The sequence below is a fragment of the Pseudomonas guariconensis genome (assembly GCF_024127895.1).
Classification (GTDB): domain Bacteria; phylum Pseudomonadota; class Gammaproteobacteria; order Pseudomonadales; family Pseudomonadaceae; genus Aquipseudomonas; species Aquipseudomonas guariconensis_B.
In genome coordinates this window covers 1-56121 of record NZ_JAMYBK010000024.1, presented here as the reverse complement: position 1 = coordinate 56121, position 56121 = coordinate 1, and the positions used below count along the sequence as shown (strand labels likewise).

Below are 56121 nucleotides of genomic sequence, written 5' to 3'. Positions count from 1 at the left end.
CTGCCCCAGTCGTACAGGCCATCGGCGATGTTGTCGGTGGCCGCCGACAGGTCGGTGCTGGGGAAGACCCGCGCCAGCTCCGCGGCGGTGATGCCGCTGCCGGCCAGCTCGTCGCCCTGGTCGACCACGTAGGGGTAAGGGATGTTCTGCTCGCTGACACCGACTTCGAGGGTCACGGTGTAGTCGTGCATCAGCGGCCGCAGTTGCTCCAGCAGATAGCCACGGAAGGCCGCCGGCTGGGTGATGGTGACGCTGTAGGTGCCGGCCACCTGGACCTTGGCATAGGCCCGGGTGGTGGCGGCGACCTCGCCCTGGCTGTAGTAGGTCAGGCGCAGGGCCGGGTAGCGAAACAGCGCGCGCTGGTCGTCGTCCGGCTCGGTGCGGTCCTTCAGGTAGCGCTTGAGGGCCTGGCTGAGGGCCCCGGTAGCCTGTTCATGCAAGGCCGCCAGACGGTCGACGGCCTGTTCAGGGGTATCAACGACTACAAACGCTTGGCTCACGCTGGGCTTCCTGTCTTCTGGGCATGCATGGCTCCATCTTGCCTGCGTTCGAAGGCAAATACATCCCCATGGAGCGGCGTTGCCCTCTTCGCGGGGGAGCTAGCCTGCCCGCGACGGGGCGTCTCAGAGCGGCCAGGCAGGCGTCGCCCGGGCCACCAGCGCCTCGACGTCGACACCTCGCGGCAGCGCGCCATAGACCCTGCCGCCCCCCGCCAGACGGCTACCGATGAAGGCATCGCTGACCACCGCGTTGCCCGCCTCCAGCAACAGCTTGGCCTGCAGGGCCAGGGCAATGTCCTCGGTCAGCTGGCGGGCGCGGTATTGGATATCACCGGTGTCGGCGAAGGCGCCCTTGAGGTTGCCGATATGCGCCGCCAGGCGCGGGTCGCCATGGCCGTCGCCAAGCTCGGCGAACAAGGCGTCGAGCACGCCAGGCTCCTTGGACAAGGCGCGCAGCACGTCCAGGCATTGCACGTTGCCCGAGCCTTCCCAGGTGGAGTTCACCGGCGCCTCGCGATACAACCGCGGCAGGATGCTCTCCTCGACGTAACCGGCACCGCCCAGGCATTCGGCGGCCTCGTTGATCATCCCCGGGGCACGCTTGCAGATCCAGTACTTGCCCACGGCCGTCACCAGGCGGGCGAAGTGCGCCTGCTGCGGATCGTCCAGCTGGTCCAGGGCCTGGCCCATGCGCAGGCTCAAGGCCAGCGCCGCCTCGCTTTCCAGGGCCAGGTCGGCGATCACGTTCTGCATCAGCGGCTGCTCGGCCAGCACACGGCCGCCGACCTTGCGGTGGGCGCAATGGTGCGCGGCCTGGGTCAGGGCCTGGCGCATCAGGGCGCTGGAGCCGACCATGCAGTCGAAGCGGGTCATGGCCACCATCTCGATGATGGTCGGCACGCCCCGCCCTTCCTCGCCGACCATCCAGGCCAAGGCACCGCGGAACTCCACCTCGCTGGACGCATTGGAGCAGTTGCCGAGCTTGTTCTTCAGGCGCTGGATGTAGAACTGGTTGCGGCTGTCGTCGGGGCGATGGCGTGGCAGCAGGAAGCAGCTCAGGCCCTTGTCGGTCTGGGCCAGGGTGAGGAAGGCGTCGCACATCGGCGCCGAGCAGAACCACTTGTGACCGACCAGTTCATAGGCCTGGCCGGGCCCTGGGGTGCCGACCGGATAGGCGCGGGTGGTGTTGGCACGCACATCGGTGCCGCCTTGCTTCTCGGTCATGGCCATGCCGAGGGTCACGCCGGCCTTGTGTCGGTCGCCGACATTGCGCGGGTCGTATTCGCGGGCCAGCACCTTGGGCAGCCAGTACTCGGCCAGCTCCGGTTGCAGCCGCAGGGCCGGCACCGCAGCGAAGGTCATGGTCAGCGGGCAGCCGGTGCCGGCCTCGGCCTGGCTGTGCAGGTAGGTCATCGAAGCCCGTGCCACGTGGGCGCCTGGTCGCGGCTCGGCCCAGGGCAACGACGGCAGGCCGTGCTCGACCGCCGTGCGCATCAGTTCATGGTAGGCCGGGTGGAACTCCACCAGGTCGATACGGTGGCCATAGCGGTCATGGCTGCTGAACTCAGGCTTGTGCGCATTGGCCAGGAAGCCCGCCGCCATCAAGGGGCCGCCGGCCAGGGCACCGTAAGCGTCGATCCGCGACTCGGCCCAGCCGGCCCCGAAGCGCCGTGACCACTCCTGCAGCGGCTGGTCGAGGCGGTACAGGTTGGCGCCATCGAGGGCAGGCGGCTGGTTGGTGACTTCGTGGGTTTCAGCGAACTGGTGCAGGTTCATCGTGGGCTCCTGGATCCGGTCATGCCTGGAAACCCCAGTGAAGCATCCCTGCCCGGCCAGTCAAAGTGACATAAATGACTAACTGGGGGTCATTTGCCGGCCGAGGGCGATAGGACGCTAGAAACGCTTCATCCCCGACGCAGCCCGGCTGGGCGGCAACTGTACCTGGGCCACGGCAAGGGTCAGGGTCAGGTCGAAACGGCTGCCCAGGCCGGGGGTCGACTCATGGGACAGCCGGGCGCCGATCAGTTCCCCCAGTTGCCGGCAGATCGACAGCCCGATGCCCAGCCCCCCGTAACGGCGGCTCATGGAACCATCGACCTGGAAGAAACGCTGGTAGAGGGTCGCCTGGTCCAGGTCGTCGAAGCCGATGCCGCTGTCACTGACGGTGAAGGTCAGGGCCAGGCTGTCCGGCCCCAGGCGCCGACCACGGACCTGGACCGTGACACCGCCCTGGTGGGTGAACTTCAGGCCGTTGTCCACCAGGCAGGCCAGGCAGCGCAGCAGCTTCTGCGCATCCCCGATCAGTTCGTCCGGCAGGTCGGCCGGAATATCCAGGCTCAGGTACAGCCCTTTGCCCAGGGCCCGCCCGGCGAAGCCCGCACGCAGCTCCTGAAGCTGCCGGCGCAGGCTGAACGGCGCCGCCTGGGCACGCAGGCGGCCAGCCTGCAGCTCGGTGAGGATGAGGATGTCGTCGACCATGGCCATCATGTCCTGGGCCGAACCGCTGGCCGTACGATGGTACTGAGCCTGCTCGGCACTCATCGGCAGGGTGTGCATCAGCTCCAGCGAGCCGATCACGCCATTCATCGGCGTGCGCAGCTCGTGGGTCACGGTGGCGAGGAATTCGTCCTTGAGCTGGTTGCTGCGGGCCAGCTGCTGGTTGAGCTGCTCCAGGGCACGGCCGGTGTCACGCAGGGTCTGGGCCTGCTCCTCGCGCAGGCTGTTGATACGGTCGGCCAGGGCCAGCGACAACAGCGCCACCTCCAGCGCGGAGCCGATCTGGCTGGCATACATGGTCAGGAACACATTCGGCAGGTAGCCGAGCACCATCAGGGTGTTGACCAGGCCGCCCAGCAGGAACGCGGTCCAGGCGATGATGAACCAGCGCGCCACCCGCAGACCACGCCACCATGCGTAGAGCCCGGCACTGAAGATGCTGATGGTGAACAGCAGGGCCAGCACCGTGGCCATGCGCAGGGCGATGCCGTAGCGCATGCTCACCGCCAGCAGCATGACCAGCGCGCCACCGGCCATCAGCCCCTGCAGCAGGCGATCGAAGCCGCGGCTGAGCGTGCCCATCTGCAGGAAATGCCGGGCGAACTGGCAGCCGAACAGGCCAGCGGCACCGATGAACAGCGGCGTCGCGGCATTGGCCCACCAGGGGCTGTCCGGCCAGAAGTAGGCGACGCCGGCACCATTGACCGAGACCTGGTAAAGCCCGAACGAGGCGATGTAGAGGATGTAGTAGAGGTAACTGACATCGCGCACGCTGACATAGATGAACAGGTTGTACACCAGCATCACCAGCAGCACGCCGTAGATCATGCCCAGCACGTACAGGCGGGCGGGCTGGTCCTCCAGGTAGGCCTCGGCCGACCAGAGTGCCACTGGAGCCTGGATCGATCCCTGGCTTTGCAGGCGCAGGTAGGCGGTGGTCGCCTGGCCTGGGGGCAAGGGCAGCTCGAACAGGTAGTTGTTCTGGCGGATCTGCCGGCTGGCGTAGGGCAAGGCGTCGCCGGTGCGCTGCGCCAAGTGGTAGCCACCTTGGCCGTCCGGCAGGTACAGCTCCACGTGATCCAGCGGCGGATAGGCCAGCTCGAGCAGCCACTGGCGCGGCGCGGCAGTGGGCGGCGCGACGTTGCGCAGGTCGATCTTCAACCAGAACACCGAGGTCGAATACCCGGCGTTGAGCACCTCCTCATGGTGCAGGCGGAAGCGGCTGGCGAAGGCTGGCGAGCTGACCTGGGCGATGCTGGCGCTGGCGTCGCGGTCTTCGTAGACCTGCATGGCCTTGCCCAATGGAAGGTGCCGGGTGGCATTGTCGAAATCGACCGCCCCGGCGAACACAGGCAAGCAGCCCAGAAGCACAATCAGCAAATAGCGCATACAGCCCCAGCATGGCGTGTCCGGTCGCGTCGCGGTGGCCTCCCATCCCTTTGAGACGACGAGTTCCGACAAAGCCCGTTCATCGAGTTATCCGAGCACTCTAGCATAGCTTTTCGACATGGCCAGCAGCCATCTGAAAATTTAGAAGAAGCCGTCTAAATCAATGCTTACAGAGGCACACAAAGACGAAAGCGGACCGATCGATCAGCCGACCCCACTCGCCAGGCAATCCGCCCAAACAGGTTTGGTGGTAAGCTCGCCGACCATGAATACCTACAGCTCCCGCCCCGTTGTCCTCTGTCTCTCCGGCCACGACCCCAGTGGCGGTGCCGGCCTGCAGGCAGATATCGAAGCCCTGATCGCCCAAGGCTGTCACGCCGCACCCGCGGTGACCGCCCTGACCGTCCAGGATACCGTCAATGTTTCCGACTTCCGCGTGCTCGACCGCGAGTGGGTGCTGGCCCAGGCCAATGCCGTGCTGGCCGACTCCAACGTGGCAGCGGTCAAGCTCGGCATGCTCGGCTCGACCGAGATGGTCGATACCGTCGCCGAGCTGCTGGCTGCCCACCCGCACCTGCCGTTGGTCTGCGATCCGGTCCTGCGTGCCGGCGGCGGTGGCCGCCTGGGCAAGGACGAGGTCGGCTATGCCCTGCGTGAACGTCTGCTGCCGCTGGCCACCATCGCCACACCGAACCTGCCGGAGGCGCGCATCCTCGCCGAGCTGCCCGAAGGCACGGCCGACGAATGTGCGGAGAAACTTCTGCCGTTCTGCAGGCATCTGTTGATTACCGGCGGTCACGGCGAAGAAGAGGAAATCCACAATCGCCTCTATACCCGTGACGGCCGGCGCGACACCTGGACCTGCCAGCGCCTGCCGGGCAGCTACCACGGCTCGGGCTGCACCCTGGCCAGCGCCCTGGCCGGCCGCCTGGCGCTCGGCGAGCAGTTGCAAAGCGCCGTGCGCAGCGCCCTGGACTACACCTGGCGCACCCTGCGCGACGCCGAGCAGCTGGGCAAGGGCCAGTTCGTGCCGCGCCGGCTGCCCCTGGACTTCTGCTCCTGATCCCTGCATGCGAGGCTTTCAGATGAAGTTACGCGGTTTGTACGCGATCACCGACAGCCAGTTACTCGCCGGTCGCTTCCTGTCCCATGTCGAGGCCGCCCTGGAAGGCGGCGTATGCCTGTTGCAGTACCGCGACAAGAGCGACGATGCGGCGCGCCGCCTGCGCGAGGCTGAGGCGCTGCTGAAGCTCTGCGAGCGCTACGGCACCGCCCTGATCATCAATGACGACGCCGAACTGGCCGCACGCCTGGGCGTCGGCGTGCACCTGGGCCAGACCGACGGCCCGCTGACCCCAGCCCGTGCGCTGCTCGGACACCACGCGATCATCGGCTCCACCTGCCACGCCCAGCTCGAGCTGGCCGAGCAGGCCGCCGCCGAGGGCGCCAGCTACGTGGCCTTCGGCCGCTTCTTCAATTCCGTGACCAAGCCCGGCGCACCGGCCGCCAGCCTCGACCTGCTGGGCCAGGCCCGCGCCCGCGTTAAGCTGCCGATCGCCGTGATCGGCGGCATCACCCTCGACAATGCCGCCCCGCTGGTCGCCCAAGGTGCCGACCTGCTGGCGGTGATCCATGGCCTGTTCGGTGCCGACAGCGCGCAGGAAGTCACCCGCCGCGCCCGCGCCTTCAACGCCCTGTTCGCTTCCTGATTCGAGAGAAAACCCCATGTCCCGTTCCGAATCCCTGTTCGCCCAAGCCCAGAAGCACATCCCAGGCGGCGTGAACTCGCCGGTCCGCGCCTTCCGCAGCGTCGGCGGCACGCCGTTGTTCTTCAAGCACGCCGAGGGTGCCTACGTCATCGACGAAGACGACAAGCGCTACGTCGACTACGTCGGCTCCTGGGGCCCGATGATCCTCGGCCACAGCCACCCGGACGTGCTGGACTCGGTGCGCAAGCAACTGGAGCACGGCCTGTCGTACGGCGCACCGACCGCCATGGAAACCGAGATGGCCGACCTGGTCTGCTCGATCGTGCCGTCCATGGAGATGGTGCGCATGGTCAGCTCCGGCACCGAGGCGACCATGAGCGCCATCCGCCTGGCTCGCGGCTACACCGGCCGCGACGCGATCATCAAGTTCGAAGGCTGCTACCACGGCCACTCCGACAGCCTGCTGGTCAAGGCCGGCTCTGGCCTGCTGACCCAGGGCGTACCGAGCTCGGCCGGCGTGCCGGCTGACTTCGCCAAGCACACCCTGACCCTGCCGTTCAACGACATCACCGCGGTCGAGAAGACCCTCGCCGAGGTCGGCCAGACCGTCGCCTGCATCATCGTCGAGCCGGTGGCTGGCAACATGAACTGCGTACCACCGGCCCCAGGCTTCCTCGAAGGCCTGCGCGAGCAGTGCGACAAGCACGGCGTGGTGCTGATCTTCGACGAAGTGATGACTGGCTTTCGCGTATCCCTCTGCGGTGCCCAGGGCCATTACGGCATCAAGCCAGACCTGTCGACCTTCGGCAAGATCGTCGGTGGCGGCATGCCGGTCGGCTGCTTCGGTGGCAAGCGCGAAATCATGGAATGCATCGCCCCGCTCGGCCCGGTCTACCAGGCCGGCACGCTGTCGGGCAACCCGCTGGCCATGGCCGCTGGCCTGACCACCCTCAAGCTGATCAGCCGCCCGGGCTTCCACGATGAGCTGAGCGCCTTCACTAGCCGCATGCTCGACGGCCTGCAGCAACGTGCCGATGCTGCCGGTATCCCGTTCGTCACCACCCAGGCCGGCGCCATGTTCGGCCTGTACTTCAGCGGCGCCGACGACATCGTCACCTTCGACGATGTGATGGCCAGCGACGTGGAACGCTTCAAGCGCTTCTTCCACCTGATGCTCGACGGTGGCGTGTACCTGGCCCCGAGCGCGTTCGAGGCCGGCTTCACCTCCATCGCCCACGGCGAGGCCGAGCTGAAGATCACCCTGGACGCCGCCGAGCGCGCCTTCGCTGCCTTGAAATAAGGTGTATGAGCATCTGTAGGAGCGGATTGCCCGCTCCTACAGACAATGTGAACACCGTCACACTGTCGAGGTTTGCGCCACAGCGACGCACCCTGTGTAGAAAATCGAGTAAAACTTTGTAAGGTTGGCGCTGCTTATCCCATAATGTGCCACCAGAGACATTGGCCGCAGCTTTGCAGAGGTAAGTCGATCCCCATGAACCGCACCGGCCGCGCCCTGACCCTGGGCTGCCTGCTGCTTCTCCAACCCCTGCTGGCCCTGGCGGAGGGCGGCAACTCGTTGCTCATTCCAGCAACGGGGCGCTGCACCCTCAATACCCAGCCAGAGGACCTGGAGAACGCCCTGAAGGCCTGCGAGCAGACGGCGGAGACGGGGGATGCCCAGGCGCAATACGAACTGGGCGAGTTCTACTACAGCACCCAGGCGCCCCGGGACCTGAACAAGGCGCTCAACTGGTTCGAGAAAGCCTCGCTGCAAGGCCATGCCCAGGCCCAGTACCGCCTGGGCGCCATGTTCTTCCGTGGCGAAGGGGTCCCCGCCAACAATGTCCAGGCCTATATCCTGCTGAAGATGGCGGCGGTCAATGGCGACGAGGAGGCCCTGGACCTGGCCGACGAAGTCACCGAGCAGATGCCCCGCGACGAACTGGAGCACGCCACCCAGGTACTCGGCCAGATCTTCCGTCGCTACCTGCTCGAACTGCAGAACGCCGAAGGCCGCACGCCCTTCTCCCCCCTGCCCTGAGGGGCCGCCTCACTTCTCCGGCATCGGCATGGGGAACGGCATCACGTTGCCGCCGCCCTTGGCCTCGCTGATTTTCGCCGTACCCAGACGCTCCACCTCGTCGATGCGCACGATCGAATGCATCGGCACGAAGCTGCGGATCACGCCCTCGAACTGGGCCTTGAGCTTTTCCTCGCTGGGGTCGACCACCACTTGGGTGCGTTCGCCGAAGACGAACTCCTCGATCTCGAGAAAACCCCACAGGTCGCTCTGGTAGATCTGCTTGGCGTACATCTCGAACACCTGGCCCTGATTCAGGAAGATCACTTTGTAGATAGCAGGTTCGCGTTTGCTCATGATCGACGGATTGACATGGTTGGATAAAAAGGGCCGCATCATAGCAGACCGCCGACCCTAGGAAGTGCAGGGATCCACCTTTATAATGCGCGGTCCACAGCACCAGCAGCAGATGATTCGCCATGACCCGGAAGCTCTACATAGAAACCCACGGTTGCCAGATGAACGAGTACGACAGCTCGCGCATGGTCGACCTGCTGGGCGAACACCAGGCCCTTGAGGTCACCGAGCACGCCGAGGATGCCGATGTCATCCTGCTCAACACCTGCTCGATCCGCGAGCGCGCCCAGGACCGGGTGTATTCCAAGCTGGGCCGCTGGCGCGAGCTGAAGGACCGCAACCCGGAGATGGTCATCGCCGTCGGCGGTTGCGTGGCCAGCCAGGAGGGCGAGGCGATCCGCAAGCGCGCGCCCTATGTCGACGTGGTCTTCGGCCCGCAGACCCTGCACCGCTTGCCGGAAATGATCGACGCCGCGCGCAGCACCCGCCAGCCGCAGGTCGACGTGTCGTTCCCGGAGATCGAGAAGTTCGACCACCTGCCCGAGCCGCGCATCGACGGCCCGACCGCCTTCGTCTCGGTCATGGAAGGCTGCAGCAAGTACTGCACCTTCTGCGTGGTGCCCTACACCCGTGGCACCGAGGTCAGCCGGCCGTTCGACGACGTACTGGCCGAAGTCATCCACCTGGCCGAGAACGGCGTGCGCGAGATCACCCTGCTGGGACAGAACGTCAACGGCTACCGCGGCCAGACCCACGACGGCCGCCTGGCCGACCTCGCCGAGCTGATCCGCACGGTGGCGGCGGTCGATGGCATCGAGCGGATCCGCTACACCACCTCGCACCCGCTGGAATTCTCCGACAGCCTGATCCAGGCGCACGCCGAAGTGCCGCAGTTGGTCAAGCACCTGCACCTGCCGGTGCAGGCCGGCTCCGATCGGGTGCTGGCAGCCATGAAGCGCAACCACACGATCCTCGAGTACAAGTCCAAGCTGCGCAAGCTCAAGGCCGCGGTACCGGACATCTGCATCAGCTCCGACTTCATCGTCGGCTTCCCCGGCGAGACCGAAAAGGACTTCGAGCAGACCATGAAGCTGGTCGCCGAGGTCGGTTTCGACTTCTCCTACTCCTTCGTCTACAGCCCGCGCCCAGGCACACCGGCCGCCGACCTGCCGGACGACACGCCGGAAGAGCTGAAGAAGCAGCGCCTGCAGTTGCTGCAGCACCGCATCGACCAGCAGGGCTTCGAGATCAGCCGGCGCATGGTGGGCAGTGTCCAGCGCATCCTGGTCACTGACTTCTCCAAGCGCGACCCGGGGCAGTTGCAGGGGCGCACCGAGAACAACCGAATCGTCAACTTCCGCAGCGATAATCCCCTGCTGATCGGCCAACTGGTGGACGTGCGCATCGAGGAAGCCCGCCCGCACTCGCTGATCGGGGCGCTGATTCATTGATTCGCGCCTGGGGGGTTGCTTTGCAGCCCATCGCCGACAAGCCGGCTCCCACAGGGTTCTGCGCCGATCTCGAGAGCGGCTCGGTCTCAATGGTAAGCCGGCTTGCTGGCGATGGGCCACGAAGCGCCCCCGGGCCATGCCCCCAGCAACGACCCTTGATCGTTTCAGTGCTTTCGCCACTGGCATTCAAGGGTTATTCTTGAGTTCACATCCATTGCCGTCGAGCGGCTAAAAACGACCTTGAACGCACCCATACAACCCCATCGCTTCATCCTCGAACCCTTCGAGGCCCACCGTTTCGCCAACCTGTGCGGCCAGTTCGACGAGCACCTGCGCCTGATCGAACAACGCCTGGCCATCGAGATCCGCAACCGCGGCAACCAATTCGAACTGATCGGCGACCCCAAGACCACCTCTGCCGCGGAACAACTGCTGCGCCGTCTCTACCGCGAGACCAAGGGCAGCGAGCTGTCGCCGGAAACGGTCCACCTGTACCTGCAGGAATCGACCGTGGAAAACATCGACAACCCGGCCGTCAACGAAGTCAGCGTGTCGCTGCGCACGCGCAAGGGCAACATCCGCCCGCGCGGCGTCAACCAGCAACGCTACGTCAAGGAAATCCTGGCCAACGACATCAACTTCGGCATCGGCCCGGCCGGTACCGGCAAGACCTACCTGGCCGTGGCTTGCGCCGTCGATGCCCTGGAGCGCGAACAGGTACGGCGTATCCTGCTGGTGCGCCCGGCGGTCGAGGCCGGCGAGAAGCTGGGCTTCCTGCCCGGCGACCTGGCCCAGAAGATCGACCCGTACCTGCGTCCGCTCTACGACGCGCTCTACGAGATGCTCGGCTTCGAGCACGTGGCCAAGCTGATCGAGCGCCAGGTGATCGAGATCGCCCCGCTGGCCTACATGCGCGGCCGCACCCTGAACAACAGCTTCATCATCCTCGACGAGAGCCAGAACACCACGCTCGAGCAGATGAAGATGTTCCTCACCCGCATCGGCTTCGGCTCGACCGCGGTGATCACCGGCGACATCACCCAGGTCGACCTGCCGCGCGGCACCAAGTCGGGCCTGGCCCATGTGATCGAGGTGCTCAAGGACGTACCGGGCATCAGCTTCACCCACTTCCAGCCCAAGGACGTGGTCCGTCACCCGCTGGTGCAACGCATCGTCGAGGCCTACGACCGCTTCGACGCCCGCCAGGCCAAGCCCGAGGCACCCGCCAGCGATGCTTGAACTCGACCTGCAACGGGCCACGGACGCCGCTGCCCCCGATGACGCCGCTTTCCGTCGCTGGTGCGAGCTGGCGCTGCGCCAGCGCAGCGCCGACTCGGAAATGACCATCCGCCTGGTCGACGAGGCCGAGGGCCGCGAGCTGAACCACACCTACCGGCACAAGGACTACGCGACCAACGTGCTGTCGTTCCCCGCCGACGTCCCCGACGAGCTGCTCGACATTCCCCTGCTGGGTGACCTGGTCATCTGCGTACCGGTGGTCGAACGCGAGGCTGCCGAACAGGGCAAGGCCCTCGAGGCGCACTGGGCGCACCTGGTCATCCACGGTTGCCTGCACCTGCTCGGCTACGACCACATCGAGGACGACGAGGCCGAGGAAATGGAAGCGCTGGAACGAACATTGCTGGCGGAACTGGGTCACCCGGACCCGTACGCCGATGACGAAGTCACTCCTACCGATATCTGCAAGGATCACGAGTAACCGCCATGAGCGAAGACCGATCGAGCAACGGGCAGAAGTCCTGGCTGGGTAAACTGACCCAGGCTTTTGCCCATGAGCCGAAGAACCGCCAGGAGCTCCTCGAGCTGCTGCGCGAAGCCCATCAGAACAAGCTGCTCGACAGCGAGGCGCTGACCATCGTCGAAGGCGCCATCCAGGTCGCCGACCTGCAGGTGCGCGACATCATGGTGCCGCGCTCGCAAATGATCAGCATCAAGGCCAGCCAATCGCCACGCGAATTCCTGCCGGCGGTGATCGACGCCGCGCACTCGCGCTACCCGGTGATCGGCGAGAGCCACGACGATGTGCTCGGGATCCTCCTGGCCAAGGACCTGTTGCCGCTGATCCTCAAGGAGAACGGCGACAGCTTCAACATCAAGGACCTGCTCCGCCCGGCCACCTTCGTGCCCGAGTCCAAGCGCCTGAACGTGCTGCTGCGCGAGTTTCGCGCCAACCACAACCACATGGCCGTGGTCATCGACGAATACGGCGGCGTGGCGGGCCTGGTGACCATCGAGGACGTGCTGGAGCAGATCGTCGGCGACATCGAGGACGAGCACGACGTCGAGGAAGACAGCTACATCAAGCCACTGCCCAGCGGTGATTTCCTGGTCAAGGCCCTGACCCCGATCGAGAACTTCAACGAGTTCTTCGACAGCGAGTTCTCCGACGACGAGTTCGACACGGTCGGCGGCCTGGTGATGAGCGCCTTCGGCCACCTGCCCAAGCGCAACGAGACCACCGAGATCGGTTCGTACAAGTTCCGTATTCTCAACGCCGACAGCCGGCGGATACACTTGCTGCGTTTGACTCCGATCACCCGTTAAGGAACACCATGCGCTGGATCACCCGCCCCGGCTGGCCCGGTAACCTGCTGGCCATGGCGGCCGGCGCTTCCACCCTGCTGGCCCTGTCGCCGTTCGATATCTGGCCGCTGGCCCTGCTGTCCATCGTCCTGTTCTACGCCGGCCTGCGCGAGCTCAGCCCACGCCAGGCCATGTGGCGCGGCTGGTGCTTCGGCTTCGGCCTCTACGGCGCCGGCACCTGGTGGATCTACGTCAGCATGAACACCTACGGGGGCGCCTCGCCATCGCTGGCGACGCTGCTGCTGCTGGCGTTCTTCGCGGCCCTGGCCTGGTTCTTCGCGCTGCCTGCCTGGCTGTGGGCACGCTGGCTGAGGCGTAACGAAGCGCCCCTGGCCGATGCCCTGTGCTTCGCTGCCCTGTGGCTGTTGCAGGAGGCGTTCCGCGGCTGGTTCCTCACCGGTTTCCCCTGGCTCTACGCCGGCTACAGCCAGCTCGACGGCCCGCTGGCGGGCCTGGCGCCGCTCGGCGGTGTCTGGCTGATTTCCTTCGTCCTGGCGCTGAGCGCCGCACTGCTGTGCAACCTGCATCGCCTGCGGGCCCGCCCTTCGTTCCTGGCGGTGGGCGGCGTGCTGCTGGTCGCCCCATGGATCCTCGGCCTGGCACTCAAGGGCCACGCCTGGACCAAGCCTGCGGGCGAGCCGCTGACGGTCGCCGCCGTGCAGGGCAACGTCGAGCAGGACCTGAAGTGGGACCCGGCGCACATCAATGCGCAACTGGCCCTGTACCGCGACATGAGCTTCAGCTCCAAGCCGGTCGACCTGCTGGTCTGGCCAGAAACCGCGGTGCCGGTGCTCAAGGATCAGGCCCAGGGCTATATCGGCATGATGGGTGGCTTCGCCGCCAAGCGACATTCGGCGCTGATCACCGGCGTGCCGGTGCGTGAAGTGGTGGACCAGCAACGTCGCTACTACAACGGCATCACCGTGGCCGGAGAAGGCGACGGCACCTACCTCAAGCAGAAGCTGGTGCCGTTCGGCGAATACGTGCCCCTGCAGGACATGCTGCGTGGGCTGATCGAGTTCTTCGACCTGCCCATGTCGGACTTCGCCCGTGGCCCTGCGAACCAGTCGCTGTTGCATGCCAAGGGCTACCAGATCGCACCCTACATCTGCTACGAGGTGGTCTATCCCGAGTTCGCGGCAAGCCTGGCGGCCCGCAGCGACCTGCTGCTGACCATCAGCAACGACACCTGGTTCGGCAAGTCGATCGGCCCCCTGCAGCACCTGCAGATGGCCCAGATGCGTGCCTTGGAGGCCGGCCGCTGGATGATCCGCGCCACCAACAACGGCGTCACCGCACTGATCGACCCGTTCGGCAGGATCACCGCGCAGGTCCCGCAGTTCCAGCAGGCGATCCTGTACGGCGAGGTGGTGCCGATGCAGCAGCTCACCCCGTACCTGCAATGGCGCTCCTGGCCGCTGGCGATCGTCTGTGCCCTGCTGCTGGGCTGGGCATTGCTGGCCAGCCGTATCGCCAAGACCGTGTAGCAAAACCATCGCCGGCTTGCCGGCGATGGGCTGCAAGGCCGCCCCAATGCCGCTTAATCGCACGGCATGGGAAAAGCCCCACTCCCCCAGGGGCCTCCGTCAGCTCCGACCGTCTCGATAAAAGAGCCGATACCCGATCAACCCCGCCACTTCATTGAGCAACTGCCCGCTCTGCCACAGCGCCCGGCTCTCCGGCAGCCATCCGCCGAACGGCTGCCCAGTATCCCTGCCCAGGAACCCCATCGGCGCCGGCACCACCTCGAAGCCGGCTTGCTCGAAGCACCAGCGCGCTCGCTGCATGTGCCAGGCATGGGTGACCACCACGACCCGCCGGACGCCCTTGGGCAGCAGGAGCTCGGCGCTGAGCTGGGCGTTCTCCCAGGTGGTGCGGCTGGCCTCCTCCTTCCACCTCACCTGCACCGCGAAATCCTCGCGCAGGCGATCAGTCATCAACTGCGCCTCGCTCGGCGGCGTGCCGTAGTGCAACCCGCCGCTGATCAGCACCGACAGGCCCGAGGCCTTGGTCAAGGCCGCGGCATAGCGCATGCGTTCCAGGGCCAGCGCCGATGGCTGGTCCTCGCCGCCCCAGGCAGGGTCCCCGCGTTCGCGCCCGGCACCGAGCACCACGATGGCATCGGCCCTGTCCGCCAGCGTCGCCCAGTCGGCCTGCGCCAGGGGCGGTTCGGTTTCCAGCTGCCGCGCGAGCTGCTCCACCACCAGCGGCAGGCTCATCAGCCACAGGCCGCCCAGCCCGACCACGAAACCGACCGCGGCCAGGCCCGGATAGCGCTTGCGCAGCCACCAGGCGAGCAGCAGCGACAGAAACAGCAGGCCAGGCGGCAGCAGCCATTGTTTGATGAAAAAGCGAATCGGCATCGGGCACACCTCCTTGGAAGGCGTGCAGCCTAAGAGGATCGACGCCGGGCAACAAGTGCGCGCCGGCGCCGACAAGACAGAGATTGATAGAACCGGCGCACGATGGCCTGCGCCTGGAATCCTGAACGGCTAGCGATGTCGCAGCGTCCGGGATCTCGCCGTGGTGGCGGGGCGTTTCTTGTCCTTGAGCCAGACGATCTTCGCCGAGGAAGGCTCCGGTTGCTGGTAGGCACCGGCGCTGGCGAAACGGCTCTCCGGGAGGGTGTCCAGGTAGGCCTTGATCACTTCGAACTCGGCGTGGCTCAGGCCACGCAATTCCAGTTCGGCTGGCATCTCGTCGCGCAATCGTACCGACGTCCTGGCAACTTCCAGCGCCAGGCCCAGACGGTCGATCAGGCGTTCGTAAAGCTCCGGTTTGATTGCGGGTAGCTGCGACTCTCCCATCCGTTCACCTCATTGAAGATAAGAATATCTCCCCCCACAGATGAGCTTAGCGTCGCTGCGAAAAGCAGCCGAGCGCTGCGACCAGTGGACATTCGCAATCAGGGTTTCCCAGGACGCGCGGCGCTCATGTATGCTACGGCGTTCACTCTATCGACACCGGAGTGCCGGACGCAGCGAGGTTCCGCTGCCTGGAAACAAGGTCTCTTCTCTCTCAGCACAAAGTAGCCATGCACGAACAATACACGCCCCGTGATATAGAAGCCGCCGCCCAGACGTTCTGGGACGAGCAACAATCGTTCGCTGTCACCGAACAGCCAGGCAAGGATACCTACTACTGCCTGTCGATGTTCCCGTACCCGAGCGGCAAGCTACACATGGGCCACGTGCGCAACTACACCATCGGCGACGTGATCGCCCGCTACCAGCGCATGCTGGGCAAGAACGTCCTGCAGCCGATGGGCTGGGACGCCTTCGGCATGCCGGCGGAAAACGCCGCGATGAAGAACAACGTCGCCCCGGCCAAGTGGACCTACGAGAACATCGACTACATGAAGTCCCAGCTCAAGAGCCTGGGCCTGGCGATCGACTGGTCGCGCGAAGTCACCACCTGCAAGCCGGATTACTACCGCTGGGAGCAATGGCTGTTCACCCGGCTGTTCGAGAAAGGCGTCATCTACCGCAAGAACGGTACCGTCAACTGGGACCCGGTCGACCAGACCGTACTGGCCAACGAGCAGGTCATCGACGGCCGTGGCTGGCGTTCGGGCGCGCTGATCGAGAAGCGCGAGATCCCGATGTACTACTTCCGCATCACCGACTACGCCGACGAGCTGCTGGAAAGCCTCGACGAGCTGCCGGGCTGGCCGGAGCAGGTCAAGACCATGCAGCGCAACTGGATCGGCAAGTCGCGTGGCATGGAAGTGCAGTTCCCCTATGACCAGGCGAGCATCGGCCACGCCGGCGCCCTCAAGGTCTTCACCACCCGTCCGGACACCCTGATGGGCGCGACCTACGTCGCCGTAGCCGCCGAGCACCCCCTGGCCACCCAGGCCGCCCAGGGCGATGCGGCGCTGCAGGCGTTCATCGACGAATGCAAGAGCGGCAGCGTCGCCGAGGCCGACATGGCCACCCAGGAGAAGAAGGGCATGCCCACTTCCCTGTTCGTCGAGCACCCGCTGACCGGCGAAAAACTGCCGGTGTGGGTCGCCAACTACGTGCTGATGCACTACGGTGACGGCGCCGTGATGGCCGTGCCGGCCCACGACGAGCGCGACTTCGAATTCGCCCACAAGTACCACCTGCCGATCAAGGCCGTGGTGCGTACCAGCGCCGGCGACGAGGTCGGTAGCCAATGGCAGGCCGCCTATGCCGAACATGGCCAGTTGATCAACTCCGGCGAGTTCGATGGCCTGGACTTCCAGGGCGCCTTCGACGCCATCGAGGCTGCACTGATCCGCAAGGCGCTGGGCCAGTCGCGTACCCAGTTCCGCCTGCGCGACTGGGGCATCAGCCGCCAGCGCTACTGGGGCTGCCCGATCCCGATCATCCACTGCCCGTCCTGTGGCGACGTACCGGTGCCGGAAGACCAGTTGCCGGTGGTGCTGCCCGAAGACGTGGTGCCGGACGGCGCCGGCTCGCCGCTGGCGCGCATGCCCGAGTTCTACGCATGCAGTTGCCCGAAATGTGGCGCCGCGGCCAAGCGTGAAACCGACACCATGGACACCTTCGTCGAGTCGTCCTGGTACTTTGCCCGCTACGCCTCGCCGAACTACGAGGGCGGCATGGTCGATCCGAAGGCCGCCAACCACTGGCTGCCGGTGGACCAGTACATCGGCGGCATCGAGCACGCCATCCTGCACCTGCTGTACGCGCGCTTCTTCCACAAGCTGATGCGCGACGAAGGCCTGGTCACCTCCAACGAACCGTTCAAGAACCTGCTGACCCAGGGCATGGTGGTCGCCGAGACCTACTACCGCACCGCCAGCAACGGCGGCAAGGACTGGTTCAACCCGGCCGATGTCGAGGTCGAGCGCGACGCCAAGGCCAAGGTCACCGGCGCCCGCCTGAAGACCGACGGCCTGCCGGTGGAGATCGGCGGCACCGAGAAGATGTCCAAGTCGAAGAACAACGGCGTCGACCCGCAAGCGATGATCGACGCCTATGGCGCCGACACCTGCCGCCTGTTCATGATGTTCGCCTCGCCGCCCGACATGAGCCTGGAATGGTCCGACTCCGGTGTCGAGGGCGCCAGCCGCTTCCTGCGTCGTGTCTGGCGCCTGGCCCAGGCCCATGTGGCCCAGGGCCTGCCGGGCACGCTGGATGTCGCCGCGCTGGACGACGCCCAGAAGACGATCCGCCGTGCCATCCACACCGCGATCAAGCAGGCCAGCACCGACGTGGGCCAGTTCCACAAGTTCAACACCGCCATCGCCCAGGTGATGACCGTGATGAACGTGCTGGAGAAGGCCCCGCAGGCCACCGCTCAGGACCGTGCGCTGCTGCAGGAAGGCCTGGAGGCCGTGACCCTGCTGCTGGCCCCGATCACCCCGCACATCAGCCATGCGCTGTGGCAGCACCTGGGTCACGACCAGGCGGTGATCGACGCGCCATGGCCGGCCGTCGACGAAAGCGCCCTGGTGCAGGACAGCATCACCCTGGTGGTGCAGGTCAATGGCAAGCTGCGTGGCCAGGTGGAAATGCCCGCCTCGGCCAGCCGCGAGGAGATCGAGGCGGCCGCTCGCAACAACGAGAACGTCCTGCGTTTCACCGATGGCCTGACCATCCGCAAGGTCATCGTGGTACCGGGCAAACTGGTCAACATCGTCGCCAATTGATGGCAACGCCCGCCCACGCGTGCCGTGGGCGGGCGGAACAGGCCCACGAGGGAGCTACAACATGATCAAACGCAATCTGCTGGTAATGGGCCTGGCCATCGTGCTCAGCGCCTGTGGTTTCCAGCTGCGCGGCACCGGCACCACCGAACTGGCCATCAAGGAGCTGGACGTCAGCGCCCGCAACGCCTACGGCGACACCGTGACCCAGTTGCGCCAGGTACTGCAGCGCAGCGGCGTCAACGTGCACGCCGGCGCCCCCTACCGCCTGGTGCTGACCGACGAACGGGAAACCCAGCGTGCCGCCACCTACAGCGGCGGCAGCCGTTCGGCCGAATACGAACTCACCACCGTGCTCAGCTACAGCATCCTGGGCCTGAACGACACCCAGCTGCTCAGCGACAAGCTGGAAGCCCGCAAGATCTACGTACACGACGGCGACAACATCACCGGCTCCGACCAGGAAGGCGCCCAGGCACGTGAAGAAATGCGCCGCGACCTGGTCCAGGGCATGGTGGTTCGCCTGCAAATGCTGACGCCGGCCCAACTGGACGAGCTGCAGCGTGACGCCGACGAGCGTGCCAAGGCCGAAGCCGAGGCCCTGGAGGCGGCGCGTCGCCTGCAGGACGAGACGCCGCAGCAGTCGCCCCTGGAAGTACCGGGCAACTGAGCCTGCACGAGGCACCTGCGGGTGCCTCGCCTATTCCCATGAAGCTCTCCCCCGCCCAGCTCAACAAACACCTGCAAGGCAACCTGGCCCCGGTCTACGTGGTCAGCGGCGATGACCCGCTGCTCTGCCAGGAGGCCGCCGATGCCATCCGCACGGCTGCACGCCAGCAGGGTTTCGACGAGCGCCAGGTCTTCAGTGCCGATGCCAACTTCGACTGGGGCAGCCTGCTCCAGGCCGGAGCCAGCCTGTCGCTGTTCGCCCAGCGGCGCCTGCTGGAGCTGCGTTTGCCCTCAGGCAAGCCCGGCGACAAGGGTGCCGCCGCGCTGATGGAGTACTGCGCCAACCCCGCCGAGGACACCCTGCTGCTGGTCAGCCTGCCCAAGCTCGATGGCAGTGCGCAGAAGACCAAGTGGGGCAAGGCGCTGATCGAGGGCGAGCATTGCCAGTTCATCCAGATCTGGCCGGTGGACGCCCAGCAGCTACCCCAGTGGATCAACCAGCGCCTGGCGCAGGCCGGCTTGTCTGCCCAGCGTGACGCGGTCGACCTGATCGCCGCACGGGTCGAAGGCAACCTGCTGGCTGCCGCCCAGGAGATCGAGAAGCTCAAGCTGCTGGCCGAAGGCAACCAGATCACCGTGGAAACCGTCCAGGCCGCTGTCGCCGACAGCGCTCGCTTCGATGTCTTCGGGCTGGTCGATGCCATCCTCAACGGCGAAGCGGCCCATGCCCTGCGCATGCTCGAAGGTTTGCGCGGCGAAGGCGTCGAGCCGCCGGTCATCCTCTGGGCCCTGGCCCGCGAGTTGCGCCAACTGGCGGGCCTGGCCCAACAGTTCAGCCAGGGCGTACCGCTGGACAAGGCGTTCAGCCAGGCCCGCCCACCGGTCTGGGACAAGCGCCGACCGCTGGTGAGCAAGGCCCTGCAACGCCTCTCGGCGCAACGTTGGACGCAATTGCTGCAGGATGCCCAAAGGATCGATGCGCAGATCAAGGGCCAGGCCGAGGGCTCGCCGTGGACTAGCCTGGCGCGGTTGTCGCTGCTGATGGCCGGGCAGCGGCTGACCTTGCCGCCTGAGTGAGCCATTCGCGGGCAAGCCTGCTCCCACAGGGTCGTGGGCCGCTATCCGACCATAAACACAATCAATTGGCCCCCGCCCCCACATCGCCTTAGAGTGCCCCCGAAGTCCACCCACCGGGATGCCACCATGAGCAAGAAGCCGAAGAAACACGGCCCGAACAAGGCCAAGTCCATCGTCGCCCAACCACTGTTCCGCTGCCGCCAGGAACGACCGAACAAGGGCAAGGGCAGCTACCGCCGCGAAGCCTTCCAATCGAGAGATTGGGAGGCTTCTTGCTTTTTGGCCGCATGAAGGCAGGAAATGCCCAGGCATGGTATGGTCGGCACCTGAACTGCAATTCTGGATCTGTGCATGTCCCTCCGTCTTTCCCTTCGCTGGCCCCATCGCCAGCTGATCGCGGTCTCCAGCTTCATCCTGCTTGTCGCCTGCGCGGAAAAGCCCACCGCCGCCGACGCCCTGCCGCTGGCGCCTGCCCAGCCCGCTCCCGCCGTGAGCCTGCCCGGCACCACGCCTGACCTCAGCACCGAAATCCAACCCCTGCAGACCTTCGCCCAATGGCAGGCCGGCTTCCGCCAGCAAGCCCTGCAGGCCGGTATCCGCGCCAGCACCTTCGATCGCGCCTTCCTCGGCGTCACGCCAGACATGGACGTGGTCAAGGCCGACCGCAGCCAGCCGGAATTCACCCGGCCGGTCTGGGAATACCTGGAGGGCGCACTGTCGCCACTGCGCGTGCGCAACGGCAAGCGGCTGCTCGAGCAGCACGCCGACCTGCTGTCGCGCATCGAGCAGCGCTATGGCGTGGACCGCCAGGTACTGGTTGCGGTCTGGGGCATGGAAAGCAACTTCGGCCAGTTCCAGGGCAACAAGTCGGTGATCCGCTCCCTGGCCACCCTGGCCTATGAAGGCCGCCGCCCACAGTTCGCCCAGGACCAGTTGATCGCCGCCCTGCAGATCCTGCAGAACGGCGATATCCAGCCAGAGGCCATGCGTGGCTCATGGGCCGGCGCCATGGGCCAGACCCAGTTCATCCCGACCACCTACAACACCCATGCGGTGGACTTCGACGGCGATGGTCGCCGCGACATCTGGAACAGCACCGCCGACGCCCTCGCCTCGACCGCGCACTACCTGCAAAGCTCCGGCTGGAAGCGTGGCCAGCCTTGGGGCTTCGAGGTCCAGGTACCTGCGGGCTTCGATTACTGGCTGGCCGATGGCGCCCAGCGCAAGAGTGTCAGCGAATGGCTGCAACTGGGCGTGAAACTGCCCTTGGGCACCCGCCTGCCCGCCGGCAGCGACCAGCTCTCCGCTGCCCTGCTGCTGCCCGCCGGTGCCCGAGGCCCGGCGTTCCTGGTGCTGGACAACTTCCGCGCGATCCTCAGGTACAACAATTCCTCGTCCTATGCCCTGGCGGTCAGCCTGTTGGGCGATCGCTTCTCGGGCTGGGGCTTCATCGCCGGCAACTGGCCCAAGCAAGACCTGCCCCTGAGCCGTAGCGAGCGTATCGAGTTGCAGAAGCTGCTCAATGCCAACGGGCATGAGGCTGGCAATGCCGATGGCATCATCGGCGCCAACACTCGCAAGGCCATTCGCAATGCCCAGCAGACGCTGGGCTGGCCGGCGGACGGGTATCCGACGCACAAGCTGCTGGACAGCCTGCGCCGTCGCTGATGCAGCAGGGGCCGCGCGAAGCGGCCCCAAGCGCGACAAAGCTGCGCTCAACACTCGAACAGCGCTTGCTCCAACACCAGCCTGTGCTGCGCACTGTCCAGCCTCACCCTGGCCCCCAGCGGCAGGCACAGGTTCGGGTCACAATGCCCACTGCGCCACCCGGCCAGCACGGGCACGCCCAAGGGCCCGAAGATACCCTTCAGCAGCGGTGCCATCGCCGCCACCGTGATCCCGGCGAAATCCCCCACCAGCACACCCCGCACGCCCTCCAGCTTCCCCGCCAGACGCAGTTGGGTAAGCAGGCGGTCGACCCGATACAGCGGCTCGTTGACGTCCTCGATGAACAGGATGCCACCCTGCGTGTCGACCTCCGCCAGGGTGCCGAGGGTCGCACCGAGCAACGACAGGTTGCCGCCGACCAGTCGCCCCTGGGCACGGCCCGGCACCACGCAGGTCAATGGATAGGCTGGCGGGTGCGCGATGACGTCCCCCTCCCCCAGTTGCCCACCGAGCTGCTCGAACAGAGAACTCTCGGTCGGCTCGAGCTTGGCACCCAGCAAATCGGCATTGAGCATCGCGCCATGGAAGGTGATCAACCCTGCATGCCGGTTGATCGCCGTATGCAACGCGGTGACGTCGCTATAGCCCACCAGCGGCTTGGGGTGGCGACGAACCAAGTCGAAATCGAGGCGATCCAGCAACCGCATGCTGCCGTACCCACCCCGCATGCACAGGATGGCGTCGATATCCGGCGCCCTGAACGCAGCATGCAGGTCTTGCAGGCGCTGCTCGTCGCTACCAGCCAGATAACCATCCGCTTGCAACACCCCAGGATAAATCCGGCACTGGTACCCCCGACGCTCGAACCACCGGCAAGCCTTGTCGGCATCCAGCCGCGCCGGCCCCGCCGGCGCGACGATGGCGAAACGGGCATTACCCGGCAAGGCCACAGGCAACCGTGATCCCACGGTCTCGACGCAATTCATCACACGACTCCTCATGGCTTGTCGCTTGAAGCTTGAAGCTTGCCGCTCGAAAACAAAAATGCCGATGCGGCCTCACGGCCCACATCGGCATCGGTCACTCCCGCCGCGCTCAGAGCTTGATCTTGGCTTCGTGAGCCTGCTGGTCGGCATGGTAGGAGGAACGCACCAGCGGGCCAGAAGCGACGTTCTTGAAGCCCAGGCGATAACCTTCCTCGGCGAACCAGGCGAAGGTGTCCGGGTGCACGAAGCGCTGCACCGGCAGGTGGTTGCGCGACGGCTGCAGGTACTGGCCGAGGGTCAGCATGTCGATGTCGTGCTCGCGCATGCGGTGCATCACCTCGATGACCTCGTCGTCGGTCTCGCCCAGGCCCAGCATGATGCCGGACTTGGTCGGCACGTGCGGAACCATCTGCTTGAACTTCTGCAGCAGGTCGAGCGACCAGTCGTAGTCCGACCCCGGGCGCGCGGCCTTGTACAGGCGCGGGACGGTCTCGAGGTTGTGGTTGAACACATCCGGCGGCTCCTTCGCGGTGATCTCCAGGGCCACGTCCATGCGCCCACGGTAGTCGGGCACCAGGGTTTCCAGCTGGATGCCGGGCGACAGGGCACGGATCTCGCGGATGCAGTCGGCGAAGTGCTGGGCACCACCGTCACGCAGGTCGTCGCGGTCCACCGAGGTGATCACCACGTACTTCAGGCGCAGGTCGGCGATGGCGATCGCCAGGTTCTTCGGCTCGTCGAGGTCCAGCGGCTTCGGCCGGCCATGGCCGACATCGCAGAACGGGCAGCGACGGGTGCAGATGTCACCCATGATCATGAAGGTCGCGGTGCCGCCGGAGAAGCATTCGCCCAGGTTCGGGCAGGACGCTTCCTCGCACACGCTGTGCAGCTTGTGCTTGCGCAGCAGTTGCTTGATCCGGTCGACCTCTGGGGATACCGGGATGCGCACGCGGATCCAGTCGGGTTTTTTCGGCAGTTCTTCGGTGGGGATGATCTTCACCGGGATGCGCGCCACCTTCTCGGCGCCACGCAGCTTCACGCCCGCTTCCACCTTCTTCGGCGCGGGGCGCGGGGTGACATCCTGGGTGGGTATCAGGTTCGGCACGGCTTCTTGCACAGTTGTCATATTCAGTCGATTCCGCCCGTGAGGGTCGTCTGCTCAGCGTAGTCGAGGTGCCTGACCAGCTGTCCGCGCAGCCTTGTCCTGACCTCGGAGAGTTCGATCGGGCCTGCCAGGTCGCGCAGCTGGGTCATGGCCAGCCCCGCATACCCGCAGGGGTTGATTCGGCGGAATGGCGCCAGGTCCATGTCCACGTTCAAGGCAAGGCCGTGGAAGGAACGACCATTGCGAATACGCAGGCCGAGGGAGGCGATCTTCGCCCCGTCGACATACACCCCAGGCGCGTCGGGCTTGGCCGCGGCCTGGACATCGTAGCTGGCGAGCAGGTCGACCAGGCTCCGCTCGATGCGGTTGACCAGGTCGCGCACGCCAAACCCCAGGCGACGCACATCCAGCAGCAGGTAGGCCACCAATTGCCCGGGGCCGTGGTAGGTCACCTGCCCGCCGCGGTCGGTCTGCACCACCGGGATCTCGCCGGGCACCAACAGGTGCTCGGCCTTGCCGGCCTGGCCCTGGGTGAACACTGGCGGATGCTCCACCAGCCAGACTTCGTCAGGGCTTTGCGGGGTACGCTGCTCGGTGAAGCGACGCATGGCTTCCAGCACCGGCTCGTAGGGCTGCAGGCCGAGATCGCGAAAACCGAGGCACGTCGACATCACAGCACCATGTGCACGATGCCGGTGGCACGCAGGGCGCTGTTGATATCCCGCAACTGGTCTTCGCTGGTGGCGACGATGTGCAGTTGCACGGTGGTGTACTTGCCATTGCTGCTCTGGCGCTCGGCCAGGCTCTTCATGTCGACCTGTGCGTGTTTCTTGAGGATCTCGATGACGGTGTCCCGGAAGTTGACGACGGTGTCACCGATTACCTTGATGGCATAGTCGGGGCAGGGAAATTCGATCTTTGGCGACTTGACGTCTTCTTGTTCGCTCATGGCGGAAACGGCCTCGCAAGCCGTGGCAACAACAATGCCCCCGCGATCGAGCGCAGGGGCATGCAGGTCACGTATCAGTTGAACAACCCGTAGAAGAATAGACGAATGCTATCCCACATACGGCGGAAGAAGCCACCTTCCTCCACGCCGTCGAGGGCGATGAGGTCGGCGCTGTGGACCACTTTCTCGTCCAGTTTGACTTCCACTTTGCCGATCACGTCACCTTTGGCGATAGGCGCGGTCAGCTGCGGGTTCATGGTCATGGAAGCCTGCAGGCGCTTGAGCTGGCCCTTGGGCAGGGTCAGGGTCAGGTCGTTGGCAAGGCCCGCTTTCACCTGGCCGGTGGCGCCTTTCCAGACCGGGGCCTGGGTCAGCTCGGTACCCTTCTGGTAGAAGGTCTGGGTTTCGAAGAAGCGGAAACCGTAGGTCAGCAGCTTCTGGGTCTCGGCGGCACGGGACTGCTCGCTGTTGGTGCCGAACACCACGGCGATCAGGCGCTGGCCGTCGCGCACGGCCGAGGCGACCATGCAGTAGCCGGCTTCCTCGGTGTGGCCGGTCTTCAGGCCATCGACGGTCTTGTCACGCCACAGCAGCAGGTTGCGGTTGGGCTGCTTGATGTTGTTCCAGAAGAATTCCTTCTGCGAATAGATGGCGTAGTGGGCCGGGTCTTCGTCGATGATCGCGCGGGCCAGGACCGCCATGTCGTGCGCCGAGGAGTAGTGCTCCGGGTGCGGCAGGCCGGTGGGGTTCATGAAGTGACTGTTGGTCATGCCCAGGTCGGCGGCGGTCTTGTTCATCATGTCGGCGAAGGCATCTTCGCTGCCGGCGATGTGCTCGGCCAGGGCGACGGAGGCATCGTTGCCCGACTGGATGATGATGCCATGCAGCAGGTCGCTGACGCTGACCTGGCTGCCGACCTTGATGAACATGCGCGAGCCGCCGGTACGCCAGGCGTTTTCGCTGACGGTCACCGGATCGTTCTCGCCGATCTGGCCGCGACGGATGTCCAGGGTGGCGATGTAGGCGGTCATCAGCTTGGTCAGGCTGGCCGGCGGCAGGCGCTCGTCACCGTTGTTCTCGACCAGCACGCTGCCGCTGGACGCATCCATGAGTACATAGGACTTGGCAGCCAGCTGCGGCGGCGACGGCATCATCTGCTCCGCCGCGAAGGCAGCGGGAGTGATCATCAGCAGTACAGGCAGGCAAAGTCGTTTGGCAAGGTTGGTGATGTTCATCCGTCTCTCGTAAATCGCTAATGGTCTGATGCCCCAAGGGCAAGGGTTCCCTGGCCAGCGGCAAAAACGGCCATTGTACATGGCCGCGCCCGCCGATTCATGACAAAACCGACAGCCTACTTCAGCGGCGAGCTTCAAGCTGCAAGAGAAAAGCGGATCGGTGTGGAAGCTGCTTTTTCTTGCGGCTCGACGCTTGTGGCTTGAAGCTGTGCGCCCCGGCTAGTCCGCGGTTACCAGCTTGGCCTGGCCCAGATTGGCCAGGCGCACGCTGTCCTGCATCTGCTGGACTTCGCCCTGGCTGTTGATCGGCCCCAGGCGCACCCGGTGCAGGGTCTGCTGGTTGCGCACGATGGAGCTGATGAATACCGGCGCGCTGACCATGGTGCTGAGCTTGGCACGCAGCAGCTCGGCGGCGTCCGGGTTGGCGAACGCCCCTACCTGCAGGTACATGCCACCGTTGTTGTTCGGTACGCTGCCGCCGCCGACCTGCACCGGCACCACCGCCGCGGCGTGCTGCTGCGGTGGCGGCGTCCATTGCTCGACCTTGCCGGTGCTGGCCGGGACCGCCTGGGCCTGGGCCACCTGCGGCTCCTTGAGCACCAACGGTGCCGGGCGGCCGCGCGCGGCCCACCACTGCTGCGGGTCGATGCCTTCGACACGTACCCGGGCGGTGCCGCTCTCGGCGTAGCCGAGCTTCTTGGCCGCGGCGTAGGACAGGTCGATGATGCGGTCCGAATAGAACGGGCCACGGTCGTTGACCCGCAGGATCACACTGCGCTGGTTGTCCAGGTTGGTCACCCGCACGTAGGCCGGCAGCGGCAGGGTCTTGTGCGCCGCGCTCATGCCGTAGAGATCGTAGACCTCGCCGTTGGCGGTGTTCTGGCCGTGGAACTTGGTGCCGTACCAGGAGGCGATGCCTTCGGCGCGGTAGTTGCGCGAATCCTGGATCGGGTAGTAGGTCTTGCCCAGGACGGTGTACGGGTTGGCCTTGTACGCGCCGGTGTGCACGGTCGGCGTCGCGTCGGGGATCTTCGACACGTCCACGTCCCACCAGGGCGCACCGTCCTTGTGGGCACGGTTGATGTCCAGGCCCGGCTGCGAGCGGACCACATTGCCGCTCTGCTGGGTGGGCCGGCTGGAGGAGCAGCTGGCCAGGACCAGGCCGACGGCCACGCAGGTCAGCAGCTTGAGCGAATGGAAAGAAAAGAATACGCGCATCATTTGACGCCCCGTGCAAGAACCAGCTGTTCCGAGAGCTGATGCACCGCCATGGCGTACATCACGCTGCGGTTGTAGCGCGTGATCGCATAGAAGTTCTTCATGCCCATCCAATATTCCGGACCATTGTCGCCCTCGAGCCTGAAGGCCGTGACCGGCAGATCATCGCGCAGCGCATCATGACTCGACCAGCCCAGGGCTCGCAACTCCCCGACTGTCTTCACCGGCTCGATACCGCTGGTCAAGCCTTCGTCGACCCGCTCGCCGCGCACCATGGCGCGGCTGACCACCGGCTCCCCGGCCACCCAGCCATGGCGCTTGAAATAGCTGGCGACACTGCCGATGGCATCGTCCGGGTTGTTCCAGATGTTGATGTGGCCGTCGCCGTCGAAATCCACGGCGTAGCTGCGGAAACTGCTCGGCATGAACTGCGGCAGGCCCATGGCGCCAGCGTAGGAGCCCTTGAGGGTGAGCGGGTCGAGCTGCTCCTCACGCGCCAGCAACAGGTACTCGCGCAGCTCCTTGCGGAAGAAGTCGGCCCGTGGCGGATAGTCGAAGCCCAGGGTCGAGAGGGCATCGATGACCCGGAAGTTGCCGGTGTTGCGGCCGAAGAAGGTCTCCACGCCGATGATCGCCACGATCACCTGGGCCGGCACGCCATACTCCTGCTCGGCACGGGCCAGGGTCGCCTCGTGCTGGCGCCAGAAGTCCACACCACGGGCGATGCGCGCATCGCTGATGAACATCGGCCGGTATTCCTTCCACGGTTTGACCCGCTCGGCCGGCCGCGAGATCGCGTCGAGGATCGACTGCTTGCGCCGCACCTCGCGGAACAGATCCATCAACTGTTCACCGGCGAAGCCATAGTCGCGGGTCATCTCGCCGACGAACTCGGCCACCTGGGGCGAGCCTTCGTAGTCGCCGGCATTGGCCTGCTGGACAGCGCCGAACAGGCCCACCGCGCCGATCCACGGCACACAACGGGCAGCCCAGCCACGCACTGCTTGCATGAAATTCTTCACCTTATTCAAACCTGTGCGATCCACTTGCGGTGCGTGTGGATCGACATCAGAACGCCAAACGCTGACAGCAGCGTCACCAACGAAGTTCCGCCATAGCTGATGAAGGGCAGCGGCACGCCCACCACGGGCAGAAGGCCGCTGACCATACCGATATTGACGAACACGTATACAAAGAAGGTCATGGTCAGGCTGCCCGCCAGCAGCTTGCCGAACAAGGTCTGGGCCTGGGCCGTGATCACCAGGCCACGGCCGATCAGCAGCAGGTAGATCAACAGCAGCAGGCAGATGCCGATCAAGCCGAACTCCTCGCCGAGCACGGCGATGATGAAGTCGGTATGGCTCTCCGGGAGGAAGTCCAGGTGCGACTGGGTGCCCAGCAGCCAGCCCTTGCCGAACACGCCACCGGAGCCGATCGCCGCCTTGGACTGGATGATGTTCCAGCCGGTGCCCAGCGGGTCGCTCTCCGGATCGAGGAAGGTCAGCACGCGCTGCTTTTGGTAGTCGTGCATGACGAAGAACCACATGGCCACCGCCACCGGCACCGCGGCGGTGACCACGCTGATGATCCAGCGCCAGCGCAGGCCGCCCATGAACAGCACGAAGGCGCCCGAGGCGAGGATCAGCAGCGCCGTGCCCAGGTCTGGCTGGCGGACGATGAGGATGAACGGCACGCCGATCAGCACCAGGCTGATCGCCACGTGCTTGAGGTCGGGCGGCAGGGTGCGCTTGGACAGGTACCAGGCGAGGGTCGCCGGCATGATGATCTTCATGAACTCCGAGGGCTGGAAGCGGATCACCCCGGGGATATTGATCCAGCGTGTCGCCCCCATGGCGTTGTGGCCCATGACGTCCACCACGATCAACAGCAGCACCCCACCCACATAGGCCAGCGGTACCCAGCGCGCCATGAAGCGCGGCTCGAGCTGGGCGATGATGAACATCGACACCAGGCCGATACCGAACGAAGTGGCCTGCTTCATCAGCAGGTCCCAGTTCTTGCCGCTGGCCGAATAGAGGACGAACAGGCTGCCGGCCGCCAGGGTCAGCAGGATGACCAGCAGCGGGCCGTCGACGTGGATGCGCTGCAGGAAGCTGGCGCGCCGACGCATCACGTCCTCGCTGGAAAGCATGCGATCGAAATTGTTCTTCACGGGGCCGATTCCTGGGCGACGGTGGCGGGAGCGAATTCAGGCTTGAGCCGGCCGTGCTCGTCGAGCAGCCAGGCGTCCATCACCTGGCGGACCACTGGCGCGGCGACGCCGGAGCCGGATTCGCCGTTCTCGACCATCACCGCCACCACGATCTTCGGCGATTCGGCCGGGGCGAAGGCGACGAACAGAGCGTGGTCGCGGTGACGCTCCTGGAGTTTGTTGCGGTCGTATTTCTCGCCCTGCTTGATCGCCACCACCTGGGCGGTGCCGCTCTTGCCGGCGATGCGGTACTGGGCACCGAGCGCGGCTTTGCGCGCGGTGCCACGGGCGTTGTGCATCACCTGCTCCATGCCGTGGGTGACCTTGGCCCAGTCGGACTTGTCGCGCAGGACGATGTCTTCCATCGGGTTCTCGTCCACCGGTGGCTTGCCTTCGATGGTCTTGGCCAGGTGCGGGCGGTTCCACTTGCCCTTGTTGGCGATCAGCGCGGTGGCCTGGGCCAGTTGCAGGGGCGTGGCCTGCATGTAGCCCTGGCCGATGCCGAGGATCAGGGTCTCGCCGGGGAACCAGGCCTGGCGGCGGGTCGCGCGCTTCCACTCGCGGGACGGCATCAGCCCGGAGGACTCCTCGAACATGTCGAGCGACACCCGGCGACCGATACCGAACTTGTTCATGTAGGTGGACAGGCGGTCGATGCCCATCTTGTGCGCCAGGTCGTAGAAGTAGGTATCGTTGGAACGCATGATCGCCGTGTCCAGGTCGACCCAGCCATCGCCGCTACGGTTCCAGTTGCGGTACTTGTGGTCGTAGTTGGGCAACTGGTAGTAGCCCGGGTCGAACACCCGGCTGCTGGCGGTGACCACGCCGCTGTCCAGGCCGGCGATGGCCACCGCCGGTTTGATCGTCGAGCCAGGCGGATAGAGGCCACGCAACACACGGTTGAACAGCGGCCGGTCGATCGAGTCACGCAGTTCGGCATAGGCCTTGAAGCTGATGCCGGTGACGAACAGGTTGGGGTCGAAGCTCGGCTGGCTGACCATCGCCAGCACTTCGCCGGTGCGCGGATCGAGGGCCACCACGGCCCCACGACGCCCGCCCAGGGCCGCCTCGGCAGCCTCCTGCAACTTGATGTCGAGACTCAGGACGATGTCCTTGCCCGGGATCGGGTCGGTGCGCTTGAGCACCCGCAACACCCGGCCGCGGGCATTGGTCTCGACCTCCTCGTAGCCGACCTGGCCGTGCAGCTCGTCTTCGTAGAAGCGCTCGATGCCGGTCTTGCCGATATGGTGGGTGCCGCTGTAGTTGACCGGGTCGAGGGCCTTGAGCTCCTTCTCGTTGATCCGCCCGACGTAGCCGACCGAGTGGGCGAAATGCGCGCCCTGCGGGTAATGGCGCACCAGTTGCGCGGCCACGTCCACGCCCGGCAGGCGGAACTGGTTCACCGCAATACGGGCGATCTGCTCCTCGTTCAGCTCGAACAGGATCGGCACCGGCTCGAACGGCCGGCGCCCCTGCTTCATGCGTTTCTCGAACAGGGCGCGGTCGTCGGGGGTCAGTTCCAGGACCTCGACGATCGTGTCCAGCACCTGGTGCCAGTCACCGGCGCGCTCGCGGGTCATGGTCAGGCTGAAGCTGGGACGGTTGTCGGCGATGATCACCCCGTTGCGGTCGAAGATCAGCCCGCGGGTCGGCGGGATCGGCTGCACGTGCACCCGGTTGTTCTCCGACAGGGTGGAGTGGTAGTCGTACTGGATGACCTGCAGGTAGTACAGCCGCGCGATCAGCACGCACACCAGCAGCATGATCGCCACCGCACCGACCACGACGCGGTTGCGCACCAAACGGGCGTCTTTCTCGTGGTCCTTGAGACGAATCGGCTGCGACATCGGGCGGGCTTAGAGGCTCATTTGTGGTAGGGGTGCCCGGACAGCACGGTCCAGGCGCGGTAGATCTGTTCGCCGATCAGTATCCTTACCAGCGGATGCGGCAGGGTCAGCGGCGACAGCGACCAGCGTTGTTCGCTGCGCGCGCAGACTTCCGGCGCCAGGCCCTCGGGGCCGCCCACCATGAGGTTGACCGTGCGCGCATCCAGGCGCCAGCGGTCCAGCTCGCTCGCCAGTTGCTCGGTGCTCCAGGGCTTGCCATGGACCTCGAGGGTGACGATGCGCTCCCCCGGCTGCACCTTGGCCAGCATGGCCTCGCCCTCCTGGCGGATCAGACGGGCGACGTCGGCGTTCTTGCCACGGGTGTTCAGCGGGATTTCCACCAGCTCGAGCGGCAGCTCCGGGGGCAGGCGCTTGGCATACTCATGCCAACCGTCCTCGACCCAGCGGGGCATGCGCGAGCCGACCGCGATCAGGCGCAGGCGCACGGCGCGACCTCAGCCCCGGTCCTTGAGGTTTTCGGCGTAGCTGTGGGTGTTCTCCGGGCTGTGGTGCTTGCCATCGGCGGAGCGGCTCTGCTCGGCCCCCAGCCACAGGCGCTCGAGGTCGTAGAACTGGCGCGCAGCGGCAGTCATCATGTGCACGATGACGTCGTTGAGGTCCAGCAGGACCCAGTCGCTGTCGCCCTTGCCTTCCTCGCCCAGGGGCTGCACGCCCTGCTGCTTGACGATCTCGCGGACCTTCTCGGCCATCGCGTTGATCTGCCGGTTGGAAGTACCGGTGGCGATGATCATGTAGTCGGTCAGGCTGTGCTTGTCGCGCACGTCGATGACCTGGATGTCCTGGGCCTTGACTTCTTCCAGGGCCGATTTGGCCATGTTGACCAATTCTTCGCCGTTGATTTTCTGCTTGCTCATAAGAAACTCGTTCAACTCATTGAATGAGGCGCCTGGGCGCCGTCAGTGCGACGCACGGTAAAGGTCGTGCGCCTCGATATAGGCCAGTACTGCGTCCGGCACCAGGAACCGCACCGACTTGCCGCTGGCCAGCAGCTGTCGGATCTGTGTGGCCGACACCGCGAGCGGCGTCTGCCAGACGAACGAAATGTGCCCCGCCGGGCCGGACATGGCGGTGGGATCGCTCTCCGAGCGCGCCGCCAGCAGGTTGCGCAGCTCGTCAGGGGGTTCGACATCGGCATCCGGGCGTTGCAGCACCAGGATGTGACAGTGTTGCAGCAGCTCCTCCCAGCGATGCCAGCCGGGCAGGCCGCAGAACGCGTCCCAGCCCAGCACCAGGAACAGCTGGTCGTCGGCGTCCAGTTCGGCGCGGATCGACTCGAGCGTATCGATGGTGTACGACGGCTTGTCGCGGGCCAGCTCACGGGCATCCACGCTCAGCCGCCCGACGCCCTGCACCGCGCTGCGCACCATGGCCAAGCGGTCCTGTGCCTGCACCTGGGGAGTGTCGCGGTGTGGCGGCCGGGCGTTGGGCAACAGGCGCAGCTCGTCCAGTTCCATGAGCTCGGCCACCTCCAGCGCGCTGCGCAGGTGGCCGATGTGCACGGGGTCGAAGGTACCACCGAGAATGCCGATGCGCCGGACTGCCTGGGCCTTGCTCAACTCAGCAGGACTCCTGGCCGCGCAATTGGCCGTCGCCGATCACCAGGTACTTCTCGCAGGTCAGGCCTTCCAGGCCGACCGGGCCACGGGCGTGCAGCTTGTCGGTGGAAATGCCGATTTCCGCGCCCAGGCCGTACTCGAAGCCGTCGGCGAAGCAGGTCGGCGCATTGAGCATCACCGACGCCGAGTCGACCTCGGCCATGAAGCGCCGGGCCTGGCCCTGGTGCTCGGTGATGATCGCGTCGGTGTGGTGCGAGCCGTAGTGGTTGATGTGCTCGATGGCCTGGTCCAGGCCGTCGACCACGCGGATCGACAGGATCGCCGCCAGGTACTCGGTGTGCCAGTCATCTTCGCTGGCAGGCTTGGCCTCGATGATCGCCTGGGTGCGCGGGCAACCGCGCAGCTCGACGCCCTTCGCCTGGAAGCGACGGGCCATTTCCGGGAGGAAGGCCTCGGCGACGCTGGCATCGACCAGCAGGGTCTCCATGGCGCCGCAGATGCCGTAGCGGTAGGTCTTGGCGTTGAAGGCCACGCTCCAGGCCTTGTCCAGGTCGGCATGCTGGTCGACATACACGTGGCAGATACCATCCAGGTGCTTGATCACCGGCACCCGGGCATCGCGGCTGATGCGCTCGATCAGGCCACGGCCACCGCGCGGGACGATGACGTCGACGAACTCTGGCATGCTGATCAGCGCCCCCACCGCCTCGCGGTCGGTAGTCTCGACCACCTGGACTACCGCGGCCGGCAAGCCGGCTTCGGCCAGGCCGCGCTGGATGCAAGCGGCGATGGCGCGGTTGGAGTGGATGGCCTCGGAACCGCCGCGCAGGATGGTGGCGTTGCCGGACTTCAGGCACAGGCTGGCCGCGTCGATGGTCACGTTCGGCCGCGACTCGTAGATGATCCCGATCACCCCGAGCGGTACGCGCATCTTGCCCACCTGGATGCCCGACGGGCGGTAGCTCATGTCGCGGATGGCACCGACCGGATCTGGCAGGCCAGCCACCTGGCGCAGACCGGTGATCATGCCGTCGATGCGGGCCGGGGTCAGCGCCAGGCGGTCGAGCAGGGCGGGTTCCAGGCCATTGGCGCGGCCGGCGGCCAGGTCCAGTTCGTTGGCTGCGGCGAGCTCGGCGCGGGCGGCGTCCAGCGCCTCGGCGGCGGCCTGCAGGGCACGGTTCTTCTGCGCGGTACTGGCACGACCGATCACGCGCGAGGCAGCGCGGGCGGCGCGACCCAGGCGGGTCATGTAGTCAAGAACGGACTCAGTCATGGGCTCGGTGTCTTGGCAAAGGGGAAATCGGCTGATTATAACTGGCACGCTCGGGTACGCCCAGCGGCGGGAGGCGGATGGTAGAAAATGGCCGACGGGAACAGGCAGGAAAGATGTAACCGGCCTTATCGAAATCGCTCCTTCACGGGCCCCCTGCAGGATTTGGCCAATGCTGGGGGCGCGAATCGACCCCATCGGTTCAGCCGCGCGCCAGCCAATAGTTGCTATCATCCCCAGCTTCACCACCACGAACCGACAGTATGCAAGATCCAGCCCCCTGCCCGGCCCGTGCCCTGCCCGACAGCTTCTTCGACCGCGACGCCCAGACCCTGGCCAAGGCCCTGCTGGGCAAGGTCATCCGCCACCGCCACGGCGACCTCTGGCTGGCCGCGCGGATCATCGAGACCGAAGCCTACTACCTGACCGACAAGGGCAGCCACGCCTCGCTCGGCTATACGGAAAAACGCAAGGCCCTGTTCCTCGACGGTGGCCACATCTACATGTACTACGCCCGTGGCGGCGACTCGCTGAACTTCAGCGCCCAAGGCCCGGGCAACGCGGTGCTGATCAAGTCCGCCTACCCCTGGGTGGACGCCATCTCCGATGCCAACAGCCTGGCGCAGATGCAGTTGAACAACCCCGACGCCAGTGGCAACCTGCGCCCGGCCGAGCGCCTGTGCGCCGGCCAGACCCTGCTGTGCCGGGCCATGGGCCTGAAGGTGCCGAACTGGGACGCCAGGCGCTTCGACCCCGAGCACCTGTACGTCGAGGACTGCGGCATCCCGGTACCGCGCGTGGTCCAGACCACCCGCCTGGGCATCCCCCACGGCCGCGACGAACACCTGCCCTACCGCTTCGTGGATGCCGAGTTCGCCCGCTTCTGCACGCGCAACCCGCTGCGCCGGGGCCAGGTCGAAGGACGCGACTTCTTCATCCTCGAACAAGGAAGCTGACACCATGGGCCAATGGCTCGACAGCCTGACCGGCTGGCTCAGCGCCAACCCGCAGTGGCTTGGCCTGGCAATTTTCCTGATCGCCTGCGTGGAGTGCCTGGCCATCGCCGGCATCATCGTACCGGGTACCGTCCTGCTGTTCGCTGTCGCCATGCTCGCCGGCAGCGGCGGCTTCAGCCTGGGCGAAACCCTGCTGCTGGGGCTGCTCGGCGGCCTGTTGGGGGACGCCTTGTCGTATGGGCTCGGCAAGTATTTCCACCAGAACATCCGGCGCCTGCCATTGCTGCGCCATCATCCGGAGTGGATCGGCAGCGCCGAAGCCTATTTCCACCGCTATGGCATCGCCAGCCTGCTGGTGGGGCGTTTCATCGGCCCGCTGCGGCCGATGCTGCCGATGGTCGCCGGCATGTTCGACATGCCGCTGCCGCGCTTCATCGCCGTCAGCCTGGTGGCCGGCGCCGGCTGGTCGGTGGCCTACCTGCTGCCCGGCTGGGCCACCGGAGCGGCCATGCGTCTGCCCTTGCCGGAGGGGTTCTGGCTGGATGCCGGTATCATCGCCGGCACCCTGGCCGTGGTGATCGGCCTGAGCCTGGGCAGCAGCCTGCGCGACCAGCGCCATGGCACCCGGCTGATCGCCAGCCTGAGCCTGATCGCCCTGGTGGCCTTGTTCCTCGGCTGGCCCCACCTGCACGAGTTCGACCAGGGCGTGATGACCCTGGTCCAGGAGCATCGCAGCCAGGCCATCGACAGCGCCGTGGTGCTGGTCACCCGGCTGGGCGACTTCCGCACCCAGTTGTTCCTTGGCGCCCTGCTCACTGGCCTTCTGCTGCTAGCACGGCAATGGCGTCATGCCTTGCTCGCTGGCAGCGCGCTGATGGGCACGGCGATCGCCAATGGCACGCTGAAATGGCTGTTCGCCCGGGCTCGTCCAGAAGTGCTGAGCGATCCGCTGACCAGCTACAGCATGCCCAGCGGGCACAGTTCGGCATCGTTCGCGTTCTTCCTGGTGATGGCATTGCTGGCTGGTCGTGGCCAACCGCCACGCATGCGCCTGACCTGGGTGCTGCTGGGCAGCCTGCCGGCCTTGGCGATCGCCCTGTCGCGGGTCTACCTGGGTGCGCACTGGCCCACCGACATCCTGGCCGGGGGGCTGCTGGCCTGCTGCGTGTGCGCACTCAGCCTGACCCTGGTGCAGCACCGCCAGCCGCTGGGTGCCTTGCCGCCACGGGTGTGGTGGCTGGTGTTGCCGGCCTGTATCGCCCTGATGGCGTTCTTCGCCTTGTACGCCCTGCCCCAGGCACTGTTGCGCTACCAGTACTGAAGGTCAGCGTCGCTCTTTTCGCGGGCAAGCCCGCTCCCACAAGTACAGCGCCGCTTTCAAGGGCTGCGGTGAACCTGTGGGAGCGGGCTTGCCCGCGAAAGGTGCGACGCAAAACACTCAGGCGAACAATTCACCCTGGATGCGCTCGAGCAGGGTCTGGATCGCCTCCAGTCGCTGCTGCGGCGAGTCGATCGCCAGCAGGTCGAGCTTGTCCTCTTCCATGAACGGCAACAGGTAGGCCAACTGGTTGGCCAGGGATTGCCTACCCTCCACTGGCCGTGGCATGTCCAGCGCCGCCACCATGGGGTGCTCACCCAAGGCCTGGAGCAACGCCAGCAGGTCGTGGTCCTGTTCGGCCAGGGCGCTGTCCGCCAGCTCCGGCAGCCAGTGCACCTCGCCGACCACGAGCTGGTCCTTTTGCACTTCGGTGCGCTCCACCCGGAAACGCCGCACACCTTCCACGCGAATACCCAGCAGGCCGTTGTCCTGCTGCTCGAAATCGCGGATCAACGCTTCGCAACCGACCGAAGCCACCGCTGGCGGCGCCTTGCCCACCTGCTCGCCTTCGAGGATGCACACCACGCCGAAGCCGCCGCCCTGCTTCATGCAGCGGCCGATCATGTCCAGGTAGCGCGCCTCGAAGATCTGCAGGTCGAGCATGCAGCCGGGAAACAACACGGTATTGAGGGGAAACAGCGGTAGCATCATCTCGATTCCTCAAGCCACCAGGCTGACCGCCAACGGCAGGAATACCGCCGTGGCCACCCCCATCAGGCTCATCGCCAACGCGGCGAAGGCGCCGCATTCGTCACTTTCCTGCAAGGCCACCGACGTGCCCACCGCATGGGCGGTCACGCCCAGCGACATGCCGCGCGCCTCGGGGCTGAGCACACCGAAGCGAGTCAGCAGCGCCGGCCCGAAGATCGCCCCGATCACCCCGGTGATCAGCACGAACACCGCCGCCAGGGCCGCCACCCCGCCGATCTGCTCGGCCACCAGCATGGCGATCGGCGATGTCACCGACTTCGGCGCCATGGTCATCAGGATCATGTGTTCGGCACCGAACCACGCACCCAGCAACAGGCAGGCCACGGTGGCGAACAGACCTCCGACTACCAGCGTAGTAAATGTCGGCCAGAACAGTTGGCGGATCCGCCGCAGGTTGAGGTAGAGCGGCACGGCCAGGGCCACCGTGGCGGGGCCCAGGAGGATGTTGAGGATCTCGGTGCTTTTGCGATATTCGGCGTAGTCGATGCCACAGCCCAGCAACACACCGATGACCAGCAGCATCGACACCAGCACCGGCTGCAGGAAGATCCAGCGGGTCTTCTCGTAGGCGGCCAGCACCACCTGGTAGGCGCCCAGGGTGATACCGATGCCGAACAGCGGATGGTGGATGACCGCATCGAGCGCGCCCTGCCAGTCGAGCATCATGGCTGCTCCTTGCGCTTGCCATGGCGCTGCATGAGCCTTTGCATCAGCACCCCGACGAAGACCAGGGTCACCAGGCAAGAGATCACCAGGGCACCGACGATGGCCCAGAAGTCCGCGGCGATGTCCCTGGCGTAGACCATCACACCGACCGCCGGTGGCACCAGCAGCAGCGGCAGGTAGCGCAACAGGCTGGTGGACGCCTCGTTCAGTGGCTTGCCGACCTCGCCACGCAGCATCAGGAACACCAGCAACAGCAGCAGGCCGATGATCGGCCCTGGCAGGATCGGCAGCAGCAGATGATTGATCGCCGTGCCCAGCAGTTGAAACAACACCAGCCAGGTCAAACCGCGCAACAGCATAGGGATCTCCTTCGAGCGTTGCCGCCATTATAAGCACGCTAAACCACGCCTATAAGCCGATATACAGCGAAAAGCGGTCAGCTTGACTGAAACGGTTCGCCGTGCTGATCTTGCACTTTCGTACCAGATCAAGCTTTTCGAACAGCAAGACAACCTGGAGAGTCGCGATGCCCTATGTACCCGTTGCAGCGCTATCGCAGTATGTCGGCAAGGAACTGGGACGTTCCGACTGGCTGACGATCGATCAGCAGCGTATCGACCTGTTCGCCGAAGCCACTGGCGATTTCCAGTTCATCCATGTCGATCCCGAGAAGGCGGCGCAAACCCCGTTCGGCACCACCATCGCCCACGGTTTCCTGACCCTGTCGCTGATCCCCAAGCTGATGGAGGACATCCTGGTACTGCCCGAAGGCCTGAAGATGGTGGTCAACTACGGCCTGGACAGCGTGCGCTTCATCCAGCCGGTGAAGGTGGACAGCAAGGTGCGGCTCAAGGTCGAGCTGAGCGATGCCAGCGAAAAGAAACCGGGGCAATGGCTGCTCAAGGCCATCGCCACCCTGGAGATCGAGAGCGAGGAGAAACCGGCCTATATCGCCGAGTCCCTGTCGCTCTGCTTTGTCTAGTGGTGGGTCAGTCGAGCGAGGTGTTGTGATGTGAGGGCCGCGTCGCGAAAGGGGCGCGAAGCGGCCCTAATTGCTCACTGCCTGTCTCCAACCACCTGTTCTGCGGCATACTCGGCAGATCTTTTGCCTGGATCCCGCCATGCGTCCACTGCTGCCCCTCGCGCTGTTACTGCTGCTCGCCGCCTGCGGCGACGGCGAACCCCTGTCGCCGCCGGATGCCCGCCTGCCCGATGGCGGCCGCTACCGCGGCGAGGTGATCGATGGCCTGCTGCAGGGCGAAGGGCGCATCGACTATCCCAATGGCAGCTGGTACGCCGGGACCTTCAAGGATGGCCAGTGGCACGGCCAGGGCGAGTGGCACGGCAGCAACGGCGAGGTCTATCGGGGCCAGTTCGCCGAGGGGCTGTTCCATGGGCTGGGCGACCTGACCACCCCCGGCAGCCATTATGCCGGCACCTTCAAGCATGGCCGGCGCGATGGCGAAGGCACCCTCCGGCAGAACGACCAGACCTATCGCGGCCAGTTCAAGGACGACCAGTACGAAGGCGCCGGCCAGCTGGAACTGGCCGACGGCAGCCGCTACCAGGGCCTGTTCGCCAAGGGCAAGCCCAACGGCGCCGGCGTGCGCAGCGACGCCAGCGGCAACCAGTTCAGCGGCCGTTTCGTCGATGGCCTGCTGCAAGGCAGCGGCACCTACGACAGCGTCGAGGGCGAGCAGTACATCGGCGAGTTCAAGGACAACCGCCTGGAAGGCCGGGGCCGCTACGAGAACGCCGACGGCGATGTGTGGATCGGCAACTTCAAGGACGGCTCGCTCGATGGCGAGGGCGAATTGCTCGGCAGCGACGGCAGCCGCTACAAGGGCCACTTCCGTGACTGGCGCTTTTCCGGCAAGGGCCACCTGCTGCTGGCCGACGGCACCCAGTACATCGGCGGTTTCGCCAACGACGCCTACCAGGGCCGTGGACGCCTGACCCTCCCGGGTGGGCGGGTCGAAAGCGGCTACTGGATCAACGGCGTGCGCGTGCGCGACGAAAAGGGCAGGCTGCTGCCCGACCCGCTCGACCTGGCCCTGCTCAACCAGGGCCGGCTGCTACAGGAGGCCCTGGCCAAGGTGCCGAGCTCGGTCCCGCCGATCCAGTTGTACAGCCTGGTCGTGGCCGGCGATGGGCAGCAGAGCGTGTTCCTGCGCGAGGCCGACTACGTCAGCAACATGCTCCGGGTACGCTTCGGGGCTCGCGGCCAGGTGACGCTGGTCAACCACCGCGACCACCTGAGCGACCGGCCCATGGCCACCCGCGAGAACCTCACCCGCGCCGCCCAGACCCTGGCCGAGCGCAGCGGCCCGGAAGACCTGGTGTTCATCTACCTGACCAGCCACGGCAGCCCGGATCACCAGTTGGTGCTCGACCAGCCGCGCCTGCAACTGGCCGACCTCTCCGCCGACGAACTGGCCGGCGCCCTGGCACCACTGAAGGACCGCGACAAGATAATCGTCATCTCCGCCTGCTATTCAGGGGGCTACATCGCCCCGCTCAAGGACGACCGGACCCTGATCATGACTGCGGCACGCCCCGACCGGGTGTCCTTCGGCTGCTCGGAAGAGGCCGACTTCACCTATTTCGGCGACGCCCTGTTCGCCGAGGCGCTGAACCAGACGGACGACCTGAAACAGGCGTTCGAACTGGCCCGCCGCAGCGTTGCCGAACGTGAAAGGAGGGAAGGCTTCGAGGCCTCGGAGCCGCAGCTCTGGGCGCCGCCAACGGTCCTTGCGCACTGGCAGCGATTGCGCCAGCAGCAAGCCGAGGAAGCCTTGCGCAACAAGGCACAGCCAACCGCGGGTGGGCAGGCGAAAACGCCGGGCACCCACTAAGCTGTGTGTAAAAGGGGAGAGACATCATGTACTTGACGCCTCAGCATGTCCTGCTTGCCGGAGCCACGGGCCTGACGGGTGAACACCTGCTCGACCGCCTGCTCAACGAACCCACCATCAGCCGGGTGCTGGCACCTACCCGCCGGCCACTGGCCGAGCACCCGCACCTGGAAAACCCCGTGGGCGACCCGGCCGTGTTTCTCCCACAGTTGGCCGGGCGTGTCGACATCGCCTTCTGCTGCCTGGGCACCACGCTCAAGCAAGCCGGCTCCGAGTCGGCCTTCCGCGCCGTCGACCTGGACATGGTGGTGGCCTTCAGCAAACGTGCGCGGGAACTGGGGGCTCGCCACCTGCTGGTGGTCAGCGCCATCGGTGCCGATCCCAAGTCGTCGATCTTCTACAACCGGGTCAAAGGCGAGATGGAAGAAGCGCTCAAGGCCCAGGATTGGCCGCAACTGACCATCGTCCGGCCCTCGCTGTTGCTGGGCGAGCGCCTGGAGCCACGGCTGGGCGAACGCCTGGCCGCACCGCTGTCGCGGTTGATACCGGGCAAGTACCGGGGGATCGAGGCCTGCACCCTGGCCCGGGCGCTGTGGCGCCTGGCGCTGGAGGAAGAAGACGGGGTGCGCATCGTCGAGTCGGATGAGTTGCGCAAGCTGGGCAGGAAATAAGTCAGTTACACGTATTGGGGCCGCTTTGCAGCCCATCGCCAGCAAACTGAACTCCCACAAGGTTCTGCGCCGACCTCAGGAGCGGCGCAGTCTCTGTGGGAGCAGCTTGCCGGCGATAGGGCGCGAAGCGGCCCCAAATGACAGCTGCAACACTTGGCTGATGGGCTCAAAGCCCGCCAGTAGCCTGAAAGCCAATCCCCAACGCCGTCAGCAACGACAATGGCAACAACAAGGTGTCGAGCAACAGGCTCCCCGGCAGGTCCCACCCAGGATACGCCGGTGCCTGCGCCCCGAAGCGGTCCTCGGGGCAACACCCACCCTTGAGTGCATACAGGTCCAGCCGCGTCCCGGCATACACCACCGGCGTTCCCGGCTTGTTGGCATCCAGCGTGCGCACGGTCGCGCAGCCACCGAGCAGGGCCAGCACCAGCAGCCCTGCCAGCGCCCGCCTCAATCGTCGATCCCGAGGTGGTGCTCACCCCAGCGCGGCAGCATGTCCTGGGGGATGTTCAGCAGGTTGAGGATGCGCGCCACGACGAAATCGACCAGGTCGTCGATGGTCTGCGGTTGGTGATAGAAGCCCGGCGCCGCCGGCAGGATCACCGCGCCCATCTGCGACAGCTTGAGCATGTTCTCCAGGTGAATGGTCGACAACGGCGCCTCGCGCGGAACCAGGATCAACTGCCGACGCTCTTTCAAGGTGACGTCGGCCGCCCGTTCGATCAGGTTGTTGCAGGCCCCCGTGGCGATGGCCGACAAGGTCCCGGTGGAACACGGCACCACCACCATGGCCGCCGGCGCGCCAGACCCCGAAGCCACGGGCGACATCCAGTCCTCCTTGCCATAGACACGGATCTGCCCGTCGGCGGCACCGGTGTATTCGGTCAGGAAGGCCTGCATCGCCTGGGGCTTGGCCGGCAGCAATACATCAGTCTCGGTGGACATCACCAGTTGCGCAGCCTTGGAGATGAGGAAATGCACCTCACGGTCCTCGCGCACCAGGCAGTCGAGCAGGCGCAGCCCATACTGCGCCCCCGAGGCACCGGTCATGGCCAGGGTGATGCGCTCCGGCCCACTCATGCCAGGGCCTCGGCCAGCTTGCCGTGCAGGCCGCCAAAACCGCCGTTGCTCATGATCACCACATGGGTGCCTGGGCGGGCCTGGCCCTTGATGCGCTCGATGATCGCCTCGAGGCTGTCGGCCACCACCGCCGGCACCTTGCACTGGGCGGCAGTGCTGGCCAGGTCCCAGCCCAGGTTGGGCGGGGCGTACCAGATCACCTGGTCGGCCGCCTCGACGCTTTCCGGCAGCCCTTCACGGTGGGCGCCAAGCTTCATGGAGTTGGAACGCGGCTCGATCACGGCGATCACCGGCGCTTCGCCGACACGCTTGCGCAGGCCATCAAGGGTGGTGGCGATGGCGGTCGGATGATGGGCGAAATCGTCATAGATGGTCACGCCCTGGACCTCGGCCACCTTCTCCATGCGCCGCTTGACGCTCTTGAACGCACTCAATCCCTCGATGCCCATGGCCGGCGCCACGCCCACGTGGCGGGCGGCGGCCAGGGTGGCCAGGGCATTGGCCACGTTGTGCTGGCCGGTCAGCTCCCACTCGACCACGCCCTGGGCCTCGCCTTCGAACAGCACCTCGAAGCGCGAGCCATCGGCGCTGAGCAAGCGCGCCTGCCACTGGCCGCCCTCGCCGGTGGTCTGCACCGGGGTCCAGCAGCCCATGCCGATCACCCGTTCCAGGGCCGGTTCGGTGGTCGGGTGGATGATCAGGCCCTCGCTGGGAATCGTCCGCACCAAGTGGTGGAACTGCCGCTCGATGGACGCCAGGTCAGGGAAGATGTCCGCATGATCGAACTCAAGGTTGTTGAGGATCGCGGTGCGTGGATGGTAATGCACGAACTTCGAGCGCTTGTCGAAGAAAGCACTGTCGTATTCGTCTGCCTCGACCACGAAGAACGGTGTCTCGCCCAGGCGCGCCGACACCGAGAAGTTCTGCGGCACGCCGCCGATCAAAAAGCCCGGGCTCATGCCGGCATGTTCCAGGACCCAGGCCAGCATGCTGCTGGTGGTGGTCTTGCCATGGGTGCCGGCCACGGCCAGCACCCAGCGCCCCTGCAGCACGTGATCGGCCAGCCACTGGGGGCCGGAGACATAGGGCAGGCCCTTGTTCAGCACGTATTCCACGGCCGGGTTGCCCCGCGACATGGCGTTGCCGATCACCACCAGGTCCGGCGCCGGCTGCAGTTGGGCCGGGTCATAGCCTTGGGTCAGTTCGATGCCCTGGGCCTGCAGTTGCGTGCTCATCGGCGGATAGACGTTGGCGTCGGAGCCAGTGACCCGATGGCCCAGCTCCTTGGCCAGCACCGCCAGCGAACCCATGAAAGTGCCGCAAATACCGAGAATGTGAATGTGCATGGTCGACCTCGCAAAACATCGAGGCAGGGTAGCCCAGGGCGAGGGAAATCGCACCCGCTGTTTCGCTTACCCGGCCCTGGCGATGCCGTGCTTGCGCAGTTTCCGATACAAGGTATTGCGGCTGATGCCCAGGTGTTCGGCGACGTGGGTCATGTGCCAGCGTTTTGCCTCGAGCACGGCCAGCAGCGCGTCCCGCTCGACGTCCTCGAGGGTTGCTGGGCCACCGTGGGGCTGGCCAGCCATGACAAGGGGCTCGCCCTCGTTCGCGGGCAAGCCCGCTGCCACGGGCGTGGCGCCGTGTTTCACGATCGGCGGCAGGTCGGCATGCTCGATGCGATGGTCTTCGCACAATGCCACCAGGGTGCGCAGCACATTGCGCATCTGTCGCACGTTGCCCGGCCAGGCGAAGTCCAGCAGGGCCTGGCGCGCGGCCGGCGCGATCCCGATAGGTAGCCCGTCTGCCTCCTGCGCCAGGAGAAAGTCCAGCAACTGCGCTTTGTCGCTGCGCTCGCGCAAGGCCGGGAGCGCCACCTCCAGGCCATTGAGGCGGTAATACAGGTCTTCGCGGAAACTCCCCTGCTCCACCCGCTCCAGCAAGTCGCGGTGGGTGGCACTGATGATCCGTACATCCACCGCTTGCGGCTCACCGCCGATGGGCACCACCCGGCGCTCCTCCAGCACCCGCAACAGGCGGGTCTGCAAGGCCAGGGGCATGTCGCCGATCTCGTCCAGCAGCAGCGTGCCGCCATCGGCCTGGAGCAGCTTGCCGCGCATGCCCTCCTTGCGCGCCCCGGTGAAACTGCCGCCGCGATAGCCGAACAGCTCGCTCTCGATCAGGCTCTCGGGGATCGAGGCACAGTTGATCGCCACGAAGGCCTTGTCCCGGCGATCACTGGCCTGGTGCACCGCCTGGGCGAACGCCTCCTTGCCACAGCCGGTCTCGCCACGCAGCAGCAGCGGCACGTCTCGCTCGAAGACCCGCACGGCACGGCGGAAATCGTTCTGCAGGGCCGGGTCGAGCAAGCACAGGGCGGGCTGCGGCACAGCCTTGGCCAACGGCGCGGCAGGCGGTACCGACCACGCCGGCGTGTGCGCCTGGCCGCGCAGGCTGGCGAATACCCGCCGGCCATCGCGGGTGTGCAATGGCCAGGCCGCGCAGCCCTGGGGCGTGGCACGGCTGAACAGTTCGTCGTGGCTGCAGGCGAAGAACATGTCCACCGGCTTGCCCAGCACACCGCCACGGATGGTGCCCAGCAGGTTCAGGGCGCCCTGGTTGACCGCGCAGATCCGCCCGTCGCCGTCGAACGCCAGCAAACCCTCGCTGAACAACCCGACCGATTCGGCCTGCAGGTGAAAGCGCAACAGCCACTGGTGTTCGAAATGGCGCAGGAAATAGCAGCCTTCGATCATCTTCGCCGAGAGGTTGACCAGGGCCATGGTATGGAACTGGCTCTGGCGCGACACGTCTGGCCGCGCCGAGGAAACATCGAGCACCGCCAGCAGCTCGCCGTGGGGGTCGAACACCGGGCTCGCCGAGCAGGTCAGGCCGGTGTGGCGGCCGCGAAAATGCTCGTCCTGGTGGATGGTCAGGGCCTGGCGCTCGACCAGGCAGGTGCCGATGCCATTGGTGCCCTCGCGGGCCTCGCTCCAATCGGCGCCCAGCCACAGCCCGGCACGCTCGAAGATGCGCCGCTCGGTGGGCGCGGTGACACAGTTGAGGATCACCCCGCGGGCATCGGTCAGCAGTACCGCATGGCCAGAGCCGGAAAGCTGCTGGTGCAGGCTGTTCATCTCGCTGTCGGCGATCTGCAGCACCTGGCGCAGGCGCTCGCGGCTCTCCAGCAGGCGGCCGTGTTCCAGCACCACGGGGGCCTGGGCCAAGGCTGGGTCGAGGTGATAGTCCTCCAGGCAGCGCAGCCAGGAGCGGGCGATCGATGGGTCGCTGCCCGGCCCGCTGGCCTGGCCGCGGGCGACCGTGAGCACCTGGTGGGCATGGCGGCTGAAAGGGTTGCTCTGCATTAGTTGTTGTTCTCCGCAGATAGAGCGTCCTGCCAGCATCCTCTACCTGGGAAGGCTTTGCAATGGCGCACTGACCGCTGAGTCATGCGCTGTGTCGGAAACGGTACAAAGTGTCACGGCGAGCGTACCAGGGTAGGTACAACGGTCTGTCAGTCTCATCACCAATTTCGCATAACTCATTGATTATAAAGGGGCTCTGAGCGCTGGCCCGACCTTTGCTCTACGCTTTTCAACTCCATCACAAACACAATAGCCAGGAGACACACCATGCGTTACGCACATCCCGGTACCGAAGGCGCGAAGATTTCCTTCAAGAGCCGCTACGGTAACTACATCGGTGGTGAGTTCGTTCCTCCGGTCAAGGGTGAGTACTTCACCAACACCTCGCCGGTGAACGGCCAGCCGATCGCCGAATTCCCCCGCTCCACCGCCGAGGACATCGACAAGGCGCTGGACGCCGCCCATGCCGCCGCCGACGCCTGGGGCCGCACCTCGGTGCAAGAACGCTCGAACGTCCTGCTGAGGATCGCCGACCGCATCGAGCAGAACCTGGAAGTCCTGGCCATCACCGAGACCTGGGACAACGGCAAGCCGATTCGCGAGACCCTCAACGCCGACATCCCCCTGGCGGTCGATCATTTCCGCTACTTCGCCGGCTGCATCCGCGCCCAGGAAGGCGGCGCCGCCGAGATCAACGAAAGCACCGTGGCCTATCACATCCACGAACCACTGGGCGTGGTCGGGCAGATCATCCCGTGGAACTTCCCACTGCTGATGGCCGCCTGGAAGCTGGCGCCGGCCCTGGCCGCGGGCAACTGCGTGGTGCTCAAGCCGGCCGAACAGACCCCACTGGGCATTACCGTGCTGCTCGAGCTGATCGGCGACCTGCTGCCCAAGGGCGTGCTCAACGTGGTGCAAGGCTATGGCCGCGAGGCCGGTGAAGCCCTGGCCACCAGCAAGCGCATCGCCAAGATCGCCTTCACCGGCTCCACCCCGGTCGGCTCGCACATCATGAAGTGCGCCGCCGAGAACATCATCCCGTCCACCGTGGAGCTGGGCGGCAAGTCGCCGAACATCTACTTCGAAGACATCATGCAGGCCGAGCCGAGCTTCATCGAGAAGGCCGCCGAGGGCATGGTGCTGGCCTTCTTCAACCAGGGCGAGGTGTGCACCTGCCCGTCGCGAGCGCTGGTGCAGGAGTCGATATACCCGCAGTTCATGGAAGCGGTGATGAAGAAGGTCCAGCAGATCAAGCGTGGCGACCCGCTGGACACCGAGACCATGGTAGGTGCCCAGGCGTCCCAGCAGCAGTTCGAGAAGATCCTCTCCTACCTGGAGATCGCCGAGAAGGAAGGCGCCGAGTTGCTGACCGGCGGCAAGGTGGAAAAACTCGAAGGCAGCCTGGCCACCGGCTACTACATCCAGCCGACCCTGCTCAAGGGCAACAACCGCATGCGCGTGTTCCAGGAAGAGATCTTCGGCCCGGTGGTCAGTGTCACCACCTTCAAGGATGAAGCCGAGGCCCTGGCGATCGCCAACGACACCGAGTTCGGCCTTGGCGCCGGCGTCTGGACCCGCGACATCAACCGCGCCTACCGCATGGGCCGTGGCATCAAGGCTGGTCGCGTATGGACCAACTGCTACCACCTGTACCCGGCGCATGCCGCGTTCGGGGGCTACAAGAAGTCCGGTGTCGGCCGCGAAACCCACAAGATGATGCTCGACCATTACCAGCAGACCAAGAACCTGCTGGTGAGCTACGACATCAACCCGCTGGGCTTCTTCTAACGAACAGCCTCGAGCTGCAAGCGACAAGAAAAAGCGGACCGTGCACAGGCCTGCTTTTTCTTGAAGCTTGTAGCTTGAAGCTTGCGGCTCGCAGTTCGCAGCTGAATGGCCCGCTTCCTGCACGACCAATCACCATGGGCTGGAAGTCCCTCCGGCCATCAAGAAAAACAACAGGTGAACACTATGCCAAGCGATCATTCCGCCACCGGCACGCCGGTGAGCGCTTCCGTCGATTTCGAAAAAGTCGATGCGGACTATTTCCAGCACCGCCAGCTGAAAAAAGGCGCGGCGGGCTGGATCCTGCTGGTGGGCCTGGGCGTGGCCTACGTGATTTCCGGCGACTATGCCGGCTGGAACTTCGGCCTGGCCCAGGGCGGCTGGGGCGGCATGTTCCTCGCCACCTTGCTGATGGCCACCATGTACCTGTGCATGTGCTTTTCCCTGGCCGAACTGTCGTCGATGATCCCCACCGCCGGCGGCGGCTACGGTTTCGCCCGCAGCGCCTTCGGGCCCTGGGGCGGCTTTTTGACCGGTACCGCGATCCTCATCGAGTACGCCATCGCCCCGGCCGCCATCGCCACGTTCATCGGCGCCTACTGCCAGTCGCTGTTCGGCATCGGCGGCTGGATGGTCTACCTGGCGTTCTATATCGTCTTCATCGGCATCCATATCTTCGGTGTCGGTGAAGCGCTCAAGCTGATGTTCATCATCACCGCCGTCGCCGCGATCGCCCTGGCCGTGTTCCTGGTGGGCATGGTGCCCCATTTCGATGCAGCCAACCTGTTCGACATCGCCCAGACCGACGCCGCTGGCGCCAGCGCCTTCCTGCCCTTCGGCTATGTCGGCATCTGGGCGGCGATCCCCTACGCGATCTGGTTCTTCCTCGCCGTCGAAGGCGTGCCACTGGCCGCCGAGGAAACCAAGAACCCACGGCGCGACCTGCCACGCGGCCTGATCGGCGCCATGCTGGTGCTGCTGGCCTTCGCCCTGCTGATCCTGGTGGTCGGGCCTGGCGGTGCCGGTTCCGAGGCCCTGAAAGCCTCCGGCAACCCGCTGGTCGAGGCGCTGGCCAAGGCCTACGGTGGTTCCACCTGGATGGGCGGCTTCGTCAACCTGGTCGGCCTGGCTGGCCTGATCGCTAGTTTTTTCTCGATCATCTACGCCTATTCGCGGCAGATCTTCGCCCTTTCCCGCGCAGGCTACCTGCCGCGCAAACTCTCGGAGACCAACAAGAGCAAGGCGCCAGTGCTGGCCCTCGTCATCCCGGGGATCATCGGTTTTTGCCTGTCCCTGACCGGCCAGGGCGACCTGCTGATCCTGGTGGCGGTGTTCGGTGCCACGCTGTCCTACGTGCTGATGATGGCCGCGCACATCACCCTGCGCATCCGTCGCCCCCGGATGGAGCGTCCGTACCGCACCCCAGGCGGCATCTTCACCTCGGGCCTGGCCCTGGTGCTGGCCTGCCTGGCGGTGGTCGCGGGCTTCCTGGTCGACCCTCGGGTGGTGATTGGCGCCGCGGTGATCTATGGAGTATTAATTGCCTACTTCGCCTTCTACAGCCGCCACCACCTGGTGGCCGGGACACCGGAAGAGGAATTCGCCGCGATCCAGAAAGCCGAAGAGGCCCTGCACTGATCGCCGTCTTACGCCGCGGGCCAGCCCCGCGGCGCCCTGGAGATTCTGTATGGCAAGTTTCGTACACACGGTGGGCAACCAGGTCTACCGCTTCGACAGCCTCAAGGAAGTCATGGCCAAGGCCAGCCCGGCACGCTCGGGCGACTACCTGGCCGGTGTCGCGGCCAGCAACGACGGCGAGCGGGTCGCCGCGCAGATGGCACTGGCCGACATCCCGCTCAAGCACTTCCTCAACGAGGCGCTGATCCCCTACGAAGACGATGAAGTCACCCGGCTGATCATCGACAGCCACGACGCCGAGGCCTTCGCCCCGGTCAGCCAACTGACGGTCGGTGGGCTGCGCGACTGGCTGCTGAGCGAGGCGGCCGACGAGGACAGCCTGCGCGCCCTGGCCCCAGGCCTGACGCCAGAGATGGCCGCCGCGGTGTCGAAGATCATGCGCGTCCAGGACCTGGTCCTGGTGGCGCAGAAGATCCGTGTGGTCACGCGCTTTCGCGGCACCATGGGCCTGCGTGGGCGGCTGTCGACCCGCCTGCAGCCCAACCACCCGACCGACGAGCCCGCCGGTATCGCCGCCAGCATCCTCGACGGCCTGCTGTACGGCAACGGCGATGCCATGATCGGCATCAACCCGGCCACCGACAGCATCGCCTCGATCTGCGCCCTGCTGGAGATGCTCGACGCCATCATCCAGCGCTACCAGATCCCCACCCAGGCCTGCGTACTGACCCACGTCACCACCTCGATCGAGGCGATCAACCGGGGTGTGCCGCTGGACCTGGTGTTCCAGTCCATCGCCGGCACCGAGGCCGCCAACGCGGGCTTCGGCATCAACCTCAACGTGCTCCAGGAAGGCTACGAGGCCGGGCTGTCTCTCAAGCGCGGTACCGTGGGGCAGAACCTGATGTACTTCGAGACCGGCCAGGGCAGCGCCCTGTCGGCCAACGCCCACCACGGCGTCGACCAGCAGACCTGCGAAACCCGCGCCTACGCCGTGGCCCGGCACTTCAAACCGTTCCTGGTCAACACCGTGGTCGGCTTCATCGGCCCGGAATACCTGTACAACGGCAAGCAGATCATCCGCGCGGGCCTGGAGGATCACTTCTGCGGCAAGCTGCTCGGCGTCCCCATGGGCTGCGACATCTGCTACACCAACCATGCCGAAGCCGACCAGGACGACATGGATACCCTGCTGACCCTGCTGGGCGTGGCCGGGATCAACTTCATCATGGGCATCCCCGGCTCCGACGACATCATGCTCAACTACCAGACCACCTCGTTCCACGACGCGCTCTACGCGCGCCAGACCCTGGGCCTTAAGCCTGGCCCGGAGTTCGAGGCCTGGCTGGAACGTACCGGCATCTTCACCCAGGCCGATGGCCGGATACGCTTTGGCGACAACCTGCCGCCGGCGTTCCGCCAGGCCCTGGCACAGCTTGCATAGGGAGTGACCATGGACCCACGCACACCCGCCCATGACAACCCCTGGCTGGCCCTGCGCAACCTGACCCCGGCGCGCATCGCCCTGGGCCGTACCGGTATCAGCCTGCCGACTGGCGCCCAGCTGGACTTCCAGTTCGCCCATGCCCAGGCCCGCGATGCCGTGCACCTGCCCTTCGACCATGCTGGCCTGCGCAGCCAGCTCGCCGACCGGGGTCGCGACAGCCTGCTGCTGCACAGCGCCGCCAGCGACCGTCACCAGTACCTGCAGCGCCCCGACCTGGGCCGGCGCCTGAACGAAGACTCGGCCCAGCGCCTGCGCGAGCATGCCCAGGCCCACCCCGGTGGGGTCGACCTGGCGATCGTGGTCGCCGACGGCCTCTCGGCCCTGGCCGTGCATCGCCATACCCTGCCCTTCCTCGCCCGCTTCGAGGAGCAGGCCGCCGCCGACGGCTGGACCAGCGCCCCGGTGGTGCTGGTGGAACAGGGCCGCGTGGCGGTGGGCGATGAAGTCGGCGAGTTGCTCGGCGCACGCATGACGGTGATGCTGATCGGCGAACGCCCCGGCCTGAGCTCGCCCGACAGCCTGGGGCTGTATTTCACCTACGCGCCCAAGGTCGGCCTGACCGACGCCTATCGCAACTGCATTTCCAATGTACGCCTGGAGGGGCTGAGCTACGGCATGGCCGCCCACCGCCTGCTGTACCTGATGCGCGAGGCCTGCCGCCGGCAGTTGTCGGGGGTGAACCTGAAGGACGAGGCCGAGGTGCACAGCCTCGAGACTGAAAGCGCCACAGGTAAAAGCGGCAACTTCCTGCTTGGAGAAGAGTAAAAAACATGTCACGCCGGGCGGATTGCGCTTCCCGGCTGCTTTGGGCAGCATCTGAAGCGGCTGGCAATCCGCTGTTTCCCCACATGGACTCTGAGGGCCGCACATGCGCATCATCAAGGCAACCCTGGAACACCTCGACCTGCTGACCCCGTTGTTCGTGAAATATCGCGAGTTCTACGGGCAACTGCCCTACCCCGACAGCTCGCGCAGTTTCCTGGAAAAGCGCCTCAAGCGTGGTGAGTCGGTGATCTACCTGGCCCTGCCGGATGACGAAGAGGGCCGCCTGCTGGGGTTCTGCCAGCTCTACCCGAGCTTCTCGTCGCTGTCGCTCAAGCGTGTGTGGATCCTCAACGACATCTACGTGGCCGAAGACTCCCGCCGCATGCTGGTCGCCGACCACCTGATGCGCGAAGCCAAGAAGATGGCCAAGGAAACCAATGCCGTGCGCATGCGCGTGTCCACCAGCAGCGACAACGAGGTGGCGAAGAAGACCTACGAGTCGATGGGGTTTCACAAGGACACCGAGTTCGAGAACTACGTGCTGCCGATCAACCAGGATTGAGGCGGTACGGGCAGTTGGGGCCACATCGCGCCCCATCGCCGGCAAGCCGCTCCCACACGGCCCTGCAAATCGCATCATGCGTGATCGACTCGAACCCTGCGGGAGCTGGCTTGCCAGCGATGGGCTGCAAGGCAGCCCCAGTGGGCCTGACTGACATTGAACCCCGTAATCCGCCGCTACAAACTCTCCGGGCACATTCCTGGCATCGCCGTATAATGCCCTTCCTGTCATGTGTGAAAATTTACCTCCCGCCGGTAAACAAACCTACGCCCTTGGCATTGTCCGTCATCGCGCGCCCGTAGCTGCGGGTCAAGAACACAGGTGCTGTACATGGAATTCAACCCGCTGGACCTCATCCTGCATCTCGATGCCTATCTCGATCTGCTGGTCACCAACTATGGTCCCTGGATCTACGCCATCCTCTTCACGGTGATCTTCTGCGAGACCGGCCTGGTGGTGATGCCCTTCCTGCCGGGTGATTCGCTGCTGTTCATCGCTGGCGCCGTGGCCGCTGGCGGCGGCATGGACCCGGTACTGCTCTCTGGCCTGCTGATGGCGGCGGCGATCATGGGCGACAGCACCAACTACGTGATCGGCCGCACGGCTGGGGAGCGCCTGTTCCGCGACCCGAACTCGAAGATCTTCCGCCGCGACTACCTGCAGCGCACCCACGACTTCTACGCACGCCACGGCGGCAAGACCGTGACCATGGCACGCTTCCTGCCGATCCTGCGCACCTTCGCCCCCTTCGTCGCCGGCATCGCCCACATGCACTACCCACGCTTTTTGGCCTTCAGCGTGACCGGTTCGCTGCTCTGGGTCGGGGGCCTGGTGACCCTGGGCTACTTCTTCGGCAACGTACCGTTCATCAAGCAGCACCTGTCGCTGATGGTCCTGGGCATCATCTTCCTGTCGCTGGTACCGATGGTCCTGGGCCTGCTGCGCGGGCGCCTGGGCCGCACGGCCAAGGCCCACTGATCCACGCCATGTGGTCGCTTCGCGCCTGGCGCCGCCGACGCACCCTGGCCCGTTACCCGGTCGACCCGCAGCTGTGGCAAGTGGTCCATGAACGCCTGCCGCTGCTCGACGGCCTCAGCGACGAGGAAGACCGCTGGCTGCGCGAGGCCTGCGTCCTGTTCCTGCACGACAAGCACCTGACCACCCTGCCAGGCGTGGAGCTGGACGACGAGCAGCGCCTGTTCCTCGCCGCCCAGGCCCAGTTGCCGCTGCTGCACCTGGGGGACCTGGACTGGTACCAGGGCTTCCACGAGATCATCCTCTACCCCGATGACTTCAAGAGCCCCCAGCGCCACCGCGACAGCAGCGGCGTCGAGCATACCTGGGACGCCGAGCACAGCGGCGAGGCCTGGCAGCAGGGGCCGGTGATCCTGGCCTGGCCCGGGGTGCTGGCCAGCGGCGGCTGGGAGGCCTACAACCTGGTGATCCACGAGTTGGCGCACAAGCTCGACATGCTCAACGGCGACGCCAACGGCCTGCCGCCCCTGCACGGCAGCATGCGCGTGGCAGACTGGGCCACGGCCATGCAGCAGGCCTACGACGACCTCAACCGCCAGCTGGATGCCAACCCGGACGCCGAGACGGCCATCGACCCCTACGCGGCGGAAAACCCCGCGGAATTCTTCGCCGTCACCAGCGAGTACTTCTTCAGCGCGCCCGACCTGCTGCACCAGGCCTACCCCCAGGTGTACGGACAACTGTCGCTGTTCTACCGCCAGGATCCGCTCGCGCGCCTGGCCAGGCTGCAGGCCGAACACCCGGACTACCGCGAAACCCACGCCTGAGGCCCCCGCACATCCGGGCCGGGCGTGGCATGCCCTGTCGGAATGTGCCTATAATCGCCGCCACTTTTTTGGTCAAACATGGGGGCACTGCCCAATGAGCTACAGCAAGATTCCGGCTGGCAAAGACCTGCCGAACGACATCTACGTCGCCATCGAGATCCCGGCCAACCACGCGCCGATCAAGTACGAGATCGACAAGGACAGCGACGCCCTGTTCGTCGACCGCTTCATGGCCACCCCGATGTTCTACCCGGCCAACTATGGCTACATCCCCAACACCCTGGCTGACGACGGCGACCCGCTGGACGTGCTGGTCGTGACCCCCTACCCGGTCGCCCCGGGTTCGGTCATCCGCGCCCGCCCGGTCGGCGTCCTGCACATGGACGACGAAAGCGGTGGCGACGCCAAGGTCCTGGCCGTTCCGCACGACAAGCTGAGCCAGCTGTACGTCGACGTCAAGGAATACACCGACCTGCCCGCCCTGCTGCTGGAGCAGATCAAGCACTTCTTCGAGAACTACAAGGATCTCGAGAAAGGCAAGTGGGTCAAGGTCAAGGGCTGGGAAGGCGCCGATGCCGCCCGCGCCGAGATCACCAAGTCGGTCGCTGCCTACAAGGGCTGACCGCCGGCTCGCAAGGCCCTGCCTCGGCAGGGCTTTTTTGTGGGCCTTGGGTTTTCGACGCGAGCAGTAAAAACTCCTACGCAGCCCTAGGCGCACTCCTACAATCCCCCCGTTTTCGTACGTAATGCCTCAACCACGGGTTCATTTCCCCGCCGGCAGCCGCTCGCTAGACTCGGCTCCATGAATACCTCCGGTGACCGTCTCAAGGCCCTGCTCCAGGAATGCGGCCTGACCCCTTCCGATTTCGCCGCCCAGCGTGGCGTCACGCCCCAGCACGTCAACAATTGGTTCAAGCGCGGGGTACCGCTGGCGCGCCTCGAAGAGATCGCCGACCTGTTCTGCGTGCAGCGCCGCTGGCTGCGCAGCGGCGAAGGCGCCAAGCACCCCAGCCCCCTCCTGCGCCAGCCACTGCGCTGCCCGGCGCCGGTCGACGCCCCACCTCTCTCGTCCCTCCGGGAAGGGCGCCAACTGCGCATCCCGCTGCATGCCCTGCGCGACGGCCGCCTCGAACCGCTGGGCAAACGCCACCTGCGCCTGCCTGCGCAGACGCTCAAGGCCCTGGGCATCGCCCGCAAGAATGTCATCGGCCTGGCCATACCCTCCGCGAGCATGGCTCCCGTCATCCCCTCGGACGCCATCCTGGCCATCGACCGCAGCCTGACCCAGGTCATCGATGGCGAAACCTATGCCCTGCTGCACAACGGCAAACTGCGGGTCCACCGCCTGAGCCTCGGCCACCACGACACCCTGTACCTGCACAATCACACGCTGGAGCGCTACACACCGTCCCAACGTCAGGCGCAGGGTATGGTGATCCTCGGCTGGGTGTTCCACTGGTCGTGCTTCAGCCAGCAGCGCCCTGTCTGAAACACCTTACGCCATTTTTTGCTGGGCAACCTGCACCAGCCCTAGTATGCTACGCGGCACATTTTGCCCCGACCGGCCAAAGGCCGCGCTCCAGAGGGCCTGGCGACGCCTCACACAGCCGTCCGCCATCTTTCCAGGCCTCGATGGCCATACCGATTAAGGCGGTTGCGGCTTACCAAAAATTAGCCAAGACCGTCCCCGAGAAGCCGGCCACAAGCCGGCTTTTTAATTTTCCGAATAAATCCAACAACATCCTACAGCCTAGTATTTACGCGGCCTCCAGCATACCATCTGTCCCATAGCGTCCGATAAGCATCTACAAAATCCTCGCCCAAAGTGTGGGTCAAAGTGTGGGTCATGGGGTGTGGGTCAGGAGGAAAAACAGAATGGGAAAACTAACCAGCAAGACAGCCGAGTCCCTGGCCAAAGCGGCAATGCCAGGAAAAACTAACGACGGTGACGGGCTTTACTTCCAGGTGTCGAAAAGCGGGGCATCCAGTTGGATTTTCCGCTACAAGCTGGACGGCCGAAGCCGAGAGATGGGGCTGGGCCCTTTCCCCACCATTCCTCTTAGTGCAGCTCGTCAACTTGCCGCCGAGCAACGCAAGATACTGGCAAGCGGAGCAGATCCACTTGCCACCCGCGATGCCGAAAGAGAAGCCAAGCGCGAAGCCGAGCGGCAAACTGCGGCACGGCGCAAGACGTTCGAAGATCTCGCACGTGATCATCTGCAAGCACATGGCGGCAGTTGGTCCGAGAAATGAATCACCCCGGGTTTCGTGGAGGCCGTTTCGTTTAAGTCAGGCCGCCACGGCCTGATCTGTTTGCTGCTGGTGGAAGTTTGCCTCAGCCTCCGCAGGCGGGATATAGCC

At 65.6% G+C, this 56121-nt stretch carries 54 protein-coding genes and 1 pseudogene (1 of these 55 only partly in view); 29 read left to right on the top strand and 26 right to left on the bottom strand.

Annotated elements, in window-relative coordinates; genetic code table 11:
• From amn to NJF35_RS20375, 3 genes are all read right to left on the bottom strand, one after another.
• Positions 1-500, bottom strand: partial view of an AMP nucleosidase gene (gene amn / locus NJF35_RS20385; RefSeq protein ID WP_225788673.1) — the 5' end (the start) only. Its footprint begins 964 nt before the window's first position; 500 of the gene's 1464 nt are visible here — the first part of the coding sequence; it begins with the start codon at positions 498-500; its stop codon lies beyond the left edge, outside the window.
• A 123-nt stretch (positions 501-623) separates the two neighbouring features.
• Positions 624-2276: an acyl-CoA dehydrogenase family protein gene (locus NJF35_RS20380; protein WP_225788674.1), complete on the bottom strand. Its 1653-nt coding sequence runs from the start codon at positions 2274-2276 to the stop codon at positions 624-626.
• Positions 2277-2393: 117 nt separating this feature from the next.
• On the bottom strand, positions 2394-4385 hold the full coding sequence (locus tag NJF35_RS20375; protein WP_225788675.1) for a hybrid sensor histidine kinase/response regulator: 1992 nt from the start codon (positions 4383-4385) through the stop codon (positions 2394-2396).
• A 265-nt stretch (positions 4386-4650) separates the two neighbouring features.
• On the opposite strand from NJF35_RS20375, the gene NJF35_RS20370 reads away from it, so the two are divergent.
• From NJF35_RS20370 to NJF35_RS20355, 4 genes are all read left to right on the top strand, one after another.
• A complete protein-coding gene (locus NJF35_RS20370; protein WP_225788676.1) occupies positions 4651-5448 on the top strand; it encodes a hydroxymethylpyrimidine/phosphomethylpyrimidine kinase in 798 nt (265 codons plus the stop codon).
• A gap of 22 nt (positions 5449-5470) precedes the next feature.
• A complete protein-coding gene (gene thiE, locus NJF35_RS20365; protein WP_225788677.1) occupies positions 5471-6094 on the top strand; it encodes a thiamine phosphate synthase in 624 nt (207 codons plus the stop codon).
• A 16-nt stretch (positions 6095-6110) separates the two neighbouring features.
• Positions 6111-7394 (top strand): glutamate-1-semialdehyde 2,1-aminomutase, encoded by a 1284-nt coding sequence (hemL, locus tag NJF35_RS20360; protein WP_253091419.1) that lies wholly within the window; start codon positions 6111-6113, stop codon positions 7392-7394.
• A gap of 195 nt (positions 7395-7589) precedes the next feature.
• A complete protein-coding gene (locus tag NJF35_RS20355; RefSeq protein ID WP_225788679.1) occupies positions 7590-8138 on the top strand; it encodes a tetratricopeptide repeat protein in 549 nt (182 codons plus the stop codon).
• A gap of 9 nt (positions 8139-8147) precedes the next feature.
• Here the strand turns inward: NJF35_RS20355 and NJF35_RS20350 are convergent, their stop codons facing one another.
• Positions 8148-8474, bottom strand: a complete 327-nt coding sequence (locus NJF35_RS20350; RefSeq protein WP_225788680.1) for a DUF1820 family protein — start codon at positions 8472-8474, stop codon at positions 8148-8150.
• A gap of 122 nt (positions 8475-8596) precedes the next feature.
• On the opposite strand from NJF35_RS20350, the gene miaB reads away from it, so the two are divergent.
• The 5 genes from miaB (at position 8597) to lnt (ending at position 14016) form a co-directional block, all read left to right on the top strand.
• Entirely contained in the window at positions 8597-9925 is a 1329-nt protein-coding gene (gene miaB / locus NJF35_RS20345; protein WP_253091418.1) for a tRNA (N6-isopentenyl adenosine(37)-C2)-methylthiotransferase MiaB, read from the top strand.
• A gap of 240 nt (positions 9926-10165) precedes the next feature.
• A complete protein-coding gene (locus NJF35_RS20340) occupies positions 10166-11164 on the top strand; it encodes a PhoH family protein (protein ID WP_225788682.1) in 999 nt (332 codons plus the stop codon).
• Entirely contained in the window at positions 11157-11645 is a 489-nt protein-coding gene (gene ybeY / locus NJF35_RS20335) for an rRNA maturation RNase YbeY (RefSeq protein WP_225788683.1), read from the top strand. The genes NJF35_RS20340 and ybeY overlap by 8 nt, the downstream gene beginning before the upstream one ends.
• Positions 11646-11650: 5 nt before the next feature.
• Positions 11651-12490, top strand: coding sequence for an HlyC/CorC family transporter (locus tag NJF35_RS20330; protein WP_225788684.1), 840 nt, complete (start codon positions 11651-11653; stop codon positions 12488-12490).
• A gap of 8 nt (positions 12491-12498) precedes the next feature.
• Positions 12499-14016, top strand: a complete 1518-nt coding sequence (lnt, locus tag NJF35_RS20325; protein WP_253079877.1) for an apolipoprotein N-acyltransferase — start codon at positions 12499-12501, stop codon at positions 14014-14016.
• Positions 14017-14115: 99 nt separating this feature from the next.
• On the opposite strand, the gene NJF35_RS20320 is transcribed toward lnt, so the two are convergent.
• Positions 14116-14892 (bottom strand): YdcF family protein, encoded by a 777-nt coding sequence (locus NJF35_RS20320; RefSeq protein ID WP_253079878.1) that lies wholly within the window; start codon positions 14890-14892, stop codon positions 14116-14118.
• A 129-nt stretch (positions 14893-15021) separates the two neighbouring features.
• Entirely contained in the window at positions 15022-15336 is a 315-nt protein-coding gene (locus NJF35_RS20315; protein WP_225788687.1) for a hypothetical protein, read from the bottom strand.
• 227 nt (positions 15337-15563) lie between these two features.
• Here NJF35_RS20315 and leuS point away from each other — a divergent pair, with 227 nt between their 5' ends.
• From leuS to NJF35_RS20290, 5 genes are all read left to right on the top strand, one after another.
• Entirely contained in the window at positions 15564-18170 is a 2607-nt protein-coding gene (gene leuS / locus NJF35_RS20310; protein WP_253091417.1) for a leucine--tRNA ligase, read from the top strand.
• 61 nt (positions 18171-18231) lie between these two features.
• Positions 18232-18837, top strand: a complete 606-nt coding sequence (lptE, locus tag NJF35_RS20305) for an LPS assembly lipoprotein LptE (RefSeq protein WP_225788689.1) — start codon at positions 18232-18234, stop codon at positions 18835-18837.
• 38 nt (positions 18838-18875) lie between these two features.
• Positions 18876-19913 carry a DNA polymerase III subunit delta gene (gene holA / locus NJF35_RS20300; protein WP_253091416.1) on the top strand — a complete coding sequence of 346 codons (1038 nt, stop codon included), beginning with the start codon at positions 18876-18878 and terminating at the stop codon, positions 19911-19913.
• A 126-nt stretch (positions 19914-20039) separates the two neighbouring features.
• Positions 20040-20204 carry an alternative ribosome rescue factor ArfA gene (arfA, locus tag NJF35_RS20295; protein ID WP_196146209.1) on the top strand — a complete coding sequence of 55 codons (165 nt, stop codon included), beginning with the start codon at positions 20040-20042 and terminating at the stop codon, positions 20202-20204.
• A 60-nt stretch (positions 20205-20264) separates the two neighbouring features.
• Positions 20265-21581: a lytic murein transglycosylase gene (locus NJF35_RS20290; RefSeq protein ID WP_225788691.1), complete on the top strand. Its 1317-nt coding sequence runs from the start codon at positions 20265-20267 to the stop codon at positions 21579-21581.
• A 47-nt stretch (positions 21582-21628) separates the two neighbouring features.
• Here NJF35_RS20290 and NJF35_RS20285 read toward each other — a convergent pair whose 3' ends face one another.
• The 13 genes from NJF35_RS20285 to NJF35_RS20225 form a co-directional block, all read right to left on the bottom strand.
• Positions 21629-22567, bottom strand: a complete 939-nt coding sequence (locus NJF35_RS20285; protein WP_225788692.1) for an LD-carboxypeptidase — start codon at positions 22565-22567, stop codon at positions 21629-21631.
• Positions 22568-22676: 109 nt separating this feature from the next.
• Positions 22677-23693 carry a lipoyl synthase gene (gene lipA, locus NJF35_RS20280; protein WP_225788693.1) on the bottom strand — a complete coding sequence of 339 codons (1017 nt, stop codon included), beginning with the start codon at positions 23691-23693 and terminating at the stop codon, positions 22677-22679.
• Positions 23694-23695: 2 nt separating this feature from the next.
• Positions 23696-24343, bottom strand: a complete 648-nt coding sequence (lipB, locus tag NJF35_RS20275) for a lipoyl(octanoyl) transferase LipB (protein WP_225788694.1) — start codon at positions 24341-24343, stop codon at positions 23696-23698.
• On the bottom strand, positions 24343-24621 hold the full coding sequence (locus NJF35_RS20270) for a DUF493 domain-containing protein (protein ID WP_225788695.1): 279 nt from the start codon (positions 24619-24621) through the stop codon (positions 24343-24345). Before NJF35_RS20270 ends, lipB begins: the two co-directional genes overlap by 1 nt.
• A gap of 74 nt (positions 24622-24695) precedes the next feature.
• On the bottom strand, positions 24696-25856 hold the full coding sequence (locus tag NJF35_RS20265) for a D-alanyl-D-alanine carboxypeptidase family protein (RefSeq protein ID WP_225788696.1): 1161 nt from the start codon (positions 25854-25856) through the stop codon (positions 24696-24698).
• 219 nt (positions 25857-26075) lie between these two features.
• Positions 26076-27074, bottom strand: a complete 999-nt coding sequence (locus NJF35_RS20260; protein WP_225788821.1) for a septal ring lytic transglycosylase RlpA family protein — start codon at positions 27072-27074, stop codon at positions 26076-26078.
• Positions 27074-28084, bottom strand: coding sequence for a lytic murein transglycosylase B (mltB, locus tag NJF35_RS20255; protein ID WP_225788697.1), 1011 nt, complete (start codon positions 28082-28084; stop codon positions 27074-27076). Before mltB ends, NJF35_RS20260 begins: the two co-directional genes overlap by 1 nt.
• A 17-nt stretch (positions 28085-28101) precedes the next feature.
• Entirely contained in the window at positions 28102-29205 is a 1104-nt protein-coding gene (gene rodA, locus NJF35_RS20250; RefSeq protein WP_225788822.1) for a rod shape-determining protein RodA, read from the bottom strand.
• Positions 29206-29243: 38 nt separating this feature from the next.
• Positions 29244-31133, bottom strand: a complete 1890-nt coding sequence (gene mrdA, locus NJF35_RS20245; protein WP_225788698.1) for a penicillin-binding protein 2 — start codon at positions 31131-31133, stop codon at positions 29244-29246.
• A gap of 17 nt (positions 31134-31150) precedes the next feature.
• Entirely contained in the window at positions 31151-31618 is a 468-nt protein-coding gene (gene rlmH, locus NJF35_RS20240; RefSeq protein ID WP_225788699.1) for a 23S rRNA (pseudouridine(1915)-N(3))-methyltransferase RlmH, read from the bottom strand.
• A gap of 9 nt (positions 31619-31627) precedes the next feature.
• Positions 31628-32047, bottom strand: a complete 420-nt coding sequence (rsfS, locus tag NJF35_RS20235; RefSeq protein WP_225788700.1) for a ribosome silencing factor — start codon at positions 32045-32047, stop codon at positions 31628-31630.
• A gap of 42 nt (positions 32048-32089) precedes the next feature.
• Complete coding sequence (nadD, locus tag NJF35_RS20230; protein ID WP_225788701.1) at positions 32090-32749, bottom strand: nicotinate-nucleotide adenylyltransferase; 660 nt, start codon at positions 32747-32749, stop codon at positions 32090-32092.
• Between the two features lies 1 nt (position 32750).
• The gene (locus NJF35_RS20225) at positions 32751-34022 is read right to left on the bottom strand and encodes a glutamate-5-semialdehyde dehydrogenase (protein WP_225788702.1); all 1272 of its coding nucleotides are present in this window, start codon (positions 34020-34022) and stop codon (positions 32751-32753) included.
• 260 nt (positions 34023-34282) lie between these two features.
• Here NJF35_RS20225 and NJF35_RS20220 point away from each other — a divergent pair, with 260 nt between their 5' ends.
• Both NJF35_RS20220 and NJF35_RS20215 read left to right on the top strand, forming a co-directional pair.
• Positions 34283-34975, top strand: a complete 693-nt coding sequence (locus tag NJF35_RS20220) for a DNA-3-methyladenine glycosylase (protein WP_225788703.1) — start codon at positions 34283-34285, stop codon at positions 34973-34975.
• A gap of 4 nt (positions 34976-34979) precedes the next feature.
• On the top strand, positions 34980-36296 hold the full coding sequence (locus NJF35_RS20215; protein WP_253091415.1) for a bifunctional DedA family/phosphatase PAP2 family protein: 1317 nt from the start codon (positions 34980-34982) through the stop codon (positions 36294-36296).
• Between the two features lie 117 nt (positions 36297-36413).
• Here the strand turns inward: NJF35_RS20215 and NJF35_RS20210 are convergent, their stop codons facing one another.
• The 3 genes from NJF35_RS20210 to NJF35_RS20200 are packed head-to-tail and all read right to left on the bottom strand — an operon-like array spanning position 36414 to position 38089.
• Positions 36414-37004: an LON peptidase substrate-binding domain-containing protein gene (locus tag NJF35_RS20210; protein WP_225788705.1), complete on the bottom strand. Its 591-nt coding sequence runs from the start codon at positions 37002-37004 to the stop codon at positions 36414-36416.
• Positions 37005-37013: 9 nt separating this feature from the next.
• Positions 37014-37730 carry an LrgB family protein gene (locus NJF35_RS20205; protein WP_225788706.1) on the bottom strand — a complete coding sequence of 239 codons (717 nt, stop codon included), beginning with the start codon at positions 37728-37730 and terminating at the stop codon, positions 37014-37016.
• Complete coding sequence (locus tag NJF35_RS20200; protein WP_225788707.1) at positions 37727-38089, bottom strand: CidA/LrgA family protein; 363 nt, start codon at positions 38087-38089, stop codon at positions 37727-37729. Before NJF35_RS20200 ends, NJF35_RS20205 begins: the two co-directional genes overlap by 4 nt.
• Positions 38090-38256: 167 nt before the next feature.
• Here NJF35_RS20200 and NJF35_RS20195 point away from each other — a divergent pair, with 167 nt between their 5' ends.
• The 3 genes from NJF35_RS20195 to NJF35_RS20185 all read left to right on the top strand — a co-directional run bounded on the left by NJF35_RS20195 (position 38257) and on the right by NJF35_RS20185 (position 41256).
• Positions 38257-38712 carry a MaoC family dehydratase gene (locus NJF35_RS20195; RefSeq protein WP_225788708.1) on the top strand — a complete coding sequence of 152 codons (456 nt, stop codon included), beginning with the start codon at positions 38257-38259 and terminating at the stop codon, positions 38710-38712.
• A 139-nt stretch (positions 38713-38851) separates the two neighbouring features.
• Positions 38852-40585 carry a C13 family peptidase gene (locus NJF35_RS20190; protein WP_253091414.1) on the top strand — a complete coding sequence of 578 codons (1734 nt, stop codon included), beginning with the start codon at positions 38852-38854 and terminating at the stop codon, positions 40583-40585.
• A 26-nt stretch (positions 40586-40611) separates the two neighbouring features.
• Positions 40612-41256 (top strand): oxidoreductase, encoded by a 645-nt coding sequence (locus NJF35_RS20185; RefSeq protein ID WP_225788710.1) that lies wholly within the window; start codon positions 40612-40614, stop codon positions 41254-41256.
• 166 nt (positions 41257-41422) lie between these two features.
• Here the strand turns inward: NJF35_RS20185 and NJF35_RS20180 are convergent, their stop codons facing one another.
• The 4 genes from NJF35_RS20180 to NJF35_RS20165 all read right to left on the bottom strand — a co-directional run bounded on the left by NJF35_RS20180 (position 41423) and on the right by NJF35_RS20165 (position 45701).
• On the bottom strand, positions 41423-41710 hold the full coding sequence (locus NJF35_RS20180; RefSeq protein WP_225788711.1) for a YceK/YidQ family lipoprotein: 288 nt from the start codon (positions 41708-41710) through the stop codon (positions 41423-41425).
• Positions 41707-42336: a flavin prenyltransferase UbiX gene (ubiX, locus tag NJF35_RS20175; protein ID WP_225788712.1), complete on the bottom strand. Its 630-nt coding sequence runs from the start codon at positions 42334-42336 to the stop codon at positions 41707-41709. Before ubiX ends, NJF35_RS20180 begins: the two co-directional genes overlap by 4 nt.
• Positions 42333-43682: a UDP-N-acetylmuramate:L-alanyl-gamma-D-glutamyl-meso-diaminopimelate ligase gene (gene mpl / locus NJF35_RS20170; RefSeq protein WP_225788713.1), complete on the bottom strand. Its 1350-nt coding sequence runs from the start codon at positions 43680-43682 to the stop codon at positions 42333-42335. Before mpl ends, ubiX begins: the two co-directional genes overlap by 4 nt.
• 66 nt (positions 43683-43748) lie before the next feature.
• A complete protein-coding gene (locus NJF35_RS20165; protein WP_225788714.1) occupies positions 43749-45701 on the bottom strand; it encodes a sigma-54-dependent Fis family transcriptional regulator in 1953 nt (650 codons plus the stop codon).
• Positions 45702-45968: 267 nt separating this feature from the next.
• Between NJF35_RS20165 and NJF35_RS20160 the strand changes: the two genes are divergently transcribed.
• The 10 genes and pseudogenes from NJF35_RS20160 to NJF35_RS20115 form a co-directional block, all read left to right on the top strand.
• On the top strand, positions 45969-47489 hold the full coding sequence (locus NJF35_RS20160; protein ID WP_225788715.1) for an aldehyde dehydrogenase family protein: 1521 nt from the start codon (positions 45969-45971) through the stop codon (positions 47487-47489).
• A gap of 183 nt (positions 47490-47672) precedes the next feature.
• Positions 47673-49124, top strand: coding sequence for an ethanolamine permease (eat, locus tag NJF35_RS20155; protein WP_225788716.1), 1452 nt, complete (start codon positions 47673-47675; stop codon positions 49122-49124).
• Between the two features lie 49 nt (positions 49125-49173).
• On the top strand, positions 49174-50568 hold the full coding sequence (locus tag NJF35_RS20150) for an ethanolamine ammonia-lyase subunit EutB (protein WP_225788717.1): 1395 nt from the start codon (positions 49174-49176) through the stop codon (positions 50566-50568).
• 9 nt (positions 50569-50577) lie between these two features.
• The gene (gene eutC, locus NJF35_RS20145) at positions 50578-51396 is read left to right on the top strand and encodes an ethanolamine ammonia-lyase subunit EutC (protein WP_225788718.1); all 819 of its coding nucleotides are present in this window, start codon (positions 50578-50580) and stop codon (positions 51394-51396) included.
• A 103-nt stretch (positions 51397-51499) separates the two neighbouring features.
• Positions 51500-51958 (top strand): GNAT family N-acetyltransferase, encoded by a 459-nt coding sequence (locus NJF35_RS20140; protein ID WP_225788719.1) that lies wholly within the window; start codon positions 51500-51502, stop codon positions 51956-51958.
• Positions 51959-52288: 330 nt separating this feature from the next.
• Positions 52289-52936, top strand: coding sequence for a DedA family protein (locus NJF35_RS20135; RefSeq protein WP_225788720.1), 648 nt, complete (start codon positions 52289-52291; stop codon positions 52934-52936).
• Positions 52937-52944: 8 nt separating this feature from the next.
• Positions 52945-53760 (top strand): zinc-dependent peptidase, encoded by an 816-nt coding sequence (locus NJF35_RS20130; protein WP_225788721.1) that lies wholly within the window; start codon positions 52945-52947, stop codon positions 53758-53760.
• Between the two features lie 94 nt (positions 53761-53854).
• Positions 53855-54382, top strand: coding sequence for an inorganic diphosphatase (gene ppa, locus NJF35_RS20125; protein WP_225788722.1), 528 nt, complete (start codon positions 53855-53857; stop codon positions 54380-54382).
• Positions 54383-54562: 180 nt separating this feature from the next.
• Positions 54563-55249 (top strand): helix-turn-helix transcriptional regulator, encoded by a 687-nt coding sequence (locus tag NJF35_RS20120; protein WP_225788723.1) that lies wholly within the window; start codon positions 54563-54565, stop codon positions 55247-55249.
• 386 nt (positions 55250-55635) lie between these two features.
• A pseudogene (locus NJF35_RS20115) lies at positions 55636-56010 on the top strand (Arm DNA-binding domain-containing protein); the annotation flags it as partial.
• Positions 56011-56121: the final 111 nt, after the last annotated feature.

Excerpts from the sequence above, each read along its gene's own strand:
- NJF35_RS20380 (WP_225788674.1), bottom strand. The coding sequence starts at position 2,276 with ATGAACCTGCACCAGTTCGCTGAAACCCACGAAGTCACCAACCAGCCG.
- NJF35_RS20375 (WP_225788675.1), bottom strand. The coding sequence starts at position 4,385 with ATGCGCTATTTGCTGATTGTGCTTCTGGGCTGCTTGCCTGTGTTCGCC.
- NJF35_RS20370 (WP_225788676.1), top strand. The coding sequence starts at position 4,651 with ATGAATACCTACAGCTCCCGCCCCGTTGTCCTCTGTCTCTCCGGCCAC.
- thiE (WP_225788677.1), top strand. The coding sequence starts at position 5,471 with ATGAAGTTACGCGGTTTGTACGCGATCACCGACAGCCAGTTACTCGCC.
- hemL (WP_253091419.1), top strand. The coding sequence starts at position 6,111 with ATGTCCCGTTCCGAATCCCTGTTCGCCCAAGCCCAGAAGCACATCCCA.
- NJF35_RS20355 (WP_225788679.1), top strand. The coding sequence starts at position 7,590 with ATGAACCGCACCGGCCGCGCCCTGACCCTGGGCTGCCTGCTGCTTCTC.
- NJF35_RS20350 (WP_225788680.1), bottom strand. The coding sequence starts at position 8,474 with ATGAGCAAACGCGAACCTGCTATCTACAAAGTGATCTTCCTGAATCAG.
- miaB (WP_253091418.1), top strand. The coding sequence starts at position 8,597 with ATGACCCGGAAGCTCTACATAGAAACCCACGGTTGCCAGATGAACGAG.
- ybeY (WP_225788683.1), top strand. The coding sequence starts at position 11,157 with ATGCTTGAACTCGACCTGCAACGGGCCACGGACGCCGCTGCCCCCGAT.
- NJF35_RS20330 (WP_225788684.1), top strand. The coding sequence starts at position 11,651 with ATGAGCGAAGACCGATCGAGCAACGGGCAGAAGTCCTGGCTGGGTAAA.
- lnt (WP_253079877.1), top strand. The coding sequence starts at position 12,499 with ATGCGCTGGATCACCCGCCCCGGCTGGCCCGGTAACCTGCTGGCCATG.
- NJF35_RS20320 (WP_253079878.1), bottom strand. The coding sequence starts at position 14,892 with ATGCCGATTCGCTTTTTCATCAAACAATGGCTGCTGCCGCCTGGCCTG.
- NJF35_RS20315 (WP_225788687.1), bottom strand. The coding sequence starts at position 15,336 with ATGGGAGAGTCGCAGCTACCCGCAATCAAACCGGAGCTTTACGAACGC.
- leuS (WP_253091417.1), top strand. The coding sequence starts at position 15,564 with ATGCACGAACAATACACGCCCCGTGATATAGAAGCCGCCGCCCAGACG.
- lptE (WP_225788689.1), top strand. The coding sequence starts at position 18,232 with ATGATCAAACGCAATCTGCTGGTAATGGGCCTGGCCATCGTGCTCAGC.
- holA (WP_253091416.1), top strand. The coding sequence starts at position 18,876 with ATGAAGCTCTCCCCCGCCCAGCTCAACAAACACCTGCAAGGCAACCTG.
- arfA (WP_196146209.1), top strand. The coding sequence starts at position 20,040 with ATGAGCAAGAAGCCGAAGAAACACGGCCCGAACAAGGCCAAGTCCATC.
- NJF35_RS20290 (WP_225788691.1), top strand. The coding sequence starts at position 20,265 with ATGTCCCTCCGTCTTTCCCTTCGCTGGCCCCATCGCCAGCTGATCGCG.
- NJF35_RS20285 (WP_225788692.1), bottom strand. The coding sequence starts at position 22,567 with ATGAATTGCGTCGAGACCGTGGGATCACGGTTGCCTGTGGCCTTGCCG.
- lipA (WP_225788693.1), bottom strand. The coding sequence starts at position 23,693 with ATGACAACTGTGCAAGAAGCCGTGCCGAACCTGATACCCACCCAGGAT.
- lipB (WP_225788694.1), bottom strand. The coding sequence starts at position 24,343 with ATGTCGACGTGCCTCGGTTTTCGCGATCTCGGCCTGCAGCCCTACGAG.
- NJF35_RS20270 (WP_225788695.1), bottom strand. The coding sequence starts at position 24,621 with ATGAGCGAACAAGAAGACGTCAAGTCGCCAAAGATCGAATTTCCCTGC.
- NJF35_RS20265 (WP_225788696.1), bottom strand. The coding sequence starts at position 25,856 with ATGAACATCACCAACCTTGCCAAACGACTTTGCCTGCCTGTACTGCTG.
- NJF35_RS20260 (WP_225788821.1), bottom strand. The coding sequence starts at position 27,074 with ATGCGCGTATTCTTTTCTTTCCATTCGCTCAAGCTGCTGACCTGCGTG.
- mltB (WP_225788697.1), bottom strand. The coding sequence starts at position 28,084 with ATGCAAGCAGTGCGTGGCTGGGCTGCCCGTTGTGTGCCGTGGATCGGC.
- rodA (WP_225788822.1), bottom strand. The coding sequence starts at position 29,205 with ATGCGTCGGCGCGCCAGCTTCCTGCAGCGCATCCACGTCGACGGCCCG.
- mrdA (WP_225788698.1), bottom strand. The coding sequence starts at position 31,133 with ATGTCGCAGCCGATTCGTCTCAAGGACCACGAGAAAGACGCCCGTTTG.
- rsfS (WP_225788700.1), bottom strand. The coding sequence starts at position 32,047 with ATGAGCAAGCAGAAAATCAACGGCGAAGAATTGGTCAACATGGCCAAA.
- NJF35_RS20225 (WP_225788702.1), bottom strand. The coding sequence starts at position 34,022 with ATGACTGAGTCCGTTCTTGACTACATGACCCGCCTGGGTCGCGCCGCC.
- NJF35_RS20220 (WP_225788703.1), top strand. The coding sequence starts at position 34,283 with ATGCAAGATCCAGCCCCCTGCCCGGCCCGTGCCCTGCCCGACAGCTTC.
- NJF35_RS20215 (WP_253091415.1), top strand. The coding sequence starts at position 34,980 with ATGGGCCAATGGCTCGACAGCCTGACCGGCTGGCTCAGCGCCAACCCG.
- NJF35_RS20210 (WP_225788705.1), bottom strand. The coding sequence starts at position 37,004 with ATGATGCTACCGCTGTTTCCCCTCAATACCGTGTTGTTTCCCGGCTGC.
- NJF35_RS20205 (WP_225788706.1), bottom strand. The coding sequence starts at position 37,730 with ATGATGCTCGACTGGCAGGGCGCGCTCGATGCGGTCATCCACCATCCG.
- NJF35_RS20200 (WP_225788707.1), bottom strand. The coding sequence starts at position 38,089 with ATGCTGTTGCGCGGTTTGACCTGGCTGGTGTTGTTTCAACTGCTGGGC.
- NJF35_RS20195 (WP_225788708.1), top strand. The coding sequence starts at position 38,257 with ATGCCCTATGTACCCGTTGCAGCGCTATCGCAGTATGTCGGCAAGGAA.
- NJF35_RS20190 (WP_253091414.1), top strand. The coding sequence starts at position 38,852 with ATGCGTCCACTGCTGCCCCTCGCGCTGTTACTGCTGCTCGCCGCCTGC.
- NJF35_RS20185 (WP_225788710.1), top strand. The coding sequence starts at position 40,612 with ATGTACTTGACGCCTCAGCATGTCCTGCTTGCCGGAGCCACGGGCCTG.
- ubiX (WP_225788712.1), bottom strand. The coding sequence starts at position 42,336 with ATGAGTGGGCCGGAGCGCATCACCCTGGCCATGACCGGTGCCTCGGGG.
- mpl (WP_225788713.1), bottom strand. The coding sequence starts at position 43,682 with ATGCACATTCACATTCTCGGTATTTGCGGCACTTTCATGGGTTCGCTG.
- NJF35_RS20165 (WP_225788714.1), bottom strand. The coding sequence starts at position 45,701 with ATGCAGAGCAACCCTTTCAGCCGCCATGCCCACCAGGTGCTCACGGTC.
- NJF35_RS20160 (WP_225788715.1), top strand. The coding sequence starts at position 45,969 with ATGCGTTACGCACATCCCGGTACCGAAGGCGCGAAGATTTCCTTCAAG.
- eat (WP_225788716.1), top strand. The coding sequence starts at position 47,673 with ATGCCAAGCGATCATTCCGCCACCGGCACGCCGGTGAGCGCTTCCGTC.
- NJF35_RS20150 (WP_225788717.1), top strand. The coding sequence starts at position 49,174 with ATGGCAAGTTTCGTACACACGGTGGGCAACCAGGTCTACCGCTTCGAC.
- eutC (WP_225788718.1), top strand. The coding sequence starts at position 50,578 with ATGGACCCACGCACACCCGCCCATGACAACCCCTGGCTGGCCCTGCGC.
- NJF35_RS20140 (WP_225788719.1), top strand. The coding sequence starts at position 51,500 with ATGCGCATCATCAAGGCAACCCTGGAACACCTCGACCTGCTGACCCCG.
- NJF35_RS20135 (WP_225788720.1), top strand. The coding sequence starts at position 52,289 with ATGGAATTCAACCCGCTGGACCTCATCCTGCATCTCGATGCCTATCTC.
- NJF35_RS20130 (WP_225788721.1), top strand. The coding sequence starts at position 52,945 with ATGTGGTCGCTTCGCGCCTGGCGCCGCCGACGCACCCTGGCCCGTTAC.
- ppa (WP_225788722.1), top strand. The coding sequence starts at position 53,855 with ATGAGCTACAGCAAGATTCCGGCTGGCAAAGACCTGCCGAACGACATC.
- NJF35_RS20120 (WP_225788723.1), top strand. The coding sequence starts at position 54,563 with ATGAATACCTCCGGTGACCGTCTCAAGGCCCTGCTCCAGGAATGCGGC.